Origin of the sequence: Nocardioides immobilis (genome assembly GCF_003515065.1) — a bacterium.
Lineage (GTDB): Bacteria > Actinomycetota > Actinomycetes > Propionibacteriales > Nocardioidaceae > Nocardioides > Nocardioides immobilis.
In genome coordinates this window covers 1-55,427 of record NZ_QXGH01000029.1, presented here as the reverse complement: position 1 = coordinate 55,427, position 55,427 = coordinate 1, and the positions used below count along the sequence as shown (strand labels likewise).

The 55,427-nt window shown below is 71.0% G+C and carries 53 protein-coding genes (1 of these 53 running past the window's edge); 19 read left to right on the top strand and 34 right to left on the bottom strand.

Translation table 11 applies throughout. The features are described from left to right. Positions 1–16, top strand: partial view of a M36 family metallopeptidase gene (locus tag D0Z08_RS22680; RefSeq protein ID WP_118927555.1) — the 3' end only. The gene continues 2,087 nt to the left of window position 1, outside the view; 16 of the gene's 2,103 nt are visible here — the last part of the coding sequence; its start codon lies off the left edge, out of view; the stop codon is at positions 14–16. 194 nt (positions 17–210) lie between these two features. Here D0Z08_RS22680 and D0Z08_RS22675 read toward each other — a convergent pair whose 3' ends face one another. The 5 genes from D0Z08_RS22675 to D0Z08_RS22655 form a co-directional block, all read right to left on the bottom strand. Further along, complete coding sequence (locus D0Z08_RS22675; RefSeq protein ID WP_118927554.1) at positions 211–1,629, bottom strand: HNH endonuclease signature motif containing protein; 1,419 nt, start codon at positions 1,627–1,629, stop codon at positions 211–213. A 141-nt stretch (positions 1,630–1,770) separates the two neighbouring features. Continuing rightward, a complete protein-coding gene (locus D0Z08_RS22670) occupies positions 1,771–3,084 on the bottom strand; it encodes a cytochrome P450 (RefSeq protein WP_147381510.1) in 1,314 nt (437 codons plus the stop codon). A 10-nt stretch (positions 3,085–3,094) separates the two neighbouring features. After that, positions 3,095–4,918 (bottom strand): peroxidase family protein, encoded by a 1,824-nt coding sequence (locus tag D0Z08_RS22665; RefSeq protein WP_118927552.1) that lies wholly within the window; start codon positions 4,916–4,918, stop codon positions 3,095–3,097. Positions 4,919–5,032: 114 nt separating this feature from the next. After that, entirely contained in the window at positions 5,033–5,884 is an 852-nt protein-coding gene (locus D0Z08_RS22660) for a hypothetical protein (RefSeq protein ID WP_147381509.1), read from the bottom strand. Positions 5,885–5,919: 35 nt separating this feature from the next. Then, positions 5,920–6,807, bottom strand: coding sequence for an LLM class flavin-dependent oxidoreductase (locus tag D0Z08_RS22655; RefSeq protein WP_245994314.1), 888 nt, complete (start codon positions 6,805–6,807; stop codon positions 5,920–5,922). 79 nt (positions 6,808–6,886) lie between these two features. Between D0Z08_RS22655 and D0Z08_RS22650 the strand changes: the two genes are divergently transcribed. Beyond that, on the top strand, positions 6,887–7,906 hold the full coding sequence (locus D0Z08_RS22650) for a TIGR03617 family F420-dependent LLM class oxidoreductase (RefSeq protein ID WP_118927550.1): 1,020 nt from the start codon (positions 6,887–6,889) through the stop codon (positions 7,904–7,906). Between the two features lie 84 nt (positions 7,907–7,990). Here the strand turns inward: D0Z08_RS22650 and D0Z08_RS22645 are convergent, their stop codons facing one another. From D0Z08_RS22645 to D0Z08_RS22635, 3 genes are read right to left on the bottom strand one after another with little or no spacing between them, the layout of a single operon-like run. After that, positions 7,991–8,830 (bottom strand): SDR family oxidoreductase, encoded by an 840-nt coding sequence (locus D0Z08_RS22645; protein ID WP_118927549.1) that lies wholly within the window; start codon positions 8,828–8,830, stop codon positions 7,991–7,993. Then, on the bottom strand, positions 8,827–10,332 hold the full coding sequence (locus D0Z08_RS22640; RefSeq protein WP_118927548.1) for a flavin-containing monooxygenase: 1,506 nt from the start codon (positions 10,330–10,332) through the stop codon (positions 8,827–8,829). Before D0Z08_RS22640 ends, D0Z08_RS22645 begins: the two co-directional genes overlap by 4 nt. After that, positions 10,329–11,279 carry a patatin-like phospholipase family protein gene (locus D0Z08_RS22635; protein WP_118927547.1) on the bottom strand — a complete coding sequence of 317 codons (951 nt, stop codon included), beginning with the start codon at positions 11,277–11,279 and terminating at the stop codon, positions 10,329–10,331. The genes D0Z08_RS22640 and D0Z08_RS22635 overlap by 4 nt, the downstream gene beginning before the upstream one ends. A gap of 59 nt (positions 11,280–11,338) precedes the next feature. Here D0Z08_RS22635 and D0Z08_RS22630 point away from each other — a divergent pair, with 59 nt between their 5' ends. Next, positions 11,339–11,950 carry a TetR/AcrR family transcriptional regulator gene (locus D0Z08_RS22630; RefSeq protein WP_118927546.1) on the top strand — a complete coding sequence of 204 codons (612 nt, stop codon included), beginning with the start codon at positions 11,339–11,341 and terminating at the stop codon, positions 11,948–11,950. Here the strand turns inward: D0Z08_RS22630 and D0Z08_RS22625 are convergent. The 4 genes from D0Z08_RS22625 to D0Z08_RS22610 all read right to left on the bottom strand — a co-directional run bounded on the left by D0Z08_RS22625 (position 11,947) and on the right by D0Z08_RS22610 (position 15,260). Next, complete coding sequence (locus D0Z08_RS22625; protein ID WP_118927545.1) at positions 11,947–12,213, bottom strand: hypothetical protein; 267 nt, start codon at positions 12,211–12,213, stop codon at positions 11,947–11,949. The genes D0Z08_RS22630 and D0Z08_RS22625 overlap by 4 nt on opposite strands. Further along, complete coding sequence (locus D0Z08_RS22620; RefSeq protein ID WP_220454306.1) at positions 12,197–13,591, bottom strand: ABC1 kinase family protein; 1,395 nt, start codon at positions 13,589–13,591, stop codon at positions 12,197–12,199. Before D0Z08_RS22620 ends, D0Z08_RS22625 begins: the two co-directional genes overlap by 17 nt. A 74-nt stretch (positions 13,592–13,665) precedes the next feature. Next, the gene (locus tag D0Z08_RS22615) at positions 13,666–14,283 is read right to left on the bottom strand and encodes a TetR/AcrR family transcriptional regulator (protein ID WP_118927544.1); all 618 of its coding nucleotides are present in this window, start codon (positions 14,281–14,283) and stop codon (positions 13,666–13,668) included. Beyond that, positions 14,280–15,260 carry a phosphotriesterase family protein gene (locus D0Z08_RS22610; protein ID WP_118927543.1) on the bottom strand — a complete coding sequence of 327 codons (981 nt, stop codon included), beginning with the start codon at positions 15,258–15,260 and terminating at the stop codon, positions 14,280–14,282. Before D0Z08_RS22610 ends, D0Z08_RS22615 begins: the two co-directional genes overlap by 4 nt. Before the next feature lie 48 nt (positions 15,261–15,308). Between D0Z08_RS22610 and D0Z08_RS22605 the strand changes: the two genes are divergently transcribed. Next, entirely contained in the window at positions 15,309–16,073 is a 765-nt protein-coding gene (locus D0Z08_RS22605) for a lysophospholipid acyltransferase family protein (protein WP_118927542.1), read from the top strand. Positions 16,074–16,079: 6 nt separating this feature from the next. Next, positions 16,080–17,645, top strand: a complete 1,566-nt coding sequence (locus D0Z08_RS22600) for a patatin-like phospholipase family protein (protein WP_118927541.1) — start codon at positions 16,080–16,082, stop codon at positions 17,643–17,645. Here D0Z08_RS22600 and D0Z08_RS22595 read toward each other — a convergent pair. Next, positions 17,638–18,231, bottom strand: a complete 594-nt coding sequence (locus D0Z08_RS22595; protein ID WP_118927540.1) for a hypothetical protein — start codon at positions 18,229–18,231, stop codon at positions 17,638–17,640. The genes D0Z08_RS22600 and D0Z08_RS22595 overlap by 8 nt on opposite strands. Before the next feature lie 25 nt (positions 18,232–18,256). Here D0Z08_RS22595 and D0Z08_RS22590 point away from each other — a divergent pair, with 25 nt between their 5' ends. Beyond that, positions 18,257–19,033 (top strand): SDR family NAD(P)-dependent oxidoreductase, encoded by a 777-nt coding sequence (locus tag D0Z08_RS22590; protein WP_118927539.1) that lies wholly within the window; start codon positions 18,257–18,259, stop codon positions 19,031–19,033. Positions 19,034–19,067: 34 nt separating this feature from the next. Here D0Z08_RS22590 and D0Z08_RS22585 read toward each other — a convergent pair whose 3' ends face one another. The 9 genes from D0Z08_RS22585 to D0Z08_RS22545 form a co-directional block, all read right to left on the bottom strand. Further along, on the bottom strand, positions 19,068–20,294 hold the full coding sequence (locus D0Z08_RS22585) for a serine/threonine-protein kinase (RefSeq protein ID WP_182481440.1): 1,227 nt from the start codon (positions 20,292–20,294) through the stop codon (positions 19,068–19,070). Between the two features lie 77 nt (positions 20,295–20,371). Then, the gene (locus D0Z08_RS22580; protein WP_220454304.1) at positions 20,372–21,010 is read right to left on the bottom strand and encodes a TetR/AcrR family transcriptional regulator; all 639 of its coding nucleotides are present in this window, start codon (positions 21,008–21,010) and stop codon (positions 20,372–20,374) included. Continuing rightward, positions 21,007–22,044 (bottom strand): NADP-dependent oxidoreductase, encoded by a 1,038-nt coding sequence (locus D0Z08_RS22575; RefSeq protein WP_118927537.1) that lies wholly within the window; start codon positions 22,042–22,044, stop codon positions 21,007–21,009. The genes D0Z08_RS22580 and D0Z08_RS22575 overlap by 4 nt, the downstream gene beginning before the upstream one ends. Next, positions 22,041–23,150, bottom strand: coding sequence for an acyl-CoA dehydrogenase family protein (locus tag D0Z08_RS22570; RefSeq protein ID WP_118927536.1), 1,110 nt, complete (start codon positions 23,148–23,150; stop codon positions 22,041–22,043). Before D0Z08_RS22570 ends, D0Z08_RS22575 begins: the two co-directional genes overlap by 4 nt. Beyond that, on the bottom strand, positions 23,147–24,337 hold the full coding sequence (locus tag D0Z08_RS22565) for an acyl-CoA dehydrogenase family protein (RefSeq protein WP_118927535.1): 1,191 nt from the start codon (positions 24,335–24,337) through the stop codon (positions 23,147–23,149). The genes D0Z08_RS22570 and D0Z08_RS22565 overlap by 4 nt, the downstream gene beginning before the upstream one ends. Then, entirely contained in the window at positions 24,334–25,578 is a 1,245-nt protein-coding gene (locus D0Z08_RS22560) for an acyl-CoA dehydrogenase family protein (RefSeq protein WP_118927534.1), read from the bottom strand. The genes D0Z08_RS22565 and D0Z08_RS22560 overlap by 4 nt, the downstream gene beginning before the upstream one ends. A 13-nt stretch (positions 25,579–25,591) precedes the next feature. Then, a complete protein-coding gene (locus D0Z08_RS22555) occupies positions 25,592–26,632 on the bottom strand; it encodes a phosphotransferase family protein (RefSeq protein ID WP_118927533.1) in 1,041 nt (346 codons plus the stop codon). Next, entirely contained in the window at positions 26,629–27,624 is a 996-nt protein-coding gene (locus tag D0Z08_RS22550) for an NADPH:quinone oxidoreductase family protein (protein WP_118927532.1), read from the bottom strand. Before D0Z08_RS22550 ends, D0Z08_RS22555 begins: the two co-directional genes overlap by 4 nt. Then, positions 27,624–28,409, bottom strand: a complete 786-nt coding sequence (locus tag D0Z08_RS22545) for an SDR family oxidoreductase (RefSeq protein ID WP_118927531.1) — start codon at positions 28,407–28,409, stop codon at positions 27,624–27,626. The genes D0Z08_RS22550 and D0Z08_RS22545 overlap by 1 nt, the downstream gene beginning before the upstream one ends. A gap of 148 nt (positions 28,410–28,557) precedes the next feature. On the opposite strand from D0Z08_RS22545, the gene D0Z08_RS22540 reads away from it, so the two are divergent. Continuing rightward, entirely contained in the window at positions 28,558–29,178 is a 621-nt protein-coding gene (locus D0Z08_RS22540) for a TetR/AcrR family transcriptional regulator (RefSeq protein ID WP_118927530.1), read from the top strand. Between the two features lie 14 nt (positions 29,179–29,192). Here the strand turns inward: D0Z08_RS22540 and D0Z08_RS22535 are convergent, their stop codons facing one another. After that, positions 29,193–29,957, bottom strand: a complete 765-nt coding sequence (locus D0Z08_RS22535; RefSeq protein ID WP_118927529.1) for an SDR family NAD(P)-dependent oxidoreductase — start codon at positions 29,955–29,957, stop codon at positions 29,193–29,195. 95 nt (positions 29,958–30,052) lie between these two features. On the opposite strand from D0Z08_RS22535, the gene D0Z08_RS22530 reads away from it, so the two are divergent. Next, positions 30,053–31,210: an acyl-CoA dehydrogenase family protein gene (locus tag D0Z08_RS22530; RefSeq protein ID WP_118927528.1), complete on the top strand. Its 1,158-nt coding sequence runs from the start codon at positions 30,053–30,055 to the stop codon at positions 31,208–31,210. 3 nt (positions 31,211–31,213) lie between these two features. Next, positions 31,214–32,713 (top strand): acyl-CoA carboxylase subunit beta, encoded by a 1,500-nt coding sequence (locus tag D0Z08_RS22525; protein WP_118927527.1) that lies wholly within the window; start codon positions 31,214–31,216, stop codon positions 32,711–32,713. Here D0Z08_RS22525 and D0Z08_RS22520 read toward each other — a convergent pair. Further along, positions 32,688–34,040, bottom strand: coding sequence for an FAD-binding oxidoreductase (locus D0Z08_RS22520; protein WP_118927526.1), 1,353 nt, complete (start codon positions 34,038–34,040; stop codon positions 32,688–32,690). The genes D0Z08_RS22525 and D0Z08_RS22520 overlap by 26 nt on opposite strands. A 227-nt stretch (positions 34,041–34,267) precedes the next feature. Between D0Z08_RS22520 and D0Z08_RS22515 the strand changes: the two genes are divergently transcribed. From D0Z08_RS22515 to D0Z08_RS22500, 3 genes are all read left to right on the top strand, one after another. Beyond that, positions 34,268–35,035 carry a sensor histidine kinase gene (locus D0Z08_RS22515; RefSeq protein WP_118927525.1) on the top strand — a complete coding sequence of 256 codons (768 nt, stop codon included), beginning with the start codon at positions 34,268–34,270 and terminating at the stop codon, positions 35,033–35,035. Then, positions 35,032–35,694, top strand: coding sequence for a response regulator (locus D0Z08_RS22510; RefSeq protein ID WP_118927524.1), 663 nt, complete (start codon positions 35,032–35,034; stop codon positions 35,692–35,694). Before D0Z08_RS22515 ends, D0Z08_RS22510 begins: the two co-directional genes overlap by 4 nt. A gap of 319 nt (positions 35,695–36,013) precedes the next feature. Further along, positions 36,014–36,994: a hypothetical protein gene (locus D0Z08_RS22500; RefSeq protein ID WP_118927522.1), complete on the top strand. Its 981-nt coding sequence runs from the start codon at positions 36,014–36,016 to the stop codon at positions 36,992–36,994. A gap of 169 nt (positions 36,995–37,163) precedes the next feature. Here D0Z08_RS22500 and D0Z08_RS22495 read toward each other — a convergent pair whose 3' ends face one another. Genes D0Z08_RS22495 through D0Z08_RS22485 form a run of 3 tightly spaced genes read right to left on the bottom strand, consistent with a single transcriptional unit; the run spans position 37,164 to position 39,609 of the window. Continuing rightward, entirely contained in the window at positions 37,164–37,655 is a 492-nt protein-coding gene (locus D0Z08_RS22495) for an SRPBCC family protein (protein WP_118927521.1), read from the bottom strand. Beyond that, positions 37,652–39,004 carry an MFS transporter gene (locus D0Z08_RS22490; protein WP_220454303.1) on the bottom strand — a complete coding sequence of 451 codons (1,353 nt, stop codon included), beginning with the start codon at positions 39,002–39,004 and terminating at the stop codon, positions 37,652–37,654. Before D0Z08_RS22490 ends, D0Z08_RS22495 begins: the two co-directional genes overlap by 4 nt. 32 nt (positions 39,005–39,036) lie before the next feature. Further along, positions 39,037–39,609: a dihydrofolate reductase family protein gene (locus tag D0Z08_RS22485; RefSeq protein WP_118927520.1), complete on the bottom strand. Its 573-nt coding sequence runs from the start codon at positions 39,607–39,609 to the stop codon at positions 39,037–39,039. A gap of 136 nt (positions 39,610–39,745) precedes the next feature. Here D0Z08_RS22485 and D0Z08_RS22480 point away from each other — a divergent pair, with 136 nt between their 5' ends. Both D0Z08_RS22480 and D0Z08_RS22475 read left to right on the top strand, forming a co-directional pair. Beyond that, positions 39,746–40,732, top strand: a complete 987-nt coding sequence (locus D0Z08_RS22480; protein WP_118927519.1) for a sigma-70 family RNA polymerase sigma factor — start codon at positions 39,746–39,748, stop codon at positions 40,730–40,732. Between the two features lie 146 nt (positions 40,733–40,878). Further along, positions 40,879–41,703 (top strand): alpha/beta fold hydrolase, encoded by an 825-nt coding sequence (locus D0Z08_RS22475; protein WP_118927518.1) that lies wholly within the window; start codon positions 40,879–40,881, stop codon positions 41,701–41,703. A 114-nt stretch (positions 41,704–41,817) separates the two neighbouring features. Here D0Z08_RS22475 and glgC read toward each other — a convergent pair whose 3' ends face one another. Beyond that, positions 41,818–43,035: a glucose-1-phosphate adenylyltransferase gene (glgC, locus tag D0Z08_RS22470; RefSeq protein ID WP_118927517.1), complete on the bottom strand. Its 1,218-nt coding sequence runs from the start codon at positions 43,033–43,035 to the stop codon at positions 41,818–41,820. A gap of 97 nt (positions 43,036–43,132) precedes the next feature. Here glgC and glgA point away from each other — a divergent pair, with 97 nt between their 5' ends. Further along, positions 43,133–44,287, top strand: coding sequence for a glycogen synthase (gene glgA, locus D0Z08_RS22465; RefSeq protein ID WP_118927516.1), 1,155 nt, complete (start codon positions 43,133–43,135; stop codon positions 44,285–44,287). Here glgA and pgm read toward each other — a convergent pair. From pgm to D0Z08_RS22435, 6 genes are read right to left on the bottom strand one after another with little or no spacing between them, the layout of a single operon-like run. Then, a complete protein-coding gene (gene pgm, locus D0Z08_RS22460; protein WP_118927515.1) occupies positions 44,284–45,933 on the bottom strand; it encodes a phosphoglucomutase (alpha-D-glucose-1,6-bisphosphate-dependent) in 1,650 nt (549 codons plus the stop codon). The two genes, glgA and pgm, sit on opposite strands and share 4 nt — an antisense overlap. Before the next feature lie 26 nt (positions 45,934–45,959). Beyond that, positions 45,960–47,651 (bottom strand): flavin monoamine oxidase family protein, encoded by a 1,692-nt coding sequence (locus tag D0Z08_RS22455; protein ID WP_118927514.1) that lies wholly within the window; start codon positions 47,649–47,651, stop codon positions 45,960–45,962. Beyond that, entirely contained in the window at positions 47,648–48,436 is a 789-nt protein-coding gene (locus D0Z08_RS22450; RefSeq protein ID WP_118927513.1) for a carbon-nitrogen hydrolase family protein, read from the bottom strand. The genes D0Z08_RS22455 and D0Z08_RS22450 overlap by 4 nt, the downstream gene beginning before the upstream one ends. Next, complete coding sequence (locus tag D0Z08_RS22445) at positions 48,433–50,073, bottom strand: thiamine pyrophosphate-binding protein (RefSeq protein WP_118927512.1); 1,641 nt, start codon at positions 50,071–50,073, stop codon at positions 48,433–48,435. The genes D0Z08_RS22450 and D0Z08_RS22445 overlap by 4 nt, the downstream gene beginning before the upstream one ends. Further along, the gene (gene speB / locus D0Z08_RS22440) at positions 50,070–51,080 is read right to left on the bottom strand and encodes an agmatinase (protein WP_118927511.1); all 1,011 of its coding nucleotides are present in this window, start codon (positions 51,078–51,080) and stop codon (positions 50,070–50,072) included. Before speB ends, D0Z08_RS22445 begins: the two co-directional genes overlap by 4 nt. Positions 51,081–51,105: 25 nt before the next feature. Next, a complete protein-coding gene (locus D0Z08_RS22435; protein WP_118927510.1) occupies positions 51,106–51,687 on the bottom strand; it encodes a helix-turn-helix domain-containing protein in 582 nt (193 codons plus the stop codon). A 180-nt stretch (positions 51,688–51,867) separates the two neighbouring features. Between D0Z08_RS22435 and D0Z08_RS22430 the strand changes: the two genes are divergently transcribed. From D0Z08_RS22430 to D0Z08_RS22415, 4 genes are all read left to right on the top strand, one after another. Further along, positions 51,868–52,785 carry an ABC transporter substrate-binding protein gene (locus D0Z08_RS22430; protein WP_118927509.1) on the top strand — a complete coding sequence of 306 codons (918 nt, stop codon included), beginning with the start codon at positions 51,868–51,870 and terminating at the stop codon, positions 52,783–52,785. Between the two features lie 7 nt (positions 52,786–52,792). Continuing rightward, positions 52,793–53,722: an amino acid ABC transporter permease gene (locus D0Z08_RS22425; RefSeq protein ID WP_118927508.1), complete on the top strand. Its 930-nt coding sequence runs from the start codon at positions 52,793–52,795 to the stop codon at positions 53,720–53,722. Further along, positions 53,719–54,486, top strand: coding sequence for an amino acid ABC transporter ATP-binding protein (locus D0Z08_RS22420; RefSeq protein ID WP_281271766.1), 768 nt, complete (start codon positions 53,719–53,721; stop codon positions 54,484–54,486). The genes D0Z08_RS22425 and D0Z08_RS22420 overlap by 4 nt, the downstream gene beginning before the upstream one ends. Before the next feature lie 10 nt (positions 54,487–54,496). Then, positions 54,497–55,427, top strand: a 931-nt coding sequence (locus D0Z08_RS22415; RefSeq protein WP_118927507.1) for an aldehyde dehydrogenase family protein, incomplete at its 3' end; no start/stop codon positions are given.

Genomic DNA, 55,427 nt, shown 5'->3' with positions numbered 1-55,427 from the left:
GTGTGCGGCTCCGTAGCGGCGGCGGGTGGCCGCCCGGGCCGGGCCGTTGAGCTTTCGAGGGAGGCGTGGTCGCCGTCGTCGTTGGTTGCGGCACTTGGTCGCGCGCCGGGGAGGGCGCGGCGAGGCCTGGGGTGCTCGCTGGGGTGGCGGCCCGAGCATGCCGATATCCCCGCCGGTGGAACCAGGTGGCGGGGTGTCGGGGCTCGGTGGCTACTCGTCGGGTGGGTCGGCCGGCGGCTCGGTCGGCTGGACCGGGTCGGCCGGCGGTTCGGTCGGCTGGGTGGTGCCGGGTCGGGGGGTGAGGTCGTAGGTGCCGGTGGGGTCGACCAGGTACAGCCCGCTGGGCAGGGTCCACAGGTAGGTGCCGGGTGAGAGGGTCCGGCAGGTCGCGAGTCCTGAGGTCTTGTACCGGTGGTGGCCTCGGCACTTCGGGTCGAGGTTGCACCGACACGTTGGTCCGCCCTGGGTGTGGGGGACGTTGTGGTCGAGGTCGCAGCGTTCGGCTGGCCTGGTGCAGTAGGGGTAGGTGCAGTGGTGGTCGGCCAGGGTGACCTGGCGGCGGATCCGGTCGGGGATCTCGTAGGAGTCGACCGGCTGGTGGCCGTTGAGGTCGATCACCGGCCGCACCAGCACGCTGGTGCCCGGGGTGCCCATCCATTCCTTGACCTGCTCCGGTGAGATCGGGGTGCGGGTGTTGGCGAACCGGCCGACCGCGCCATCGGCCGTGTGGCCGCTGGCGTCGTTGAGGTGGACGATCAGCTCGACCCTGCGGCCGGGGACGGTGCGGGTGATCTCCCCGGTGTCGGGGTCGACGACCTGGAGGTCGAGGGCGAGGTCGTGGCGGGCGATCTCCCCGAGCGCGGTCGCGCGGCGGACGTCGAGGGAGTCCTCGCAGCCGAGCTGGCCGAGCAGCTTCGCGCGGCGGGCGACCGCGGTCTCGAGGTCGAGGGCGTCGGCGATGTCGAGGGTGGCGGTGACCTCCGCGGTGCCGTCGAACCCGACCCGGTCGAGATCGATGTCGACGTGCCGGGTCTCCTGGGCCGCCGTGCGCTTCTCCTCCGCCGCGGCCGGGTCGTAGCTGACCAGGGCCTCCTCGACCAGCCGGTCGATCTGCGCCCAGGAGACCCCGTGGGCGATGGGCGCGAGCTGCCGGTCCACGAACCCCGCGGCATCGGCCGGGAGGGTGCGGGTGGACTCCGCGATCCGCAGTGCCTTCCACACCGGAACCCGGCCCTCGAGGACCCGGGCCCAGGTCTGGGGGAGCCGGTAGGCCAGCTCCACCACCTGACCGACGTAGGAGCGGCCGGAGTCCAGGGACCGGCCCAGCAGCGCGGAGAGCTCCATCACCGCGAAGTCACTGATCAACGGGGCACCGGGGCCGGCGACCGGGAGCCCGGTGTCCAGACCCCGCTCGGTGACCGTCGAAGCGTCGCCCTTGTCGGCCACGACGTGCTCGCCCGCCCACTCGGCCACCGCCCGCACGGTCGCGACCTCACGCTCAGCAACGACTGCTCGATGGTCACGGATCTCGGCCAGCAGCTCCCGCGAACGCGAGACCGCAGCACTCCCGACGGCCACGTCCGCCACCGCGGCGGAGAGGTCGAAGAGGGGTGCGGTCCCGAGATCCATACTGAACATTCAACACCCGACCACCGACACATCGAAACGCTCAGAACCCGCCTGTGGACAGGCGGTTCGTCAAGCTGGCCTGTGGACGAAAGGTGGGCTCGGCCTGACCTGCTCGGCAGGCGTCGGCTCGGCGGACGGTGGCTAGACCCGGATCTCGAGGCCGTAGATGTCGAGGCCGTACGGCAGCCGGTCGCCCTTGAGCCGCGGCCCGCTGACGAGCTTGGGGTTGCCGGCGGTGATCAGTCGTCCCAGGAACGCCTGGCCGAGGAAGATCGACAGCCCGGCGCCCGGACAGCCTTGCGGGCCGTGGCTGAAGAAGTTGAACCGCCAGTCGTCGCCGGCGGTGCCGGTGACCCACTCCTCGGGGGCGAACCGGTCGGCGAACGGCACCCGGTCCCGGTTGCGGTGGTTGAAGAGGTTGTGGATCAGCACCTGGGTGCCGGCCGGTGTCTTCTGGCCGTTGACCCACCGGTGGTCCTCGACCTGGACCCGCCCGAAGAGGGCGGTCGTGGGCCACAGCCGCATCGCCTCGAGGATGCAGCCGGCGAGGTACGACGCGTCGGCGACGTCCTCGACCACGGTCAGGTCCTTGCGGCCCACCTCGGCCCGGGCGTCGTCGAGCACCAGCGGGTGCGTGGCGAGTACGGCGAGGGCGCGCATCAGGTTGCTCGGGAGCGTGTCGCCCATGGCGAACAGCCAGTGGATGAGCTGGCCCGGTACATCGGTGTCGTCGCTCTGCGGAGCGGACGCGATCAGGCCGGTGAGAGCGGCGGGATCGGGCGTGGCGACGTACTCGGCGAGGTGGGTGTGGAAGTCGTCGTACCCCTCGGCCGGCTTTCCGGGCATCTTGTTGCCGGCCGCCATCAGCGACCCCAGCTGCTCGGTCAGCGCGGTGTCGTCGGCGGCGGCCGCGCCGAGCACGACGACCCGGGTGAGCCGCTGGAACGCGAGGTTGACGTCCTCGAACTTCAGCGGCCGGCCGAGCGCGAGCAGCGCGTCGGCCTCGGCGACGGTGGCCGCGGCGAAGCCCTCGGCCAGCCGGTGGATCGTCCGGCCGGTGTCGAGGACGGCCTCGGCGAACGCCCGGCGGTCGGCCCACAGGTCGCCCCGCGAGATCGTGAGGGCGTCCGGCTGGAACGCGCTCATGCCCTTGCGCTTGGCGTCCGGGTCGGACGCGAACGGCGACGGCGAGCCACCAAGGACCACGCGGATGTCGTCGGGGTGCGTGACGAGCAGCGTCTCCTCGGCGCCGACCCGCACCCAGAACGGGTCCGGGCCGTACTTGCGGGCGAGGCCCTCGACCAGCCGGTACGCGAGGTGGTCGGCGGGCAGCTTGTCGATCGCGCTGACCACTGCCTCGCGCTTCCGGAACAGGCCCTGGACCACGTTCGGGACGCCCACCTGAGCGGTGAAGCGCACCCCTTCGACGATCGAGGCGTGCTTGAAATCCCTCATTTTTGGCCACTCACCACGGCAGGTACGACTTCACGGTGTCCGCCGCCCGCAGGATCACCGGCTTCTGCCCGGGGGCGGGGGCGCCCAGCTCCGGCCACGGCGCGAAGACCCGGTCCACGTCGCCGATGACCGTCTCCAGCTCGGGGTAGTGCCGCAGCAGGACGTCCTTCATCGAGTTCTCGTTGACCCAGTCGAAGCCGGTCTTCGTGTAGACCTCCGGCCGGAAGTCCTTGGTGAAGAACCGGTCGCTCTTGAGTCGGCGCGAGGCCATCAGGATGAAGATCCGGAACGCGACGTCGGAGAAGCCGAAGCCCTTCGGCGGCTGCTCGGCCTGCATGCCGATCTGCAGGTCCACCGCGTCGACGTCGCCGTGGTAGATCTCGTTCATCTCCTTCGCCCACTGCTTGTTGGGCGTGATGTCCTCGATCCGCTTGCGCCGTGGCATCCGCAGGGCCTCGCGGAAGTCGTTGTAGCGCGGCACCCCGCGCTCGCGGTCGCGGACGATGTCGAGGGTCGCCAGGTCGGTGATCTGGCCGTCCACGCGGGTGAGGTTGCGCAGCGAGTTCGGGTAGTTGTGCAGGCAGACCGCGCCGGCACTGGCCTTGCCGATGGAGTACCACATGTCGCCCATCTCCAGGCTGTCCATGAAGTCACGGGTGTAGCGGCCTTGGAGGTCGGTGAAGAAGGCCTCCTGCACCTGCACGCCGCTCTCCAGCGAGTAGAAGGTCCAGTCGTCGGGGATGAGCGGGTGCATCCGGTAGACCGACACGAACTCCTCGGTCAGCGAGAACGGCGCGGAGTGGTGGTCGGTCGAGGAGCCGATGATGCCGGACAGCGCCTCGCTGTCCCCGACCCGGCCGACCTTGTCGCGGAAGGCCTCGCCGAGGGCGCCGTACCAGTTGGCGCTCATGCCGATCTGCAGCGCCGGATGCCGCAGCACGCACGGGGTCCACTCGACGGTGTGGATCTTGGCGATGAGGGCGGAGACGACCAGTACGCCGAGCTCGAACAGCCGCTGGTCGTCGTACTCCGGGTGCGCCTTCTTGATCGCCGCGACGACGGTGTTGTGCTCACGGGCGAAGAGCGTGTGCAGCAGGCCGGGGCCGAACCACCAGTTCTCCTGCATGCCGGTCAGGTCGACGCCGGGGATGTCCTCGCTGAGCGGCAGCCGGCCGTCCTCGTCGACGTGGATCCTGCCGTCGACGAAGGTGCGGATCTGGCCCTGCTTCTCCTGGCCGCTGCCGTAGATCTGGGAGCCGTCCCACCAGTGAGTCTCCTGGTTGGCGAACACCGGCGCCGGGCACCCGTCCTTGATCTCGCCGTGCAGCGGGATCGTCTCCCGGATCCGCATCGGGTTCTCGGGGAAGTCGTCGCCGTCCTGGAGCGGGATGTTGATGACCTTGTCGGCGACGCCGTTGCCGTGGAAGAACCAGTTGTGGTTCTCGAACTGCAGCCAGGCGGCGCCCAGCGCGTTGAGGATGCCGGCCGGCTTGAACGTGTCGCGCGCCATCAGCTTCCGGCTGATCTCGCGGGGGTCGGGGTTGAGCAGGTTCTTGCGGTCGACGACCGTCTTCTCGATCGGCACGTTGCGGCCGAAGCCGGTGCCCTTGGCGCCCATCATCGGGCAGCCCACGTCGTTCCAGGTCCCCTCCGGGGTGCGGGCGCGCGCCACCTCGGGGGTGGGCTCGCCCATGTCGCCGTCGGGACGGGTGCCCTCGCCCTCGAAGAGGTTCTTCTCGCGCAGGTCCTTGCGCTCTTTCGTCAGCGCACGGAGCTGGAGCACCAGGGAGGGGTGCTGGTACCACTGGAGGTTCAGCGGGTTCAACGGGTCCATCGAGGCTCCTACGGACGGCGGGAGTCAGGCCCCCGGCGGAACGATGTGGCGTGCCTCACGCACGTCGCACTGCGAAAGATAGGGGCCCGGGCGGCCTCGTGAACAGGGCTGGGCTCACCCGTTGAAGCCCACATGCACGTGGTCACTGTGCGTGGGATCGGAGAAGTACTGGCTGCCGCCGTCGTCCAGATCGTCCGGGCCGCCCACCTGGGAGGCGCCGGTGCCGGCCGCGATCCGCATCACCTGACGCACCACCCCGGCCGCGCCCGGGTCGACGACCAGCCGGCCGTCGATGCTCCCGATGTCGTAGGCGAGCCCGTCGGGATGGTTGCTGCGCCGGTCGGTGCCGAAGACGTGCACCGGGTGGGCCGAGATCAGCACGCTGATCCCGATCCGGTGCTGCTCCGCCACCTCGAGCATCGATCGCAGCACCGCGTCGGAGACCAACCCTGCAGCGACGTCGTCGCGACCGGCCCAGGGCAACGTGATGCGATCACTGCTCAGCACGTGACGGATCAAGGGCCCCGGATCCTGCAGGGGCGGCACCGGCGCGGCGGCGGTGACCGAGTCGACCCGCCAGCCCCCTGGGGCCTGACTGATCTGCACGTCGTACGTCGTACCGCCTCCGTCCTCGAGGTCGGCCTCGACCAGGATGCTGGCGGCCGGCGGCAGGTACCCGAAGTACTGCGTGTAGGTCACCTGCCGTACGTCGGGCAGCGCCTCGACGGCTCGTGCGGCGGCGCGCTTCGCCGCGCCGTCGATCTCGGCGGGGTCCGGCTGGTAGCGGGTGGGACGCGGCGCAGGCGCGGGCGCGGCGTCGATCGGGTCGGACGTCGATCCGCTCGGCGACGTCCGTGGCGCGGAGTCCTCCTCGGCCCTCGACGACGAGCAGCCCGCCATGCCGGCGAGGACGCCGGCCAGGACCATCGCGGCCGCCGTCGCCCGAGCGCTTGTTCCCGCTTCCATGCGTGAAGAGTAGGTGGGGTGCGCGAGCGGCGACCTCAACGAGCGGCGACCAGCTCCGCGGCCGCGTCCAGGCAGCGCAGGTCGACGGTGGCGGGGACCAGCACCAGCTCGTCGTACCCGGCCGCCTCCGCGTCGTCGAGGACCCGCCGTACGCCGTCGGGCGAGTGCGCGGTCACGAGCCCCGCGAGGGCCCGCGCCAGCTCGGGTCCGAGGAAGCCGAGGTAGCGCTCGGTGAAGTCCCTCAGGACCTCCTCGGGCTCGGGCACGCCGAGCGCGTAGAAGCAGCCCGTCACCTTGCGCGGCGTACCCCTGCCGGCCGCCGACCACGCCGCCTCCGCGCGCTCGCTGACATCGACGAGCTCCTGCCGAGCGCCGGTCACGCTGAAGCCGGTCACGCCGTCGGCCCACCGGGCCGCGCGAGCCAGCGCCTTCGGCCCCAGGGCAGCGGCGAGGATCTCCGGCCGGCGTCCGGGCGCGAGGGCGGGGCCGACCGGATCACCGCCCGGGTACGGCGAGCCGCCGTCGAGGAGCCGGGTCAGCTCACGCACCTGCTCGTCCAGGCGCTGATGACGGCCGTGCGTCGGGCTGCCGAGCGCCTCGTAGTCGCCGTCCCGCCCGCCGATGCCGACCCCCAGCACCAGCCGGCCGTCGGCGAGCTGGTCGAGGGTGCCGACCTGCTGCGCGACCATCGCCATCGGGTGGGCCGGGAGCACCCAGACGTTCGTCATGATCCGCACCCGGCTGGTGACGGCGGCTGCCGCGGCGAGCGTCGCGACCATCTCCGGGTTGGAGAAGGTCACCCGCTCCCCGGCGGACACGCTGGAGAACGGGCCGTCGTCGATGCCGCGCGCCCAGTCGACCGTCGTTCGCGGGCCGTAGTCGCGGGCCATCTGGGGCAGCGCGACCCCGATCTCCAGGGCCATCGCCCACCTCCCCTGTGACACTGCGGCTCGCGCCGATCTAGAACGTGTTCTAGTGTGCGTCGGATGAGGTGTCAACCGCGTGGCCACTGAGATCGACCTGACCTACCACGGCGACCCAGCGGGGATCGGCGCCGTCGCGCGTGCGGTCGAGGAGCGCAGCCCGAGCAGCACGCTCTACGTGCCTGAGGGCGCGCACGATCCGTTCGTCTACCTGACGCTGGCCGCGACCCGGACCGAGCGGCTCCGCATCGGTACGTCGATCGCGCTCGCGTTCGCCCGTTCCCCGATGGCGATGGCCTATCCGGCGTACGACGTGCACCGGCTGTCCGGAGGACGTCTGATCCTCGGGCTCGGGTCGCAGATCAAGCCGCACATCGAGCGCCGCTACTCCATGCCCTGGTCGCGACCGGCGGACCGGATGCGCGAGTACATCGCCGCCCTGCGGGCGATCTGGCACACCTGGCAGACCGGAGAGGCCCTCGACTTCCGGGGCGACTTCTACACGCACACCCTGATGCCTCCGCTCTTCAACCCGGGCCCGCTCGGCTTCCCTTCCCCCGAGATCTGGTTGGCCGGGGTCGGGCCGCGGATGGTCGCGACCGCGGGCGCGGTTGCCGACGGCTTCATGTGCCACCCGCTGCTCTCGCGCAGCTACCTGGAGGACGTGCTCCGCCCGCAGCTTGCCGAGGGCCGGACGAGCACCGGTGCGAGTGGCGACTTCACCGTCGCTGCGATGGCGATGGTCGCGACCGGGCGGACCGAGGAGGGCTACGCCCAGGCGATCGCCGGCACCAAGCGGCAGATCGGGTTCTACGCGTCCACCCCCGCCTACAAGCCGGTGCTCGACCACCACGGCTGGGGGGACCTGCACGCCGAGGCACACGCATTCACGAAGGCGGGTCGCTGGACCGAGCTCGGCGACCTCGTCGACGACGAGGTCCTCACCACGCTCGCCGTCGTCTCCGAGCTCGACCAGGCCGGCGCCGCCGTACGGGAGCGGTTCGACGGCCTCGCCGAGCGGGTCATCCTGTCGATCCCCTACGCCGCCGACGACTCGCTCGGGCTGGACGTGGCGGCGGGGTGCAGGAATCCCCGGTGAACCGGGGGTTCCTGCACTTGTCGGGGGTTGCAATGGCCGACAAGTGCAAGTTTCCCCGGTTCACCGGGGATTCCTGCAGGGCTCCTACTGGTTCTCGATCCGGTTGAGGTACGCCTTGCGCACCGAGTCGTCGACCCGGGTGATCGCGGCGTCGTCGTGCACCAGGTGCCGGAAGCGGCGCATCACGCCCTCGGGCACCAGCGGCGCGCCGTTGGCTGCCAGCCCGACGTACGACGGCACGGCGACCTCGGCGCGCCGGCTGCGGACCGACTTCACGACGGCGGCGGCGATGTCGTCCGGCTCGACAGCCGGCAGCACGCCGTAGTCGATGCCCGAGGACAGCTCGGTCATGACGGCGCTCGGCAGCACCGCCGTGATCGACACCCCGGTGCCCTCGAGCTCGAGCCGGGTGGCGGCCGTCAGGCCGACGACGGCGTACTTGCTGGCGTTGTAGACCGCGAGCCCCTTGATGGGGAACTTGCCGGCGAGCGAGGCGACGTTGACGACATGGCCCTGCCCGCGCTCGATCATCGCGGGCAGCGCGAGCCGCATGCCGTGGATGACGCCGTAGACGTTGACGTCCATCGTCAGCCGGTCGATCCGGTCCGCCTGGTCGAGGAAGGGGCCGTTGGGCATGACGCCGGCGTTGTTGACGAGAACGTCGATCGGGCGTCCGTGGTGCTCCTCGGCGGCCGCGAGGAACGCCGCGTACGACTCCTTGTCGGTGACGTCGAGCCGGTGACCGCTGGCCTGCGCGCCCAAGCCGGCGGCGGCCTCCTTCGCGAGGGCGTCGTCGAGGTCGCCGAGCGCGACCCGTGCACCGGCGGCGACGAACTCCTTCGCGGTCGCCAGCCCGATGCCCCGGGCGGCGCCGGTAATCGCAACGAGCGCGCCGCCGAGGTCGATCTTGGGATAGCGGCTCATGCGGTGACCTCCTGGGTCTTCGCCTCGACAGGCTCGGCGTGCGCGGGGACGGTGATCTCGTAGTCGGCAGGGTCGAAGCGGCTGACCCGGCGGACCAGCTCGCCGGTGGACCACGGCCAGCTGAAGCTGTTCCGGCCGTTGGCGTCGATGTAGTAGCTGTGGCAGCTGGCCGCGTTGTAGGCGGTGCCGGCCAGCGCGGCCTGCACGTCGTCGACGTACGCCGCCTGCGTCTCGGGTCGTACGGCGAGCGCGGCCCATCCCTCCCTCCGAGCCGTGGTGACCGCGTCGACGATCAGTGCGACCTGCGCCTCGGCGATCGCGAACGCCGAGCTGTGGCCCGTGCCGAGGCTCGGACCCAGCACCACGAACGCGTTGGGGAAGCCGGCGACGACGGTGCCGAGGTAGGCCTCCGGCGAGCCCGCCCAGTGCTCGGCGAGGGTGCGGCCGTCGGCACCGCGGACCAGGTCGGCCACCGGCATGTCGAGGATGTGGAAGCCGGTGCCGAGGATGATCGCGTCGACCTCCGCCGTCGTGCCGTCGGAGCCGACGACGGTGGAGCCCTCGACCCTGTCGACGCCGGTCGCGTGGACCTCGACGTTCGGCTGGGTGAGCGACTGCAGGTAGTTGTTGGAGAAGAGGATCCGCTTGCAGCCGAGGAGGTACTGCGGCGTCAGCTTCGCCCGCAGCTCCTTGTCCCGCACGGCCGCCCGCAGGTAGGCCTGGCCGACCTTCTGCAGCGCGTGCATGAGCGGCTTCGGGTGGTGGAAGGCGGTGCCGACGCCCTCCATCGCGGCGTACTCGACGGCGCCCAGCGCCCGCTCGAAGAGCGGCACGTTGCGCTTCACCCACTTCTCGGCGTTCGGCACCGGGTGGTCCACCTTGGGGAGCACCCAGTGCGCGGTGCGCTGGAAGAGGCGGAGATCGGCGACCTGCTTCTGGATCTCGGGCACGAACTGCACGGCCGAGGCGCCGGTGCCGATCACGGCGACCCGCTTGCCCGTCAGGTCGTAGTCGTGGTTCCAGCGAGCGGAGTGCCACACCTCCCCGGGGAAGTCGGCCAGGCCCGGCAGGTCGGGGATCTTGGGCTCGTTCCACGGTCCGGCGGCGGCGACGACGAAGCGCGCCGCGATCTCACCGGTCGTGGTCTCGACGCGCCACTGGCCGGCCGCCTCGTCCCACCGCGCTCCGGTCACCTCGACGCCGAACCGGGTGACCTCCTCGAGCCCGTGGTCGCGGGCGACCCGGTCGACGTAGGCCAGGATCTCCGGCTGGGTGCCGTAGACGCGCGACCAGTCGCTGTTGGGGGCGAAGGAGTATGAGTAGAGGTTGGACGGCACGTCGCACGCGCAGCCGGGGTAGGTGTTGGCCCGCCAGGTGCCGCCGTAGGTCTCGGCCTTCTCGAGGATGACGACGTCCGCGACACCGGCCTCCCGCAGCTTGATCGCCGCGGCGATGCCGGAGATGCCGGCGCCGATCACGACGACCTCGTGGTGATGGTTCATGCCTTGGCTCCTTCGATGGCGGCCCCGATCGCCGAGGCGACCCGGCCGGGGACGTGCGTGCGGGCCGCGGCCAGGGTGGCGTCGCGGCGGGACAGGTCCATGAAGTTCGGGCCCATGGCAGCCAGCTCCTCGGGACCGGGCTCGACCCGGACCACCCGGATCCCCGCGGCCTCGAGAGCGGCAACCTCGCGGTCGAGGCCGATGGTCATCTGGGTGCGCAGCAGCCGCTCGACCCGGCTCAGGCCGCGAGCCGGAGCTCCGCCCGCCGACGTCATCGGCGCCACTACGACGACCTCGCCAACCGGCTGGCCGACCAGGAGGTCGGCGGAGACGGAGGAGACCGCACCGCCGTCGACGAAGCGCCGACCGGCGATCTCGACGGGCGGGAACCAGCCGGGGATGCCCCACGACGCGGCGACCGCCTCGCCGAGCCGAGCGGGTGGGGCGCCGGCCGAGCCGAACGCGACCCGCTCCCCCGTCGCGACGTCGGCGGCCACGATCCAGGTGTCGCGGTGCGCGGTCCAGCCGTCGGCGCCGGCGAGCGCATCGCCGTACTCCCTCAGCCAGGTGGCGTCGCCGCGGCCGCGCGGCAGGAGGCCCGCAAGAGCGGCGTACGGCGAACGCCGGGCGATCCCGGCCCGCACCAACCCGAGCGCGGGCAGCGCGAGGGCGGGGACCGGCGGGATGCTGCCGGGGTGGTCCGCCACGTGACCGGCGAGCAGCGGGTCGGCGTGGTCCCGGCCGTCGAGGGCGTCGAGCAGGTCTTGCGGCGTGCGGCCGGAGCCGAGCGCCGCCACGATCTCGGCGCCGGCAGAGGTCCCGACGAGGACGTCGGCGGTCCGCGCGTCCCAGTCGAGCTGCTCCTCCAGCGCCCGCAGCGCGACCGCGGTCCAGGCGAAGCCGAGGGTGCCGCCGCAGCCGATGGCGAGTGCACGTCGTTGGGTCATGTTTCGAATACTATCGGTATTCGAATACCAGCGGTAGCCCAATCGGCTATCCTTTCGTCGTGGGCCGGATCACGCGCAAGGAGTCGCACGCGCAGACGCGCGAGCGGCTGGTCGAGACCGCGCACCGGCTCTTCCTGAGGGACGGCTACAACGCGACGTCGCTCGACAAGGTGGCCGCCGAGGCGGGCTTCTCGAAGGGCGCCGTCTACTCCAACTTCGCGACCAAGCACGAGCTCGGCCTCGCCGTGCTGGACGTGCTCCACCTCGAACGAGCGATGTCGCTCGCGTCGGCGGTGGTGGGCGCCGAGACGGCCGAGGACCGGATCGACGCGTTCGAGAAGTGGGCCGACGAGAACATCGGCGATGTCGGCTGGACGGCCCTCGAGGTCGAGTTCGCGACCAGCAACCGCCACGTGGCCGGCATCAACCAGGCCCTCGCCGGCCGCCGCCGCGAGCTCACCGCAGCCATCGCCGACCTGATCGAGCAGCAGGCCGCCGACCTGGACCTGACCCTGCCGCTCCCCGCCGACGACGCCGCCGTCCAGCTGCTCGCGCTCGGCATCGGGCTGGGCGTCCAGCGGGCCTTCGACCCCGAGCTGCCCGTCACCAGCCTGGTCGACCTGCTGCGCTCGTTCCTGGAGCGGGCCCAGCCGACGACCCGATCGGACTAAGGCTGCTCGAGCCGCCGGATGCGGGTCTCGAGCCGGTCGAGGTGGTCGTCGAGGCGGGCGACCGCGTCGGTCAGGCTCTTCAGGCGGCGCTCGAGCTTGGCGAGGTCAGCGGCGGTCGGCAGGTTCAGGGCACCGAGAGCAGCCTCCTGCGCCCGCAGCGTCCGGTCGCGCATCGCGGAGGCCTCCGACAGCAGCCGCTGGGCGACCGGCTGGTCGACGAGCGGCTCGAGGATGCTGCGCACCTGATCAAGCGGGGACGACACGGCCGACCTCCTGCTCCCAGGCGAGCTGCTGCCGACCGAGATCGGTCACCGGCGGTTCGCCGTAGATCCACTCGCGCGCGACCCGGTGCAGGTTGATGGTCGGGTTGAGCTGGCCGACGATGGCGATCAGGTGCGCGTCGGCGCGGGCACGGAAGGCGTGCTCCGCCGGCAGGTTCTGCTTCTGCGCGAACTTGTAGTAGCTCGACCGCGGGTCTGCGAACTTGGCGGCCATCTTGTTGACCCTGCGCGAGGTGATCTCGAGCTCCTCGTCGGACAGGAACCACCACCCGGCCGTCCTCGCGACGTCCACGAGCTCGTCGACATCGGTGCCTTCGGAGTCGGGCACGAAGCCGATCTCGTGCAGCACCCGTCGCAGCTCCTCACCGTCGCCGGCGACGGCGGACCGGTAGATCGCGAGCTCCGCCTCGGCAGCGGCCGGGTCGAAGCGCTTGAACAGCCCGAAGTCGAGGAACGCCATCCGCCCGTCCGGAAGCACGAGGGCGTTGCCGGGATGCGGGTCACCGCTGTACATGTGCAGCCGGTACGGCGATCCCGAGTAGAAGCGGAACAGGATCTCGGCGATGCGGTTGCGGGTGGCCAGGTCGGCGTCGTACGCACTGCTCAGCGGCTTGCCGTCGACCCACTCGGTCGTGAGCACCCGCTCCGTGGAGAGCTCGCCGACCACGGAGGGGATCCGGATGAACGGGTGGTCGCGGAAGGCGCGGCCGACCGTGCGCGTGTTCTCGGCCTCGAGGACGTAGTCGAGCTCCTCGGTGATCCTCGCCTCGAGCTCGGCCGCGAGCTGCTTCGCGTCCAGGCCCTCGTGCAGGAACTTGCCGTAGACCCGCACGAACAGGGACAGGTTCTTCAGGTCCGCGCGGACGGCGGTGGCGATGCCGGGGTACTGCACCTTGACCGCGACGTCGCGGCCGTCGTGCGTCACCGCGCGGTAGACCTGTCCGATCGACGCCGCAGCGACGGGCGTCTCGTCGAAGCTCCGGAAGGCCTCGGCGAGCGAGGTGCCGAGCTCGCCCTCGATCTGCTTGCGCATCTTCGGCCACGGCACCTTCGGCGCGTTGTCCTGCAGGGCCGCCAGCTTGGCCTGGAACTCCTCCCGGTGGCTGGACGGGATCAGGCCACCGTCGAGCATCGACAGCATCTGACCGAGCTTCTGCGCGGCGCCCTTCATGGTGCCGAGGACGGTGACCAGGCGTTCCGCCATCTCGATGTTGCGGGCCTCGAGCGCGGCGGCCGCCCGCTCGTCGGTCCGGAACTTGTTGGCGGTGCGGGTGCCGACGTGCATGGCCGCCTGACCGGTGGCCATGCCACCGAGCTGGGCCAGCCGGCCGGTCCGGGAGGTGCGGGTCTTGGGCGCCACGTGGCTCTCCTGTGCGTTCGACTCTGCACGGAGTATCGCCGCAATCGACACCAGTGTCTAGACAGAGGTGTCGATTAGGCGTCGGGCATCCGGGTCACGCCCGCGACGCCGTTCCAGACCAGGTCGAACACCGCCCGCTCCACCACCGCGCGGGGGATCTCCGGATGGGCGCTCCACCACCGCATGACCTGGGCCGCGCCGCCGAACAGCAGCTCGGCCATGACCTGGGTCCGCGGGTGGTCCAGGTCCAGCCCGAGCTCGTCGATCTCCTCGGCGAACAGGAGCAGGGCGGTCTGGCGACCCATCTCCTCCATCGTGGCGAGGACCTCGGCCACCTCGGGGTCCGTGTCCTCGACCTGGGTGAAGATGATCTTCCAGGACCTCGGGTTGTCCTCCGCGAACCGGATCAGCGCTCCGATCACGGCCCGGGCGCGGTCCTCGTGGGCGTCCGCCTCGGCCGCGGCCGGGGCGACGTACTTGAGGACCTGCGTCAGCAGCGACTCGAGCACGGCGATGAACAGGTCGTTCTTCGCCGGGAAGTAGTAGTAGAGCACCGTCCGGGTGACCCCGGCCGCCGTGGCGATCTCGCCGACCGACGCCGAGTAGCCGCGCTCCGAGAAGACCTCGAGCGCCGCGGCGAGGATCTTCTCGCGGCGTTCTGGCGCGGGCAGCCGGCTCTGCTTCGAGGTCATGCGCCCTCGAGGAAGCGACGAGGTACGTCGACCAGCATCGTGTCGATCTGCTCCTGGGTGGCACCGTGCTCGAGCACATAGGGGAACACGTCCTCGAACAGGTGCGTGTAGTGCCACTGCGAGAGGAACGCCATCACGTTCGGGTCGACCCAGTCGATGTAGCAGGACGCGTCCTGGGAGAGCACCATCCGCTCGCCGTACCCGCGGCGGAGCATCTCGAGCAGCGTGTCGGCGCGCGCCTCGAACGTCGTGTCGAGGTTGATCCCGAACCGGTCCATCCCGAGCACGAAGCCTGCATCCGCCAGCGCGGAGATGTGGTCGCAGTCGGTCGTGTCGCCGCTGTGGCCGAGCACGATCCGGCCCGGATCCACGCCCTCCTCGTCGCACATCACCCGCTTGACCTCGAGCCCGGACTGCTCGCCGGGATGAGTGTGGACGGTGATCGGCACGCCGGTCGCGAGGTGCGCCTTGGCGACCGCGCGCATCACCCGCTCCACCCCGGGCGTCATCCCCTGGTGGTCGATGGCGCACTTGAGCATCCCGGCGCGGACCCCGGTGCCCGCGATGCCGTCGCGGATGTCGCTGACGAACATGTCCACCATCGGGTCCGGCAGCTCCGAGCCGAGCACCTCGTTGAGCGCCGGCCCGCGATAGCTGAAGAACCTCGGCGCGTCGTTGTAGGTGTAGACGCCGGTCGCGACGACCAGGTTGATCGGCACCTGCTCCATGATCCGCTGGATCCGCGGGATGTAGCGGCCCAGCCCCACGACGGTCGGATCGACGATGGTGCGGACGCCGGCGTCGTACGCCTTCTGCAGCCGTTGTACGGCGTCCGCGACCCGCGTGTCCTCGTCCCCCCACTCCTCGGGGTAGTTCGCGTGCACGTCGGGAGTGAGGATGAAGACGTGCTCGTGCATGAGGGTGGCGCCGAGGTCGGCGGTGTCCACCGGCCCCCGGACGGTCTGGATCTCGGCCATGCTTCACCCAAGCACCCGGGCCGAGCGCGCCGCTACGCTTCGCCCATCATGGACATCACCTATCCGATCACCATCGCGCTCGCCAAGACCTGGTTCCGGGTCGCGGACATGAAGATCAACATGACCGGGACCGAGCACATCCCCCGCGAGGGTGGAGCCCTGCTGGCGATCAACCACCTGTCGTACGTCGACTACCTGATGGCCGGCTACCCGGGCGAGAAGCAGGGGCGGCTGACCCGGTTCATGGCGAAGCGGGAGGTCTTCGACCACCCGATCGGCGGGCCCGTGATGCGTTCGTTCAAGCACATCAGCGTCGACCGGTCCGCCGGCCTGGAGTCGATGGAGCGCGCCGAGGAGGCCATCCGTGCGGGCGAGGTCGTCGGGATCTTCCCCGAGAGCACGATCTCGCAGAGCTTCCTGATCAAGGAGCTGAAGACCGGCGCGGTGCGGATCGCCGCCCGCGCCGACGCACCGCTGATCCCCGTGGTGCTCTGGGGCACCCACCGGATCCTCACCAAGGGCCGCAAGGCCGACCTGTCGCGGCACCAGCGCATCGACATCGAGGTCGGCGAGCCGATGTACCCCACCGGCGAGGACCCGATCGCGGAGACGGCCGAGCTGCGGTCACGGATGGAGGCGATGCTCGACCGGCTGATCCTCGCGACGCCGGCGGAGGAGCGCCCCGAGGGAGCCTGGTGGCTGCCGAAGCAGTACGGCGGCTCGGCGCCCACGATCGAGGAGGCGGCTGCGGCGTACGCCGAGGAGCGCCGGCTCCGGGCCCAGCGCAAGGCGGCAGCCCGCAAGAAGGGGTAGGCGCCCATGGACGACCAGCTCCTCCTGCAGCAGATGGAGCGCGCACTCGTGCGCGCCCATGTCGACGAGCCGGACGTGCTCACGACGGAGGAGCTGCGCCGGCTGCGCTACCTGATCTCGTTCGCCCGGCTGACGGTGTTCGAGCCCGGCGCCGCCGGTCCGCGGGCCGCAAGCGGACGCGGCGACATCGACGTCACCGACGAGCTCCTCCCCTGGCGCCAGCGCGTCGTCGACGAGCTGACCGGACCGCTGCGCCACGAGGGCCTGCCCGCCGGCCGGCTGGCGCGCGCCCGGGACGCGCTGGCCGCGCTCGAGCCGGAGATGGACGAGCAGCGGCGCCAGCTGATCGAGAACCATCGCAACGACTTCTCCGAGGCCGAGCTCGACGCCGAGGTCGGCTGCAAGAGCCTGGTGCTGATCCTCGGCGGTGGCGGCGGCGCCGGCTTCGTCTACGTCGGGGCGGCCCAGCGGTTCGTCGAAGCCGGACTGGTGCCTGACTACCTCGTCGGCGGGTCGATCGGCGCGGTCCTCGGCAGTGTCTTCGCGCGCCAGCTGCCGATCCCGTTCGAGGACTACATCGAGTTCGCTCGTTCGCTGACCTATCGCGCCCTCCTCGGGCCGGAGCCGCTCCGCCGCCGGCACGGGCTGACCAGCGTGCTGTCGCTGCGCTTCGACGAGTACGCCGCCGCCATGTTCGAGGGCCCGGACGGGCGCCCACTTCGGATGAAGGACACCGCGATCCCGTTCGACACCGTCGTGTCCGGGGTGCACCGCGAGATCTTCAAGCGACTCCCGGCGTCCTTCCGCCGGCAGGAGCTGGCCGCGATGCAGCTCCGCTCGCTCCCGGTGCGGCCGATCGGGCTCGGGCCGCAGGTCGTCCGTCGACTCTGGCAGGTCGCCTCCTTCATCGACACCCGGATGGTGAAGCCGCTCGTCCTCGGCGGCGACAAGCTCACCCGCGAGCTCAACATCGTCGACGCCGCGTCGTTCTCCGCCGCGATCCCGGGCGTGCTGCACCACGAGACCAACGACCCGGCGATGGTCCCGCTGCTCGACGACTTCCTCGCCATCAAGGACGTGTCCGCCCTGGTCGACGGGGTCGCGGCGAGCAACGTGCCCGCCGAGCAGGCATGGATCAAGGTCCAGCGCGGGCGCCTCGGCACCCGGAACGCGACGTACCTCGCCCTCGACTGCTTCCACCCGCAGCTCGACCCGCGCCACCTGTGGCTCACGCCCATCACCCGCGCGGTGAACCTGCAGATGGTGCGGAACGCGCCGTACTGCGACTACCTGCTCGAGACCGCGCCGACGCTGTCGCCGCTGACGCTCGCCCCCAACGCCGCGGCCCTGGACCAGGCGATCGCCTGGGGGCGCGCCTCGGCCGAGGAGGCGATCCCGTTCGTCCTTGCGATGCAGGAGCCGGTGTGGTGGGAGGGCGACGCGCCGTCGTACGAGAAGGCCGGTCTCAGCGCGGTGATCCGCGGCAAGGCGCCGTCGATGAAGCCCCTGATCGAGGCCGCGCGCATGTCACGGGCGCGGCTCCGGGGCTGGCGGGACCGCCACTTCACGTGACGCGTCGGACCGGGCAGCTCGACACGTCCGCCTGGTCCGCGTAGAGCGGCAGCTCCTCGATCGTGCTCTTCAGCTCGTCCGGGCTGCCGAAAAGTCGGGCCGGGTCGAGGTAGACGTCCTCGGCGAAGAACTCGCTCACGATCGCCCGGACAGGCGGCGACCCGGCGGTCAGGGTGCGGGCGACGGCATCGCGGACGTAGCCCTGCCGGAGCGGGTGCAGCCGCGCGGACGACGGCGTGTGGATCATGTGCCAGCCGTGGAAGAACTCCTCCTCCGACAACCGTGCCGGCTTGGGGAACCAGGTGAAGTGGGTCAGCCAGTCGCCTGGCGGAGCGACCTTCGGCACCGACTCGGTCACCAGGTAGGCGTCGCCGGGGACCTGCGCGACGACGTCGGGCCACACGTCCACCGAGTCGACCCAGATCTCCGCAACGCCCCTCAGCGCAGGACCATCGCCGAGAAGCAGGGTCGCGCCCGGGAGGTCGGCGGCGACCGACACCTGCAGCGAGCGGAGTCCCGGTACGTCGAGACCGGGCGCGCTCGCAGCCACGGCGTCGTCCCACATCAGCAGATCGATCTTCTCCATAGTAGAACGTGTTCTAGTCTGCTCCGTGGCGGGTGTCAACGTGCTCGCCGTACTCACCGAGGAGATCGCCATGACCGAACCGTCCCGCGCACAGCGCTTCACCGACCGTCGGGTCGTCGTCACCGGCGCGGCCGGGGGCCTCGGCCTGGTCGTCGCAGCACTGTTCCGCGCCGAGGGCGCACACGTGGTCGGCACCGACGTGGTGCCGGGCGACGACATCGTCACCTGCGACCTCTCCGACGACGGGGCCCGCGACGGGTTCGTGGCCGACGTGCTCGCCGACCTCGGCGGCCTCGACGTCCTGTGCAACGTCGCGGGGGTCCAGCAGTTCGCCGAGCTCGGCACGATCACCGCCGCAGCGCTGCGACGCGCGTTCGACGTCAACGCGCTGGCGCCCCTCCTGCTCGCGCAGGGGTTCGCCGACGCCCTCGTCGAGAGCAAGGGCAACGTCGTCTCGGTCGCGTCGATCTCCGCGGTGATGGGCCAGCCCTACAACGCGCCGTACTGCGCCTCCAAGGCCGCCCTCCTGCTGGGGATGCGCTCGCTCGCGGTCGAGCTCGGCACCAAGGGCGTGCGGGTCAACTGCGTGTCCCCCGGTGGCATCGACACCCCGCTGATCCACGCGGCCGCCGCCGGCCTGCCGGCGTCGGTCGACTGGAATCTGATCGCCAAGAGCCAGTCCGTCATGCCCGGCTTCATGCCCCCGGCCGAGGTCGCCGAGAGCCTGCTCTTCCTTGCGTCGGACGCCGCGGCGTCGGTCACCGGGGCGAACCTGGTGGTCGACCGCGGCGTCGTCTGGTGACGGTCCGACCACACCCTCGGGAGGCCGGCGGGCGCTAGCCCTTCCCCTTGCCGCCCTTGCCCTTCCCCTTGCCGCCGCCCTTGTCCTTGTCCTTCTTCTTGTCCTTCTTGCCCTTCCCCCCGCCGCCCTCGCCCTCGCCTTCCTCGGTGTCGGTCACGACCGGCTCGCTGGCGGTCGTGGTGTCCGACTCCCGGGGCTCCGGCTCGGTGCTGGCGGAGGTCGCGGGCGTGGTGGCCGGGTCGTCGGGCGTCTCGTCGCCGCCGCCCAGCACGGCCCCACCCACCGCCAGTGCGACGACGACGAGAGCGACGGCGACCACAGCGCCGACGGCCTTGGCGGGGCCGGAGAGGCCGACCGGGCCGGCGGCACCGTCGGGGAGTCGCTCCGTCGGTACGTCGTCCTGGGTCACCGACGACGGTGCCGGCGTGGGCTCGAGGACCTGCGTGGCGGTTGGCACGGCGAGCGCGGCGGAAGGAGCGGTCGAGGCGAGGGCCCGGATCCGCTCCGCGGCAGCGCCTGCGGTCGGACGCTCGCCCGGATCCGTCGCGGTCATGGCGGCGAGCAGCCCGCGCCAGTCGTCGGGGAGGTCGTCCGGGACGGCAGGAGACCGGTGCAGCCGGGCGAGCGCAGCCTCCATCTGCGTCCCGGTGAAGGCGCGCTCCCCGGTGAGGGCCTCGAGCAGGACCAGTCCGAGCGAGTAGACGTCGGTCGGCGGGCCCACCGCCGCGCCCCGGACCTGCTCGGGCGACACGTACGCAGGGGTCCCGACGGTCATCCCGGTCCGGGTGTGCCGCACCGTGTCACCGATCAGGCGGGCGATTCCGAAGTCGGCCAGCTTGGCGCCGCCCTGGCCGAGGAGGACGTTGGCCGGCTTGACGTCGCGATGGACCACGCCCTGCTCGTGTGCGTAGGCGATGGCCGACGCCAGCTGGTCCCCGATCACCGCGACCTGGTCGAGCGGCAGCGCCCCGTCACGGAGCACGGCGGCGAGGGTGGGCCCCTCTACGAGCTCCATCACGATGTAGGGCTGCGCGTCGGCGACGCCGACGTCGAGCACGGTCACCAGGCCGGGGTGGGACAGCCGCGCGAGCGTCGTGGCCTCGCCCATGAACCTGCTCCGGTCGGCGTCGTCCACCGTGTCCCGCAGGATCTTCACGGCGACGTCGCGGTCGAGCACCGGGTCCCGCGCTCGCCGTATGTCGGCGACGCCGCCACGTCCGAGCACGTCGCCGAGTCGATAACGGTCACCCAGGACGGTCACGGTTCCGTCGGCCTTCCCGCCGCGCGGTCGACCGCCGCCATCGCCAGCGGGTCGGGTGCGTCGCTCATGGCCGCAGCCTAGGGGCAGCGGGGAGCGGCCGGCCGCAGCGAGTCGAGCAGCAGCGTCGCGAACTCGTGCCCGACCGCGACCGGGTCCAGCCCGCGCTCGGGTCGCCACCACATCGGCAGGTGGTGGACGGCGCCGAAGAAGTAGTCGACGACCAGGTCGGCGTCCACGTCGTCACGGAACGCACCCTCGGCCTGGCCGTCGAGGATCAGCTGCCGGAACATGTCGTGGTAGCGGCGACGCTGCTCCCGGACCTCCCGATCGTGAGCCGCGTTGAGCAGGTGCAGGGACCGGAAGAACGTCGTCGTGCTCGGCAGGTTCTCGATCGTCGTGCCCACGACGTCGGCGGCCGCGCCCGACACCCGCTCGGCGACCGGGGCGTCGGCGCCGACGAACGACTCGAGCCGGGACAGCTGCATCCGGAGCACGCGGGCGTAGATCTCGGCGAGCAGGTCGTCCTTGGACCCGAAGTAGTGGTACATCGCGCCCTTGGTCACCCCGGCGGCGGCGACGACGTCCTGGACCGAGGTGCGCTCGAAACCCTTCTCCGCGAACAGCTCCAGGGCCACCTCGACCAGTCGCTCCGGCACGGTCCGGCCGTCGACGCGCGCCGGTGGCCGGCCGATCCGCCGACCCTGCGGGCTGGTCACGGATCGACGGTCGGGTCGTCGCCGACCTGGACCAGCAGCTTGCCGAGGTAGGCGCCACGAAGGAGCCCGCGGAAGGCCTCGGGCGCGTTCTCGAGGCCGTCGACGACGTCCTCCTGGTAGCGCACCACGCCGTCGCGGACCCAGCCGGACATGTCGCTCAGGAACGCCTCCTGATGGGTCGGCACGAACTCGTCCTGGATGAAGCCCCGCACCGTGAGGCTCAACGTGAGGATCCGGCGCAGGAAGGCGGGGAACTGGTCCGGGCCCTCGGGTGCCGCCGTGGCGTTGTACCAGGCGACCACGCCGCAGACGGGGATCCGGGCGAACCGGTTGAGCCGGCGGAGCACCGCCTCGGTCACGTGACCACCGACGTTCTCGAAGTAGACGTCGATCCCGTCGGGGGTGGCCGCCGCGAGGTCCTCGACGAAGGTGGGCGATCGGTGGTCGACCGCAGCGTCGAAGCCCAGCTCGTCGACGAGCACCCGGCACTTCTCCGGACCGCCGGCGATGCCCACGGCGCGTGCGCCCTTGACCCGGGCGATCTGGCCGACCGCGGAGCCGACCGGCCCGGTCGCCGCCGCGACGACGACCGTCTCCCCCGGCTGGGGGCGCCCGATCTCGAGGAGGCCGCCGTACGCCGTGAAGCCCGGCATGCCGAGGACGCCGAGCGCCGTCGAGACGGGTGCGGCCTCCGGGTCGAGACGCCGGGTGTGCCGGGCGGGCACGACCGCATGGGTCTGCCAGCCGGTGTAGGCGAGGACGACGTCGCCGACCGCCCGATCGGGCGAGCGCGACGCGACCACCTCGCACACCGTCGCCCCGACCATGACCTCGCCGAGAGCGACCGGTTCGGCGTACGACTTGGCGGTGCTCATCCGGCCCCGCATGTAGGGGTCGAGGGACAGGTAGATCGTGCGCAGCAGCACCTGGCCGTCCGCGAGCTCCGGCAGCTCGACGGTGACGGTCTCGTAGGCGTCGTCGCCCGGCTCGCCGACCGGGTAGGCGGCCAGCCGGATCTGCGTGCTCGTCGTCATGCGCTCGCTCCCGGGAGGTCCACGAGCTCGGCGAGCCGGGTGCGGTGCGCGCCGGGCGTGCCGAGCGCGACCTGGTCGGCCTTGGCCCGCTTGAGGTAGAGGTGCGCGGGGTGCTCCCAGGTCATCCCGATGCCGCCGTGCAGCTGGACCGCCTCCTCCGCCGCGTGGACGGCGACGTCGCTGCAGTAGCTCTGCGCGACGCAGGTCGCGACCACCAGGTCAGGGTCGTCCGCGGCCAGTGCGGCAGCGGCGTTGACCGCAGCGGCCGAGGCGGACTCGACCTCGGTGAAGAGGTCCGCGAGCCGGTGCTTGAGTGCCTGGAAGCCGCCGACGACCCGGCCGAACTGGGGGCGCACCTTGAGGTAGGCGACGGTCTCCTCCAGGCACCAGCGGGCGAGGCCGGCCTGCTCCGAGGCCAGCAGCGCGGCACCTGCCTGCAGGGCACGGCGTACGGCGGGCTCGCCCTCGTCGAGCACGAGCGTCACCTCCGCGCCGTCGAGCGTGACGTCGGCGAGCTGGCGGGTCATGTCCAGCGAGACCACGGGGACGACGGACGCCGCTGATGCGCCGACCACCCCGAGCGCCGGCCCGGCGTCGGTCGCGACCAGCACCAGCAGGGTGTCGGCCTCGAGGACGCCGGCGACGCTGGTGACCGAGCCGCTCACCCGACCGGCACCGTCGGTGCCGAGCACCGGAAGCGGGTCCTGCGGGCCGGCCGACAGGGGCACGAGCAGCGTCGCCGTCCGCTCCCCGGCCGCCAGCTCCGCCAGCAGGTCACCGTCGGTGTCGAGGAGCGCCGTTGTCGCGATCACCGCACTGGTCAGGAACGGCACCGGCGCGGCGGCGCGGCCCAGCTCCTCGAGGACCACGGCCGCCTCGCGCGCGCTGGCGCCGGCACCCCCGCGGTCCTCGGGGACGAGCAGGCCGGCGAGGCCGAGCTCCCGGGTCAGCGACTGCCAGAGCGGAGTCACGACGGCCCGGTCGCCGTCGTACACCGCGGTCACGGCGGCGGCGTCGCACCGGGCGTCCAGCAGGCCGCGGACGGTGGCCCGCAGGTCCGCCTCGACCTCCGTGGGCAGCAGGTCGAGCACGGGGGGCTGGCTCATCGTGCGGTCTCCTTCCAGGGCCGGTCCTTGTCGACGCGGTGCTCGCCGGGCAGGCCGAGGACCCGCTCGGCGACGATGTTGCGCAGGATCTCCGAGGTGCCGCCCTCGATCGAGTTCCCCTTGGCGCGCAGGTAGCGGTAGCCCGCATCGCGGCCGGTGAAGTCCACGCGGTCGGGACGGACCTGGGTCCAGCCCTGGTCGCTCTCGTAGCGCAGCGCGTCCTCCCGCAGCAGCTCCACCTCGAGGCCGGACGCCTGCTGGGCGATCCGGGCGAACGTCAGCTTCATCGCCGCACCCTCGGGACCGGGCTGGCCCTGGGCGAGCTTCTGGCGAAGCCGCTGGCCGGTGAGGCGGAACACCTCGCTGTCGACCCAGAGGCGGAGCAGCCGGTCGTGCAGGTCGGGAGTACGACGATCGGGGCGCTCCCGCCAGGTGCGGGAGACGACGCCGATCATCCCGGACTCACGCTCCGAGGCCCTGCCGATCGACACCCGCTCGTTGTTCAGGGTGGCGTTGGCGACCCGCCATCCCTCTCCCTCGGCGCCGAGCCGCTGGCTGTCGGGGACCCGGACGTCGGTCAGGAACACCTCGTTGAACTCGGCCTCACCGGTGATCTGCCGCAGCGGCCGGATCTCGACGCCGGGGTCGGTCATGTCGCAGAGGAAGTAGGTCAGGCCCGCGTGCTTGGGCAGGTCCGGGTCGGTGCGCGCGACGAGGATCGCCAGCCGGGCGTTCTGGGCTCCGGACGTCCACACCTTCTGGCCGTTGACCACCCAGGTGTCGCCGTCGCGGACCGCTCGGGTCGCGACGTTGGCGAGGTCGCTGCCGGCACCCGGCTCGCTGAAGAGCTGGCACCAGACCTCCTCGCCGGTCCACAGCGGGCGCAGGTAGCGCCGCCTCTGCTCGTCGGTGCCGAAGCGGAGGATCGTGGGCGCGGCCATCCCTAGGCCGATGCCGTTCTTCTCCGGGTGGTTGCCGGGTGCGCCGGCCTTCGCCAGCAGGCTGTCGACGACGGCCTGGTGCTCCTGCGGCAGGCCCAGTCCGCCGAGGCCCTCGGGGTACCACACCCACGCCAGGCCGGCGTCGAACCGGGCCCGAAGGAACTCCAGCCGCTCGGTCGCCGCCGGGTCGTGCTCGGCGAGGAGGGCATCGACGCGCTTCTCCAGGTCCGCGACCACGGCGCTCATCCGCGCGCCTCCCGGGCACCCTGCTGCCGGCGGAGCTCCGTGCGGGCAAGGGCGTTCTTGTGCACCTCGTCCGGACCGTCGGCGAACCGCAGGGTCCGGATCCCGGCGATCATGCTGGCGAGCGGGAAGTCCTGCGACAGGCCGCCCGCGCCGTGGGTCTGGATCGCCTTGTCGAGGATCCACTCCACCGTCGCCGGGGTGGCGATCTTGATCGCCTGGATCTCGGTGTGCGCCGCCTTGTTGCCGACGGTGTCCATCAACCAGGCGGCCTTGAGCACGAGCAGCCGCAGCTGCTCGAGCCGCACCCGCGACTCGGCGATCCAGTCCCGGATCACGCCCTGGTCGGACAGGGGCTTGCCGAAGGCGACCCGGTCGTCGGCGCGGGCACACATCAGCTCGATGGCCCGCTCCGCGATGCCGATCGACCGCATGCAGTGGTGGATCCGGCCGGGACCGAGGCGAGCCTGAGCGATGCCGAACCCGTCGCCCTCGCCGCCGATGAGGTTCTCGAGCGGCACCCGGACGTCGGTGAAGGACAGCTCGGCGTGCCCGCCGTGCTCGCGGTCGTCGTACCCCAGCACCTTCATGCCGCGGTGGATCTCGAAGCCCGGGGTGTCCCGCTCGACGAGGATCATCGACTGCTGCCGGTGCCGGTCGGCCTCCGGGTCGGTCTTGCCCATGACGATGAAGATCGAGCAGCCCGGGTTCATCGCGCCGGTGATCCACCACTTGCGGCCGTTGAGGACGTACTCGTCGCCGTCGCGCTCGATGCGGGTCGCGATGTTGGTCGCGTCCGAGGACGCCACCGCCGGCTCGGTCATCGCGAAGGCGGAGCGGATCTCGGCCTCCAGCAACGGCTCGAGCCAGCGCTGCTTCTGCTCGGGGGTGCCGAACTGCGACAGGACCTCCATGTTGCCGGTGTCCGGGGCGGCGCAGTTCATGGCGGCCGGAGCGAGATGGATGCTGCGTCCCGAGATCTCGGCGACCGCGGCGTACTGCAGGTTGGTGAGGCCACCGCCCGCAGCGTTGTCAGCGCCGGGGAGGAAGAGGTTCCACAGGCCGCGCTTGCGCGCCTCGGCCCGCAGCTCGCCGAGGACCGGCACCGAGTCCCACGCCCAGTGGTCCTCGAGCTCCTCGAGCTGCTCCTCGAAGACCTTCTCCGCCGGATAGACGTGGTGGTCCATGAACTCGAGCATGCTGGCGCGCAGCTCCTCGGTCCGGCCGTCGTAGGCGAAGTCCATCAGCCCATCTCCTTCATTGGTCCAGTTCCTTCATTGCGTTGAGACCGGCGTCGAGCAGCACGTGGATCGCGTCGCCGACGTGCTCGAAGCCCTCCCCGACCGTCTGGCCGTGCAGGTACCGGTAGTGGATGCCCTCGAGGATCGAGGCGAGCTTGTAGGCCGAGAGGCCGAGGTAGAAGCCGAAGCGGGTCAGGTCGCGCCCGGTCACCGCGGCGTACCGCTCGACGATCTCCGCCTCGGTGAGGAACCCCGTCGCGGCCGACGCGTTCGACACCGCGGTGCTGCCGGAGCCCGAGGGCAGCTCCCCCAGCCGGTGGTAGGTCAGCATCAGCGCCAGGTCGCTGAGCGGATCGCCGAGGGTGGCCATCTCCCAGTCGAGGACGGCGGTCAGCCGGTCCTGGTCGTCGACGAGGACGTTGTCCAGCCGGTAGTCGCCGTGCACGATGCTGACGCCCGACTCGAGGGGTACGTCGGCGACCAGGCGGGAGTAGAGCTCGTCGGCCGCCGGCAGGTCCCGGTTGTACGACGAGTCGAGCTGCTTCTTCCAGCGCGCGACCTGACGGGCGAGGTAGCCCTCCGGCCGGCCGAACTCGCCGAGCCCGACAGCGTGGGGGTCGACCTGGTGCAGGGCGCCGAGGGTGTCGACCAACCGGGTCGCGATCTCCCGGGTGCGGCCGGCCCCGAGCGCCTCGAGCTCCTCGACCGAGCGGTACGGCGTGCCCGCCACGCGCTCCATGACGTAGAACGGGGCGCCGACGACGTCGGTGTCCTCACAGAGGCCGTACGTCCGCGGCACCGGTACGGCGGTCTCGCGCAGCGCGGTCATCACCCGGAACTCCCGGGCCATGTCGTGCGCGGTCGCGAGCACGTGGCCCATCGGTGGGCGGCGGACGATCCACTCCTGGTCCCCGTCGGAGACGACATAGGTCAGGTTGGACTTGCCGCCCGCGATCAGGGTCGCCGCGAGCGCGGGGCCCGCGCCCGGCACGTTCGCGGTGAACCACGTGCCGAGTCGGTCGAGGTCGAGCCCGGGGGTGGCGAGGTCCGCGCTCATCGCCCGACCGCGGCGTCGTACACGACCCGTCCGACGGTCTCGCCGTCCGCCAGCCGTTGCACGCCGGCGGCGACCTCGGCCAGCGGCAGCCGCTCGCTCACCAGGGGGTCGATCAGGCCCTGGTCGGCCAGCTCGGTGAGCGCCCGGTGGCACTCCTGGACGGCGGGCGGGTCGTAGAGGTTGTAGAGGCCCCAGTGCAGGCCGACGATCGAGTAGTTCTTGATCAGCGCGTGGTTGAGGGCGGCGGACTGGATGTCCCCACCGGCGAAGCCGATGACCAGGATCCGGCCCTCGAAGGCGATGCACTTGGTGGACCGTTGGTAGGTCTCGCCCCCGACGGGGTCGTAGACGACGTCGGCGCCACGACCATCGGTCTCCGCCTTGACCACCTGGACGAAGTCCTCGGTGTGCCGGTCGACGACGAGGTCGGCACCGAGCCGCTTCGCGACGTCCGCCTTCTCCGGTCCGCCGACCACGCCGATGACCCGGGCTCCCGCGGCCTTGCCGAGCTGGATCGCGGCGCTCCCGACGCCCCCGGCCGCGGCGTGCACGAGCAGGGTCTCCCCCGCCTTCAGCCCGGCACGACGGTGCAGGCCGAACCAGCCGGTCTGGTAGCCGATGTAGAGGCTCGAGGCCTGGGCGTCGTCGAGCGACCCCGGCGCGGGGAAGGTGGTGGCGACATCCATCAGCGCCAGCTCGCCGAACCCGCCGGCCGGCATCACGCTCCCGCCGACCACCCGGTCGCCGACCGCGAAGCCGTCGACGTCCGGGCCGAGCGCGAGGACCTCGCCGCAGAGCTCGACGCCCGGCGTGAACGGCAGGTCGGGCCGGACCTGGTAGAGGCCCCGGCACATCAGCGCGTCCGGGAAGTTCGCCGGCGACGCCAGCACCCTGACGACGAGCTGACGTGGCCCGGGCTCCGGGTCGGCGATCTCGACCAGCGTCATCACGTCGGCCGGCTCTCCGAGCCCTGCCACCTGCCATGCCCTCATCAGGACTCCTCCTCCAGATATCGCTGCAGCTTGTTGATGCCGCCGAGCCACCGGTCGGTGTCGGCGGCGCGCCCCCGGTAGTAGTCCCCCACCTCGGGGTGCGGCAGGACCAGGAACCGCCCGTCCTGCAGCGCCTGCCACATCGCCTCGGCGACCTGCTCGGGGGTGATCGCGCCGTCCGCGCTGAGCAGCCGCTCCATCGGGCCGCTGCTGTGGAGCATGTCGGTCTGGACGCCCTGCGGGCAGATCGCGTGGACGACGATGCCGCGGTGCCGGTAGGTCGCCGAGAGCCACTCGGCGAAGGCCACCGCTCCGTGCTTGGTGACGGAGTACGTCGGCGTACCCAACGCGGTCAGCAGGCCGGCGGCGGACGCCGTCACCACGAACGTCCCGCCGCCCCGCTCCAGCCACTCGGGGACGAGCAGCCGGGCAGCGCGGACGTGCGCCATCGTGTTGACGTCCCAGCTCGCAGCCCAGTCGGCCTCCGTCGCCTCGAGCCCGAGGCCGCGGACGATGCCCGCGTTCGCGAACCAGGCGTCGACGGTGCCGAGGTGGTCGCGGGCCGCATCGACGAGGGCGGCGACCCCTGCCTCGGAGGCGGCGTCACCCGGGACGGGATGCGCCCCGATCTCGGTCGCGGCGGCGGCGGTCGCGTCCGGGTCGAGGTCGTTGACCACGACCCGCGCCCCTTCGGCGACGAGGCGGGCCGCCAGGGCCTTCCCGATGCCACGAGCGGCACCGGTGACGACGACGCCCTGGCCCGCCACGGACGTGGGCTCGGGCATCAGCACTTCCTTTCCAACTAAGCGGTTGCTTAGGTACGCTGGCGACTACTCTGCACCAGGCTCGCGACCTCGTCAACGGCCGGGCCACGTCCGCCGAGCTCGACGAGGCGCCTCGACAAGCGCGGCAGGCGAACGGAAGGGAGCACCGATGGGCAGCACGAGCACCGGCGCCGGCAGCGGCGAGCGCAGCCGCGGCGACGACGCCCGCGCCCGGCTCCTCGACTCGGCGGTGAACGCGTTCGCCGAGCGCGGCTACCACGCCACCACCACCCGCGACATCGCCAGCGCGGCCGGCATGAGCCCGGCCGCCGTCTACGTCCACTACCGGACCAAGCACGACCTGCTCGCGCAGATCTCCCTGGCCGGTCACGAGCAGACCCTCGCCCTGATCCAGGAAGCCGTCGCCAGCGCCCCGTCGCCCGCGGACCAGCTCGCGCGGGTCGTCCGGCAGTTCGCGATCCACCACGCCCGCGGCAACACCGGAGCCCGGGTCGTCAACTACGAGCTCTCCTCGCTCGAGCCCGGCCCCGCTGCGGAGGTGCGCGAGCTCCGCCGCGCGATCAGCGCGGAGATCCGCGCGCTGGTCGAGCGCGGCGTGGCCGACGGCAGCTTCGACTGTCCGCAGCCGCGGATCGCCGCGACCGCGATCCTGTCGCTCGGCATCGACGTCGCGCGCTGGTACCGCGAGGACCGCACCTGGTCGCCGGAGGACCTCGGCGACGCGTACGCCGCGATCGCGCTCCGGATCGTCGGGGCGCGGCCCTCGTGAGGACCCAGCCCGGCTCAGGTGACGAGCACCCCACCCTCGACCGGGAGCGTGATCCCGGTGCAGTAGCCGCCGGCGTCGCTGGCGAGGAAGAGCAGCGCTGCGCTGAGCTCCTCGTGGTCGCCGAGCCGGCCGAGCAGGGTGCGCGGCAGCACCTTCTCCTCGACGTACGCGTGGTCGAGCGCGTCGGTCATCTCCGACGCGAAGTAGCCGGGTGCGAGCGCGTTCACCCGGATGCCCTTGCGCGGCGACCACTGCTGGGCGAGGTCGCGGGTCAGCCCGATGACGCCCGCCTTGCTCGCCGCGTACGCCGCCTGCGGCAGCCCCATCGTCGTGAGGCCCAGCACGCTGCTGATGTTGATGATCGAGCTGCCCGGCTTCATCACGCTGCCGGCCGCCTGGGCCATCCAGTAGCTGGCGTTGAGGTTGAGCTCGATGACCGAGCGGAACTGGTCGGGCGTCTCCTTGGTCGCAGGTACGGCGGTGCCGACGCCCGCGTTGTTCACGAGGACGTCCACGCGACCGAACGCCTCCATGGTCGCGTCGATCAGACGGCGGCACTCGTCCGGCTCGGTCACGTCGGTGCGCACGGCGAGCGCCCTGCGGCCGAGCGCCTCCACCCGGGCGACGGTGTCGGCGAGCTTGTCCTCCCGCCGCGCGCCGAGCGCGAGGTCGGCGCCGGCCTCGGCCAGCGCGAGCGCGAAGCTCACCCCGAGCCCGCTCGATGCTCCGGTGACCACGGCCACCTTGCCGTCGAGCCGGAACCTGTCCAGGACTCCCATGTCACTCTCCTCCCAGGCGGCCGGCTCTGCCGACGCAACCGTTAGCAATGTGGGCGATAGTGGCACCCGCACTGCACCATCCAGCAAGGAGCACCATGCAACGCAACGTCTTCGACCAGGACCACGAGAGCTTCCGGAAGACGCTGCGCGCCTTCATCGAGGCCGAGGTCGTGCCCCACTACGACGAGTGGTTCACCGCCGGGATCGTGCCGAAGGAGCTCTACGGCAAGCTGGCGGACCTGGGCCTGTTCGGCATCACGGTCCCCGAGGAGTACGGCGGGGCGGGGCTGGAGACCCACAAGTTCACCGCCATCCAGTACGAGGAGACGGCCCGCGCGGGCGTCAGCTTCGGCGGGTCCGGGGTGCACGTGCTGCTGGCCCTCCCCTACCTGATGATGCTCGCCACCGAGGATCAGAAGCAGCGCTACCTGCCGAGCTTCGTGACGGGCGAGGAGATGTGGGCGCTCGCGATGACCGAGCCCTCCGCCGGCTCCGACCTGGCCGGCATGCGCACCACGGCCAAGCGGTCTGCAGACGGCAGCCACTACGTCCTCAACGGCGCGAAGACCTTCATCACCGGCGGCGTCCACGCCGACCGGGTGATCATCGCCGCCCGCACCAGCCCGCCGAAGGACGACGACCGCCGGTTCGGCATCTCCCTGTTCGCCGTCGACGCGCACTCGCCGGGCTACTCCGTCGGTCGCAAGCTGGACAAGCTCGGACTGAAGACGTCCGACACGGCGGAGCTCGCCTTCGAGGACGTCAAGGTGCCCGCGGAGGACCTGCTGGGCGACGAGGACGAAGGGTTCTCCTACCTCGGCCGCAACCTGCCGTCCGAGCGGTGGGGCATCGCGTACGGCGCCTACGCACAGGCCAGCGCCGCCGTACGTTTCACGCAGCAGTACGTCGAGCAGCGCACCGTCTTCGGCAGCACCGTCGCCTCCTTCCAGAACACGAAGTTCGAGCTCGCCGCCTGCAAGGCGGAGGTCGACGCCGCCGAAGCGGTCGCCGATCGCGCGCTGGAGGCCCTCGACGCCGGCGAGCTGACCGCAGCCGAGGCCGCCTCCGCGAAGCTCTTCTGCACCGAGGTCGCCCACCGGGTCATCGACCGCTGCCTCCAGCTGCACGGCGGCTACGGGTTCATCAACGAGTACCCCATCGCCCGGCTGTACGCCGACAACCGCGTCAACCGCATCTACGGCGGCACCTCCGAGGTGATGAAGATGATCATCGCCAAGGACATGGGCCTCTGAGCGATGACGGACGAGCCCGCTGAGGGCCTGGCCGAGGTGCTCGCCCGCCGGTTCCTGACGACCGACGACGCGCGGCCGGAGAAGGTGGCCCGCTGGCACGACCGCGGGCGCCGTACCGCCCGGGAGAACGTCGCCGACCTGGTCGACGACGGGTCGTTCGTGGAGTACGGCCGGTTCGTCACCGCTGCCCAGGAGAGCCGCCGGCCGTTGGCCGACCTGGTGGTCGAGGCCCCGGCCGACGGCATCATCGGCGGTACGGCGACCGTGGCCGGCCGGCCGTGCGCGGTGATGTCCTACGACTACCTGGTGATGGCAGGCACGCAGGGCATGCGCGGCCACCGGAAGACCGACCGGCTGATCGAGCTGGTCGGGCGGATGGGGATGCCGGCGGTCTTCTTCACCGAGGGCGGCGGCGGCCGTCCGGGCGACACCGACCTGCCGCTGGTCTCCGCGCTCGACGTCGGGTCGTTCGCGCTGTGGGGCGCGCTCACGACGCCGAAGATCGCCGTCGTGTCGGGGCGCTGCTTCGCGGGCAACGCCGTGCTGGCCGGTGGCGCCGACCTGCGGATCGCCACACCGGACGCCAACCTGGGCATGGCGGGCCCGGCGATGATCGCGGGCGGCGGGCTCGGTGAGTTCGCGCCCGAGGAGATCGGGCCGGTCGACGACCAGGCGGCCAACGGCGTCCTCGACGTCGTGGTGGACGACGAGGCGGAGGCGGTCGCCGTCGTACGACGGATCCTCGGGTACCTCGCCGGTCCGAGCCCTGCCGGCGCCGCCGACGACCAGGACGCGCTCCGGGACCACCTGCCCGAGAACGACCGGGAGGGTTTCGACGTGCGCCCCGTCGTCGAGGCTTTGGCCGACCACGGCAGCGTCACCTGGCTGCGGGCGGGCTGGGCGCCGGAGCTGGTCACCGCGATCGGCCGGATCGAGGGCATCCCGGTCGGCGTCGTCGCGAACCAGTCGACCCACCTCGCCGGCGCGCTGACCGCGGACGCGTCCGCGAAGGCGGCCGACTTCCTCGAGCTGTGCGAGCGCTGGCGGCTGCCGGTGCTGTCGCTGGTCGACACCCCGGGCTTCATGGTCGGTCCGGAAGCCGAGCGCACCGGCCTGGTCCGGCACGCCTCGCGAATGGTCGCCGCGGGCGCGCGGCTGTCCACGCCGCTGGTCGGCGTCGTGCTGCGGCGCGGCTACGGGCTCGGCGCGCAGGCGATGCTCGGCGGCAGCACCCACCGACCGCTCCTCACCGTCGCCTGGCCCGGCGCCCACCTCGGCCCGATGGGGCTCGAGGGCGCCGTCCGGCTCGGGCTGGCCAAGGAGCTCGCGGCCATGCCCGAGGAGGAGCGGGAGGCCGCCGTCGTCGAGCACACCGCCGCGCTGCGCCAGCACGCGAAGGCCCTGAACGCGGCGCGGGTCTTCGAGATCGACGACGTGATCGACCCGGCCGAGACCCGCGCCCTGGTGGCGGCGACGATCAGTCGGGCAGGCCCGCCGGCGTGATGTTGTGGTTGAGGGCGAACAGGTTGCGCGGGTCGTAGGTGCGCTTGACCGCCGCGAGCCTGTCGTACGTCGCGCCCGGGTAGGCCGCCGCCACGTCCGCCGCGGTCGCCGAGCCCTGGAAGCCGACGTAGCTGCCGGTGCCGAGCGCAGCCACCGCCTGCCACGGCAGCACCGCCTGCTCGACATCGGCATCGGTCGCCGTACCGGGGAGGAGCCAGCCGCAGAAGACCATCGCCTCGGCGTCACGGCGGGCGAACGCGGTGGCGTCCGGTGACACCCGCCCGAAGGCGCCGCCGAGGCTGCGGACCGCGATCGCCTTCGGGCCCGGGGTCCCGTGCAGGCCCGCGACGGCGGCGATGACGTCCTCGTCGAGGCGCGGCACCAGGGTGTTGCGGCCGGTCATCCGGAAGCCCGGCGGGTGCTGGGCGTGCTCCAGGATCTCCGGGTAGCGACGCTCGGCGACCGCGGCCGTCCGCACGGTGCCGAGCTCGAACAGCGGCTCGAACAGCGGCTCGAGCGCGGCGTCGACCTCGGTGGTCGTCGTACCGGGCTCGGCGGCGTAGCAGAGCAGCACCGTCGCGACCGCCGGCGACCCGGGCAGCTGCGGCATGACGGCGAGGGTGCTGGACAGCTCGTCGGGCGCGGACCGCATCGCGTCCCGCCACCGACGCAGGAGGTCGGCCACGTCGTCGAGCTGGTAGTGGACCTGGCCGAAGTGGACCGAGGCCACCTCCTGCGCGACGAAGTCGAAATCGACGACGACGCCGAAGTTGCCGCCGCCCCCGCGCAGCGCCCAGAACAGGTCGGGGTGCTCCTCAGCGGAGACCGTGAGCAACCGGCCGTCGGCGGTCACGACCCGCGCTCCGACCAGGTTGTCGACGGCCAGGCCGTGCTTGCGCACCAGCCAGCCGATGCCGCCGCCGAGCGTGAGCCCGCCGACGCCGACGTCGGTGGTGTCGCCCGACGTGAGTCCCCAGCCGTACGGCGCGAGCGCCTCGGCGACCTTCCCCCAGGTCGCCCCGCCGCCCACGCGGACCAGCCGGCGACCGGCGTCGAGCACCTCGACGCCGTCGAGGTGCATGAGGTCGATGACCATGCCGTCGGTGTTGGTGCCGTGCCCCAGCGGGCTGTGCCCGCCCGACCGCACCGACACCGCCAGGCCGAGCCCGACGGCGTGCGTCAGCGCGACGGCCACCTGGCGCGGATCGCGCGGCCGTACGACGAGCGCCGGCGCGCCGGTCGCGAAGAAGACCCGCGCGGCATCGTCGTACTCCTCGTCGCCGGGGCCCACCGTCTCGATGGCCAGGTCGCTCTCGTGGACTGTCATCCGTCTCTCCTCGTTCGTCGGGACCGGTGCGTCGATCGTTCGGGAATCCGCGGCCGGCCGCGTCGCCCGTGGGGTGGCTCTTCCCACTACTCCGCACGGGGCGGACGCCCACTCACGAGACACCGCAGCGGCGGCAGCTGTGACAAGCGGCTACGGCGACGGAGGTAGCTGCGGCGTACTCCCACGGCGGGACGCGCCCGCTGGCGTGCCGCTCTACGCTCGGCACCATGCGCACGGATCGCGGCTGGCGGAGGTTCTACGGCATCGGCTGGCTGGTGTCGGCCGGTGCCGGCGCGCTTGCCTTCACCCAGTGGCACGCCTACGTGCGCGAGGTGGAGCGGCGCGCCGAGGAAGCCGAGCGCACCCGCGACGAGGCGGCGCTGCGTCGGGCCGTCGAGGAGCGGCTCCGGATCGCCCGCGAGCTGCACGACTCGCTGACGCACAGCATCTCGGTGATCAAGGTCCAGGCCGGCGTCGCGGCGCACCTGGCGCGCAAGAACGGCGAGGAGCCGTCGGCCGCGCTGCTCGCGATCCAGGAGGCCAGCAGCGACGCGGTCCGCGAGCTGCGGTCGACCCTCGACGTGCTGCGCCGCGACGAGGACGCCAACGGCAGCGGCCTCGACCGGCTCCCGGCGCTCGTGGAGCGCGCGCGGTCGTCCGGCGTACCGACGACGTGCACGGTGCGGGGCGACGAGCGGCCGCTGCCACCGGACGTCGACCAGGCCGCCTACCGCGTCGTCCAGGAAGCGCTGACCAACGTGAGCCGCCACGCCGGGAAGGCGACCGCCTCGGTGCAGATCACGTACGGCGCGGACGCGCTCGTCGTCCGCGTCGACGACGACGGCACCGGGTCGGGCCAGCCCCCGGTGCCGGGCTACGGCCTGGTCGGGATGCGGGAGCGCGTGACCGCCCTGGGCGGACGGCTCTGCGCGGAACCCGGCCCGGCCGGTGGGTTCTCGGTGCTCGCCGAGCTGCCGGTGGGCGGTACGGCGTGATCCGGGTGGTCCTCGTCGACGACCAGCCGTTGATCCGGACCGGGATCCGCGCGCTGCTCGACGCCGAGGACGACATCGAGGTCGTCGCCGAGGGCGCCACCGGCCTCGACGGCGTCGCGCTCGCGGCCGAGCACCGACCGGACATCGTGCTGATGGACGTCCAGATGCCCGAGATGGACGGCATCGAGGCGACCCGCCGGATCGCGAGCGACGACGAGCTCGCCGGCGTGCGGGTGGTGATCCTGACCAACTACGGCCTCGACGATTACGTCTTCAACTCGCTGCGCGCCGGCGCCTCCGGCTTCGTCGTCAAGGACACCGAGCCGGCTGACCTGCTCCAGGCGCTGCGGGTCACCGTGAAGGGCGACGCCCTGCTCTCCCCCGGCGTCACCCGGCGGCTGATCAGCGAGTTCGTGGCCCGCCCGGCCGACGTACTCCCTGCTGCCGACCTCGCGGTGCTGACCACGCGTGAGCGGGAGGTCGTCGCCCTCGTGGCGCACGGCCTCAACAACGACGAGATCGCCGAGCGGATGGTGGTGAGCCCGATGACCGCGAAGACCCACGTGAGCCGGGCGATGACCAAGCTCGGCGCCCGCGACCGGGCGCAGCTGGTGGTGTTCGCCTACCAGTCCGGGCTGGTGGCGCCACGGACGGGCTGATGGACGACCTCGCCTTCAGCCGAGGGCCCGGTCGCCGCACGCATCCGGGTCCACGCCGTCATCACGGTGATCAACGACATGGTGCGGATGCCCCGACGGCGGCAGCACACCGATGCGGCCGACGCGCTCCGAGGCCCGAAGCAGAAGTCCGCGCGCACTGCCCATGTCATCAGCTGGAGTAGGGCACCAGGCCTCGGAACGGTCCGACTTTCGGTCGACCCCGGTTCGCCGCCCAAAAGCGCCCGTCGTCCGCATCCTCGTGCTTGGATGCAATTGGTGAGGGAGCCGTTTCGGTGTCATCCGATGAAAGGACCCGACCATGAACTTCCGACACTCCCTCTCATCGTCGCCACGACTGCGCCACGTGGTGACCCTGGCCGCCGGAGCCGCCGCAGGTGGGGTGTTGTTCGCAACCCTCGCCGGCGCGAACCCCGCGACGACCGACACCACCGACGTCGCGTTCGTGACGATCCCGGCCAAGCAGGTGATGGGTAACAACTCGATCGCGGCGGGCAAGGTGGAATCAGCCGTGGTCATCGGCGGCGCCACCACGGTTCCCTCCAACGCCACCACGGTGCAGCTGCTGGTGACCGTGAAGGGAACCAAGGCCGGCACCCTGAAGCTCTACCCAGCCGGGAACCCCGCGGGCACCTCTGGCGACACTCTCTCGTGGGCGGCGGGCGGTACCGCGACGGCGACCATGGCGGAGAACATCGGGATGAGCAACAAGGTCTCGGTCGAGAACCTCAGCCTGGGCACAGCCGTCGTAACCGTGAAGCTCACCGGTTACTCGACCCAGGTCACCGCCGGAGACGTCAACGGTTCCGGCGGCACAGCCGGGCAGGCGCTCGTCAACAACGGCAGCGGCGGGGTCGTCTGGGGCGAGCCCGGTCGCGCCTTCTCGTCCTATCACGCTGCGCTCCAGCCCATTCCGTTCAACGGTGCGTTCATGAGAACGGTGACCGTCCCGCGGGGCTCGTACGTGCTGAGTTTCAACGGCACGGTCGTGGGCTCCTCCAGCACACCGGACTTTGCCCACTGCTGGCTGTTCACACCCAACTTCGTGACGATCGCGAACGGCGACGCAGCGGTGGGCTCGAGCGTTCCCCGCAGCACCATCGCCCTGCAGGGCACGGTGACTCTCGCGAGTGGTGGAGACCTCCACGCCTATTGCTGGTCGCAGGGGAACCAGCCGATGTCGATGGCCAATGCGAGCCTGATCGCCCAGTCGGTCGGGACCGTCAGCGGCTCGGTCACCAACGCGCAGCAATCGACCAACAAGGGGCTGCCGACCCGCTGACCGTCGCGCGCGACCACACATGGGCAGCTCACAACCCCAGCTAGGCCCTCCGCGTTATCCGTAGGACCAGCGACCCCACCAACGCCGGGCGCCGTTGCGCCGGGAACCGGACGAGCCGGCTCGCTACAGGACGCACGAAACCCGGCCTCGAAAGACCGGGTTGCATCGCCTACCGGAGTTGCTGGGACTCGGCGTGTTGTCTGAGGGCGGCCTGATCCTCCTCGCGGGTCCGCATGGTGCCGTGGCCGGTCTCGATCCGCTGCCGCAGACTCTCGGTGATGTAGTGCCGCCAGGCGTCATGACAGACGTCGAAGCACTCGTCGCCTGACGCGAGGCCTTCGTGGGTGAAGGTCACCTGCGTCTGACCACCGTTGGAGGCGATGTCGAAGCGGCCCGTCGTCCCGATCCATTCGCCTTTCTCGGCGATGAAGTCGAGGTAGCCGTCGGTGAACTCCCACACCACCCGCTCGCCAGGGACGAGCTCGGCGGTGTGTTGCTTCGAGTAGTGGATGTCTGGCACCAGGTAGAACCAGTCAGCGCCCGGTTGGTCGGTCCTGCCGACGATGTTGGTCGCGCCCCACCAGGAACGGACGTCGATGATGGCCTCGTAGGCCTCCTGTGGCGTCGCGTTGACAGTGATGGTGTGGGTCAGGTCGCTCATGCATCGATCCTTTCGTGATCGTGGAGGGGGAATGCCAGCGTTGAACTGACTGCGCCCAGCGCCGCGATGACGGCGAGGGCGACGAAGGCGGCTCGGAATCCGTCGAGGCCGGCCTGTGATGCGAGTACCGTCGCCGTCACGGCCACGCCGATCGCGCCACCGATCTCGCGCGACGTCTCGACCAGCCCGGAGGCGAGCCCGGTCAGCCGTTCCTCGACACCGGCGAGTGCGGCGATCTGGACTGCCGGCGCCGCTGCCCCCACCGCGATCCCGGCGAGCAGAAAAGCCGGTAGCAGGTCGGTCCAGTAGTCGGCGTCCGCCGGAACGCGGGCCAGCAGCAGCATGGCGACCGCGAGCAGTGCCTGACCGCCGATCAGCAGCGTCCTAGGGCCGAGCACGGCGGCGAGCTTGCTGCCGGTGAGCCCAGCGGCGAAGAAGGAGATGCCCGACGTGGCCACCCATGCGACGCCGGTCTTCGTTGGGGAGTAGCCCAGCACCTGCTGCATCAGCAGAGTGCCGAGAAAGATCAGGGCGAAGAACGTGCCGAACGTGAACAAGGCGCTCAGGTTGGCGGCCACCAGGGTGCGGTTGCGCACCGCCATGCCCGGGATCAGCGGCTCTCGCGAGGTCGACTCGACCGCGAGGAACGCGACCATCAGCGCTGCCGCGCCGGCGAACAGACCCAGCGTTGACCACGCCACCCAGCCGTCGTCCGGTCCCTGGCTCAGTGCATAGACGATCAGCAGGATGCTGCCGGTGAGCGTCACCGCGCCGGCGATGTCGAAAGACTCGCCGGTGACATCGCGCGCCTCACCCCTGAGAAACCGCGCCGCCATCGCGATCAGAGCGATGCCGATCGGCACGTTCAGCAGGAAGATCGCCCGCCAGCCCGGCCCGTCGGTCAGTAGCCCGCTGGCGATCACGCCGACCGTCGCCGAGATCCCTGCAACGGCGCCGAAGAAGCCGAGGGCGCGATTGCGTGCGGCGCCCTCTTCGAACGTGACCGCGAGGATCGACAGAGCGGCCGGGGGGATCATCGCCGCACCGAATCCCTGTAGAGCGCGGGACGCGATCAATAGTTCGGCGCTCTCTGCCAGTCCCGCCAGGAGTGATGCCGCGGTGAAGATCGCCAGGCCGGAGATCAGCACGCGCTTGCGCCCGAGCAGGTCGGCCAGCCGGCCGCCGAGCAGCAGGAAGCCACCGAGCATCAGCCCGTAGGCGATCACCACCCACTGCAGCGAGTTCTGGCTCATGGCGAGGTCCGCCTGGATCGAGGGCAGCGCGACGTTCACGATCGCGATGTCCAGGACGACCATGAACTGCGCCGCACACAGCAGCGGCAGGATCAACCCCGTCTTCGGGGGCGTGGTGGTCACGGTAGTCACGCCGCCACCACTCCGAAGGTCAGGTGGGGAAGGCTGCCCAGCAGCCGGCTGTCGATGAGGCGGAAGGCCTTGCGGTCCGCCGTCTCGCCCCACAGCCGTGGGCCCGCGCCGACAACGAACGGGTGGATGGTCAGCCGGAGCTCATCGACCAGCTCATGGTCGATGAGCATCCGCACCAGCGGGGCGCTGGCGTAGACGACGATCTCGCCGTCCGCCTCGGTGCGCAGCTTGGCGACCTGCTCCACGACGTCACCGCTGAGAACTGTCGCGTTCCCCCACTGCGGCTCATCGAGCGTCGAGGAGACGACGTACTTCGGTATCGTGTTCAGCCGGTCGGCCCACTCACCGGTGCGCTCTCGCCAGCGTGCTGCGAACCAAGCGTCGCTGCGGCGGCCGAGCAACAGTGCCTCGGCTGCGACCGACTCGGCGAACTCATGCTGGGTCCACGTCTCGCGGTCGGCCTGCGACATCTCGTTGAACCAGCCACCGCGGCTGGTTCCTTCAACTCCGGATGGGTCATCGACGACCCCGTCGAGCGAAATCTGTTCGCTGACCACGATCCTGCCCATGCTCTCGCCTACTTTCATTGACTGTCTTTGGGGATAGACACCGGACCATCGGGAAAGCGGGCGCTGGTCGAACGCCCAGTTTTCGGCTGCGGCGGTGTCTGTACCGGGAGAAGATGAGTCCGACGAAGAGGCGCCCATGACGACTGCATTGCTGGAGAAGGCGAAGGCCGGCGACGGCGCAGCCTTCCAGGAGCTGATCGACCCGTTCCGCCGGGAGTTGCACGTGCACTGCTACCGGATGCTCGGGTCGTACCAGGATGCCGAGGACGTGCTGCAGGAGACGCTACTTGCGGCATGGACGGGGTTGGCGGGGTACGAGGGGCGCGCGTCGCTGCGGACCTGGCTCTACCGGATCGCCACCAACTCGTGCCTCAACGCGCGCCGGGCCGAGAGCCGGCGGCCAACGAAGGAGTGGGACGTGCCCTACGTTCAACCGCCAGAGCCCACGCGGCTAGGGGAGGTGCCGTGGCTGGAGCCGTACCCGGACGCCGCCCTCGACGGGCTGACGATCCCGCTCGGCCCTGAGGCCCGCTACGAGCAGTCCGAGTCCATGTCGCTGGCCTTCGTCACCGCGGTGCAGGCTCTGCCGCCGCGGCAGGTGGCGGTGCTGATCCTGCGCGATGTACTCGGCTTCGCGGCCCAGGATGTGGCCGAGATGCTCGACACGACGGTCAGTGCCGCCAACAGTGCCCTCAAGCGGGCGCGAGCGACCTTGGCGGAGCGGCGCGACGACCCCGCCGCCGTGCCGACGCCGGCGGAGCAGGCCCTCATCAAGCGATTCGTGCAGGCCTATGGCTCGGCTGATGTCGACGGGCTCGTCGCACTGCTCACCGACGACATCTTCATCTCGATGCCACCGCTGCCGTTCGAATATGAGGGCCTCGATGCCGTCGCCGGCTTCTTTGCCGCCGTCTTCGGCAGCGGCCGGACCCTGGACCTTGTTCCTACCGGCGCGAACGGCCAGCCGGCGTTCGGCGCCTACCTGCGCGGACCGGACGGGGTGAGCCACGGCAACGGCCTCATCGTGCTGACTCTGAGGGAGACCAGGATCTGCGCCATGACCCGCTTCGAGACCAGCGTGCTGCCGCATTTCGGGCTGCCCCGCTCCCTGCGATCCGAATAGGCGTCGCCCAGCGAGGCGCATCTCGTTCCGCGGATCCGCGCGCCGCGGAGGTGTGCCATTGCGCCGCGAAGCGGCAGTGTCTGTTCGCAGCAACCGAATGCACCCATCAACCGACCTGGCGAACGTTTCCTGGTAGGACGTAGCCCATGGCCCGTGTGCGGAGCAACGACGGAATCGATTTGGCCTACGAAGTGCACGGCGAGGTTCGTGACCGTCCCGCGGTCGTCCTGGTGCACGGCTGGGCGGGCAACCGAACCTACTGGATCGGACAGGTTGCCGCGCTCGCCGCCGATCGACAGGTGATCACGCTCGACCTGGGCGGTCACGGGGAGTCCGGAACCGGGCGCGAGGAGTGGACCCTGCCCGCCTTCGGTGAGGACGTGGTTGCGGTGGTCGAAGAGGTCCGGCCGGAACGCGTCATCCTGGTCGGGCACTCAATGGGTGGCGACGCCATCGTGCACGCGGCCCGGAGGTTGGGAGAGCGGGTGGTCGGCCTGGTGTGGGTGGACGCTTACCGTTCCCTTGGCAACGAACAGCCGTCCTCGGCCGAGCAGGTGGCCGCCTTCGAAGCGCCGTTCAGACAGGACTTCCCGGCGGCCGTGGAACGATTCGCCCGCGGCATGTTCCCGGCCGGTGCCGACCCCGCGCTGGTCCGCCGGGTCGCCACCGACATGGCCGCCGAGCCGTGGGACGCAACGCAAGGATCGATCAGCCGGGCGCTGAACCGGGAGCCTGCGGTGCTTTCGACGCTGGCCGACCTGACGGTGCCGGTCGTCGCGATCAACCCGGACATCGGCCCGACCGACGTAGAGTCGCTGCGCGCACACGGGATCGAGTCGGTTGTCGTCGTCCCTGGGGTCGGGCACTTTCTCATGCTTGAGCAGCCGGATCGGTTCAGCGAGCTCCTGAGCGGGGCGCTCGACTCAATTGACAGGGCTGGCGCGAGAAGGGCGACCCGGGAGTCTGAGTGAGTGCTGATCTCGCCAGTGAGTCACTCCGCCGCGAAGCAACCAAGGCGAAGCGACGGGGAAACAGGTCCTCCTGCCGCCGTGCTTGGGCTCATCGTCAGCCGAGGGTAGAGGTCGTCAGGGGAGAACAGCCTGACCCTTGCCGAGCACGGTGACCCCACCGTCGCTGACCGTGAACCCGCGGCGTCGGTCCTCGGCGTGGTCGACGCCGATCAGGGCGCCGTCGGGCACGACGACGTTCTTGTCGATGATCGCATTGCGGATCACCGCGCCTCGTCCGATGGTCACATTGTCGAGCAACACGCTGCGTTGCACGGCGGCGCCATCGGAAACCATGGCGTGGGTGCCGATCACCGAGCTATCCACGCTGGCGCCGGAGACGATCGAGCCGGCACAGACGATCGAGTCACGCACGCTTGCACCCGAGACGAACTTCGCGCCCGGCAGTTGCGGGTGAGATGTGAAGATCGGCCACTCGGTGTTGTAGAGGTTGAAGATCGGCAGCGTCGATACCAGGTCGAGGTGCGCCTCGTGATAGCTGTCGAGCGTCCCCACGTCGCGCCAGTAGTCGCGGTCGCGGTCGGTGGAGCCTGGCACAACATTTCGCTTGAAGTCGTAGACGCAGGCCTTCTGCTCCTCGACCAGCATCGGGATGATGTCGCCGCCCATGTCCTTGCGCGACCTCGGGTTGGCCGCGTCGCGCTCGAGCGCGTCGACCAGGACATCGGCAGTGAAGACGTAGTTGCCCATCGACGCGAACGACTCCTCCGGGGAGTCGACCAGTCCCGGCGGCTGGGCCGGCTTCTCCAGGAAATCGTCGATCGTGACCCCGTCGGCGGAAGTCTTGATCACACCGAACTGCCACGCATCCTTGCGCGGCACCCGGATGCCCGCCACCGTGACACCGGCCCCGGTCTCGATGTGCGCGTCGACCATCTGCGAGGCATCCATCCGGTAGACGTGGTCGGCACCGAAGACCACGATGTACTCCGGCCGTTCGTCGTTGATCAGGTTCATCGACTGGTAGATCGCGTCGGCACTCCCGAGGTACCAGTTGGGCCCACGTCGCTGCTGGGCCGGCACCGGCGCCACGTAGTTGCCCAGCAGCGACGACAGCCGCCAGGTCTGGGAGATGTGCCGGTCGAGCGAGTGCGACTTGTACTGCGTGAGCACGGCGATGTTGAGGTAGGCCGCGTTGGCCAGGTTGGACAGCGCGAAGTCGATCAGCCGGTAGGAGCCACCGAACGGCACCGCCGGTTTCGCGCGGTCCTCCGTGAGCGGCAGCAGCCGCTTGCCTTCCCCTCCGGCCAGGACGATGCCGAGCACGCGCGTCATGGTCCGACACTAGCGACTTGCCGCGTGGTGTCGACCCGCCGAAACGCCCCGCGCAGCAGCATGCCCATCGACCATCCCTGCCACTAGATTCGCAGGCATGAGGCTGGCGATCCTGACCCGGGAGTACCCACCGGACGTGTACGGCGGAGCCGGCGTCCACGTCGACTTCCTCGTCCGGGAGATGCGCAAGCTCATCGACGTGGACGTGCAATGCATGGGCGCCCCCCGCGAGGGCGCGACCGCTCACTCAGAGGACGACCCGCGCCTCCCCGGCGCAAACGCCGCGCTGCGGATCCTGTCGACAGATCTGGCCATCACCGCTGCGGCGTCCGCGGCCGATCTGGTGCACAGCCACACCTGGTACGCCAACATGGCCGGCCACTGGAGCAAGCTCCTGTACGACGTGCCGCACGTCGTGACCGCCCACTCGCTGGAGCCGCAACGCCCGTGGAAGGCCGAACAGCTCGGTGGCGGCTACCGGCTCAGCTCCTGGGCGGAGCGGACTGCTTTTGAAGCCGCCGACGCGGTCGTCGCGGTCAGTCGTGGCATGCGCGACGACGTACTGGCGTCGTACCCCGTCCTTGACCCGGACCGCGTGCATGTGATCCACAACGGCATCGACGCGGAGTTCTATCGGCCCGACCCGGGGACCGATGTGCTCGAGCGGCTGGGTGTCGACCTCGGGCGGCCCTACGTCGCGTTCGTCGGGCGGATCACCCGGCAGAAGGGCGTGCCGCACCTGCTCCGGGCGGGCCTGATGATGGATCCGGAGATCCAGCTCGTGCTGCTCGCAGGGGCCGCGGACACCCCGGAGCTCAAAGCGGAGACCGACCGATTGTTCGACGAGCTCATGGCCGCTCGCGACGGGGTCTTCGTGGTCAGCGAGATGCTGCCTCGGGCCGACGTACGCCAGGTGCTCACTCACGCGCTCGTGTTCTGTTGCCCGTCGGTGTACGAGCCGCTCGGCATCGTGAACCTCGAGGCGATGGCCTGCGAGACCGCCGTGGTCGCCAGCCGCGTCGGGGGCATCCCTGAGGTCGTCGACGACGGTCGGACGGGGCTGCTCGTCGACTACACCTCTGACGATCCCAAGGGCTTCGAGCAGCGGTTCGCAGATGCCATCAACTCGCTGGCAGCCGACCGCGACCGCACCCGCGTCATGGGACTGGCCGGCCGGGCGCGCGCGGTGGAGGAGTTCGGCTGGGACGCGGTCGCGGCGCGCACGGTCGAGCTCTACTCGAGCCTGCTCTAGGGGTTCAGTGCGGCGGCGACGATAGCCTGCGCCTGCTCCTGGATCGAGGCTAGGTGGTCGGGTCCCTGGAACGACTCGGCATACAGCTTGTAGACGTCCTCGGTGCCCGACGGTCGCGCGGCGAACCAACCGGCGTTGGTGACGACCTTGAGCCCTCCGATGCCGGCGCCGTTGCCGGGGGCACTGGTCAGCGTGGCCGTGATCGGATCGCCGGCCAGCGACGAAGCGGTCACGTCTGTCGGCGACAACCTGCCCAAGAGGGCCTTCTGGTCGCGGGTGGCGGGCGAGTCGATGCGGGCGTACGCCGGATCGCCGTGCCTCTCGGTCAGCCCGGCGTACAGGTGCGACGGCGACTGCCCGGTGACTGCGATGATCTCCGAGGCCAGCAGGCACAGCAGGATGCCGTCCTTGTCAGTGGTCCACACCGAGCCGTCGCGCTGGAGGAAGGACGCCCCTGCGCTCTCCTCGCCCCCGAAGGCGACCGAGCCGTCGAGCAGCCCTGGCACGAACCACTTGAAGCCGACGGGCACCTCGACCAGCCTGCGGCCGAGGTCGGCGGCCACCCGGTCGATCATCGACGAGCTCACCAGCGTCTTGCCGATGGCGGCGTCGGGCGACCATGACGGCCGGTGCGCGTAGAGGTACTGGATGGCGACGGCCAGGTAGTGGTTGGGATTCATCAACCCCCCGTCCGGCGTGATGATGCCGTGCCGGTCGGCGTCGGTGTCGTTGCCCGTGGCGACGTCGAAGTCATGCTGGCGGCGGAGCAGGGAAGCCATGGCGGACGGCGACGAGCAGTCCATCCGGATCTTGCCGTCCCAGTCGAGCGTCATGAAGCCGAAGGTCTTGTCCACGTCAGGGTTCACGACCGTCAGGTCCAGGCCGAAGCGGTCGGCGATCTCGCCCCAGTAGCCGACGCTCGCGCCGCCGAGCGGGTCGGCGCCGATCCGCACGCCGGCCGTCCTGATCGCGTCGAGGTCGAGCACCTGCGGCAGCGCGGAGACATAGGCGTCGAGGAAGTCGAACGTGCCGGCCTGGGCACCAGCCCCCGTCAGGGACACCCGCTTGATGCCGGCCAGCCCCTCGGCGAGCAGCTCGTTGGCGCGATCCTGGATCCAGCCGGTGATCTCGGTGCCGGCCGGCCCACCGTCGGGCGGGTTGTACTTGAAGCCGCCGTCGGCGGGTGGGTTGTGGGAGGGGGTGACCACGACGCCGTCGGCCCTCGCCGCGCCCGCGAACCCGTGGCGGGCGTTGTGCACCAGGATCGCGCGGGACACCGCCGGCGTCGGCGTGTAGCCGCCGCGCGAGTCCACGAGGACCTCGACGTCGTTGCCGACGAACACCTCCAGCGCCGAGACGGTCGCAGGCTCGGAGAGCGCGTGCGTGTCGGCGCCGAGGAAGAGCGGCCCGCCGATCCCCTGCAGGGCGCGGTACTCGCAGATCGCCTGGCTGATGGCGAGGATGTGGTCCTCGTTGAAGGCCACATTGAACGCCGAGCCCCGGTGCCCCGACGTCCCGAAGCTCACCCGCTGCTCAGCCAGTCCGGGGTCGGGATGCTCCTCGTAGTACGCGGTGACCAGCTTGGCGACGTCGATCAGGTCGTCGGGGCGGGCAGGTGTGCCCGCGCGGTCCGCACTCGAGCTCATGGACCGATTCAAGCACCCCGCGAGAGTCAGTCCTCCAGGCGCAGCGGGGCGATCTGGTCGAAGACATCGCCGGGGCCTGGGTTCTCCGGCGCGGTGCGACCACCGAAGTGGTGCATCACGCCCCAGACCGCATTGAGGGCGGTGGTCACCGCGCCTTCCGCCCATCCGGCCGTCCACGACACGTCGTCGCCGGCGAGGAACAGCCCGCGGTACGGGGCCGGGAGGCGGTCCTGCATGAAGTGCGTGTAAAGCCTCTCCTGGTAGCGGTAGTGCCCGGGAAGGTTTGCCTTGAACGCACCCATGAACGCGTGCTCGGCCTCCCAGGTCACCGTCGCGGGCGTCGCAATGATGTGGGAGCGGATGTCGACGTCGGGATAGATCTGCTTCAGTGAGTTCAGCATGATCTCGGTCCGCTTCCCCGCATCCAGAGGCAGCAACTTGAGCGAGTCGTCGGCCCAGGTGTAGCTGAGGCAGATCAGACCAGGCCGCCCCTCGCCCTGGTCGAGCAGGTAGGTGCCGCGGCTCATCCGGTCGGTGAGCGTCATGCTCATGACCTCGCGGCCGGTGCCCGGGTCGATGTCCTTCCAGAACGGCCGGTCGACCAGGACGAAGACCTTGCTGGAGCCCATGTAGTGGGTCCGCTCGATGGCGGTCCAGTGGTCGATCGGGAGCAGCCGCTCGTCCGCGCGGATGTTGTTCAGCAGCATCCAGGACTGGGCGGTGTAGACCACGGCCGGGTAGGTGTCGATGTTGCCCTCTGCGTCGGTGATCGTGAACCGGTGCGGCTCGGTACGCCGGATCTCGGTGACCGCACCTCGCGGACGGCCGCCGGCGTGCAGGCTCCGCACCGACGTGCCCTCCGGCCAGTACGACGCGTCGCCCACCGGCCGCGACCAGAGCCTGAGCGGGAGCTGCTGCGAGCCACCGACGATCCCGCGGTGGTGGTCGTCGGCGGCGGTCGCCACGACGCGGAGGATCTCGAGGATCGAGTTGGGGTAGTCGGTGTCCCAGCCGCCGGTGCCGAAGCCGACCTGGCCGAAGACCTCGCGGAGCCTGAAGCTCTGGAACGGCACGCTGCGCGCCAGGAACCCGTAGAACGTCTCGTCGTCGTAGCGGCGGACCAGCTCGTTCCAGACCTCCTTGAGCCGCCTGACGTCCCGCTGCCGAACCGCCTCCTGCAACGGCACCAGTGCGGCAAGCTCCTCGAGCGTCTTCAGCCAGGCGTCGGCCACCTGGTGGTAGACGTCCGGCAGGTCGGCAAGGGTCCGCGCGTAGTGGCTCTCCCCTTTGAGGTCGACCACCGTGCTCGACGTGGCCTCGGACAGCGGGTTGGGGAAGTCCTCGGTCTCCAGACCCATCTCGTCGAGGTAGTGGAACAGCGTGGTCGACGAGGGCGGGAAGCGCATCGCGCCCATCTCCGCCACGATCCCGTCGTGCCCCTCGAACGGGACCGACCGCATCCGGCCGCCGATCTGGTCCGCCTCGTAGACCACCGGCTGGAAGCCCATCCGCAGCAGCTCGCGGGCGGCAAGCATCCCCGACAACCCTCCGCCGATCACAGCCACCTTGGTGCCGTGCACCGCATCGGGGACCGAGCCGATCCCGTGCGGGCTCTTCACGAAGTCGTCGTATGCGAAGGGGAAGTCGGGGCCGAACATGGTGATCGGTCGGGCATCCGGCTCTTCGTGCTGCGGGGCGTTGGGCACCGCTGAGGTCATCGTGAGCTCTCCTGGGTCTCGGTGAGCGCGCCGTACAGCCCCGGGCGACGGTCGCGGAGGTGCGTGTTGACGGCGCGCGACGACGCGAGCCGGGTGGCGTCGATCTCGGCCAGCAACAGCTCGTCACCGGAGCCGGCACGGGCGAGGTCGGCCCCGTCCGGACCGACCACACAGCTCTCGCCGCAGTAGGCCAGCTCGGCCTCGTGACCGGAGCGGTTGGCGTAGGCGAGGTACACCTGGTTCTCGTAGGCGCGCGCGGGCACGACCGTGCGCGCCACGACCTCGTAGGGCCGCATCAGCGCCGTGGGGACCGCGACCAGGTCCGCACCGGCCAGCGCCAGGGACCGCACGGCCTCGGGGAACTCGACGTCGTAGCAGATCAGGATCCCGACCCGCGCGCCGTCGAGGTCGGCGACGGCGAGGTCGCCGCCGCCAGGCGTGAACGTCCGGGTGTCGAGGTCGCCGAACAGGTGGGCCTTGCGGTGCTTGGCCAGCACCGTGCCGTCGCGATCGACCAGCTGGGCCGCGTTGAAGACCTCGTCCTCGTCGCGCTCGGGAAAGCCGTACAGGATCGCGACTCCGGTGCTCCGGGCGATCTCGGCCACCCGGTCGAACCAGGGCCCGTCCGCCGGCTGCGCCTTCTCCGGCACGTCGGGCACGTTGTAGCCGGTGGTGAACATCTCAGGCGTGATCAGCAGCCGGGCACCACGGTCCGCCGCCGTGCCGGCGGCCTCGTGCAGCGCGTCCAGGTCGGCGCTCCGCGTCTGGAGCACGGCGATCTTCATGAGCCGGAGCCCGGATGGGTGGGCGCGAACATCCGCAGCAGCGCCGGGAGTACGACGACACTCGGGCCCGGCGCAGCCAGTGCCTCAGCCAGGTCCCGCTGCAGCGTCTCGGGTGTGGTGCTGCGCGCGGGTACACCGAACGCCTCGGCGAGCGCCACGAAGTCGGGCCGCGTCAGCTCGGTCGCATAAGCCGCGCCGAACGCGCCGGTCATGTACTCGCGCAGGATCCCGTAGCCGCCGTCGTCGACGATCAGCCAGGTCACGTCGAGGTCGAGCTGCCGGGCCGTCGCGAGGTCGGCGATGCCGTACATCGCGCCGCCGTCACCGGAGACGGCCAGGACCGGACCGCTGCCGGCCCGGGCGACCGCGGCGCCGAGCGCGGCGGGGAAGCCGTAGCCCAGGCCGCCGGCGCCCTGGGCGGACTGCATCGAGCCCGATGTCCGGGCGTCCCAGGCCGACCAGGCCCAGTAGGCCAGGATCGTCATGTCCCAGAAGCTGGGCGCGTCGTCGGGCAGCGCGGCCCGGACCGCGTGGAGGACCTGCTGCTCCAGGCCGAGCTCCTGCCCGGCCAGCCGGTCGGCCACCAGCGCGAGCACCTCGGCGACCCTTTTCTCCGCGACGCCGTCGGCCTCGCGCGGGGCCACCGCCCCGGCCAGCGCCTCGAGGGTGAGCAGCGCGTCGGCGTGGACGCCGAGGGCCGCATGGTTGGCCTCGAGCTTGCCGAGGTCGGCCTCGACCTGGATGACCCTGCCGCGCGGCTGGAAGGAGTGGTAGTTGCTCGACAGCTCGCCCAGGCCGCTGCCCACGACGAGCAGCACGTCGGCGTCCTGGAGGAACTCCGTGGTGTGCCAGTCCTCCAGCCACGACTGGAGCGAGAGCGGGTGGGCCCACGGGAAGGCGCCCTTGGCTCCGAAGGTTGTGACCACCGGCGTACGCAACTTCTCGGCAAGCTCCAGCAGCGCCGCCTCGGCGCCGGAGCGGACCACACCGCCGCCGGCGATGACCACAGGGCGGTCGGCGCCGTCGAGCAGCCGCACCGCCTCCGCGACCAGCTCGGGTCGGGGCGCGAGCACGCGCGGGGAGGCCGGTACCGGCTCGACCGGCGGCAGATCGGTCGTCGCGAGCAACACGTCCTGGGGCACCTCGACCCAGACCGGCCCGTGCGGTGCGCTGAGCGCCACCTCCCAGGCCTCCTGGAGCGCGCTGCTGATCTGGGACGGCCTCTGCACCTGCACGGCGTGCTTGACCACCTGCGCAACGAGGGCACGTTGGTCGCGCAGCTCGTGAAGGAAACCGCGGCGCCGGGCACCGAGTCCCGCCGACGGGATCTGGCTCGCGATCACCACGACCGGAACCGAGGCCGCAGCCGCTTCCTGGAGGGCGGCGAGGCTCTGCAGGGCGCCCGGACCGGTGGAGAGCATGAGTGGGGCCGGCCGTCCGGTGACCCTGGCATAGCCGTCGGCGGCGAACGCGGCGTCCAGCTCGTTGCGGAAGCCGGCGTACTGGAGGCTGCTGCGGGACAGGGCGTCGAACAGGCCCAGGGCGTGCTGGCCGGGCTCACCGAAGACGGTCGTCGCGCCGAGCGCGGCGAGGGTCTCCGCAACCAGGTCGCCACCGCGGCGTACGGCGGTGCTCATCCGTGCGCGCCCTGTCGAACCGCGCCGGCCGGGACCGGCTCGGGCGCACCCTGCCGCGCCATCAGCGAGATCAGCTCGTAGGCGACGTGGGAAGCGGCGACGGCGGTGATGTCCGCGTGGTCGTAGGCCGGAGCGACCTCGACGACGTCGGCGGAGATCAGGTTGCAGCCGTCCAGGCCGCGCAGGATGGCGAGCAGCTCGCGGCTGGTCATGCCGCCGGCTTCCGGCGTGCCGGTGCCTGGTGCGTGCGCCGGGTCGAGGCAGTCGATGTCGATCGAGATGTAGAGCGGGCGGTCGCCGACCCGCTCGCGCAGCGCCTGGACCACCGCGGGGACGCCCTGGTTCATCACGTCCATCGAGGTGACGATGCCGAAGCCCATCCGGGCGTCGTCGGTCAGGTCCTGCTTGGAGTAGAGCGGCCCCCGGATGCCGACGTGGCTGAGAGCCTCCGTGTCGAGCAGGCCTTCCTCGAATGCGCGTCGGAACGGCGTGCCGTGGGTGTAGTCGGCACCGAAGTAGGTGTCCCAGGTGTCGAGGTGGGCGTCGAAGTGGAGCAGCGCGACCGGGCCGTGCTTGCGGTGCATCTCGCGCAGGAGCGGGAGCGCGATCGTGTGGTCGCCGCCCACGGTGACGATCTTCGAGCCTGCGTCCAGCAGGGTGCCGGCGCTTGCCTGCACGGCTTCGAGCGCCTCCGGAATGTCGAACGGGTTGCACGCCACGTCACCGGCGTCGGCGACCTGGAGGGACGCGAACGGAGAGACATCCAGGCCCGGGTGGTAGGGCCGCAGCAGTCGGCTCGCCTCCCGGACCGCGGCCGGAGCGAACCGTGCGCCGGGCCGGTAGGAGACGCCGCCGTCGAACGGCACGCCCATCACGGCGACGTCCGCACGTCCGACGTCCTCCAGTCGCGGGAGCCGGGCGAAGGTCGCGATGCCGGCGAAGCGCGGGACGCGGGAGGCGTCGACGGGGCCGACAGGGCCTTCGGGGGTGTGGTGTTGGTCGTTCACGAGGTCTCCAGGGGTCGGCGGCGGGTCAGCTGTGGTCGGGAAGGGCCGGCGAGAAGACCCACAGGACCTGGGTGTTCGCGTCTTCGGAGGCGCTGCGGAAGGTGTGCGGCACGTGGGGGGCGAAGGTGAGGGTGTCCCCGGCTTCCAGGACGACCTCCTCCTCGCGCAGGGTCACCGCCAGCCGGCCGGAGACCACGAACACGAACTCCACGTCGGCGGGCAGGCTGTAGGGCTCGTTGCCGCTCCCGCCGCCCGGCTCGATCTCGCTGAGGATCGCCTGCAGCCGCCGCTCCCCGTTCGGGGTCAGGAGGTACTCGGTCATCCCGGTGCCGCCGAAGTTGATCGGTGGGTACGCCGCCCGGCGTACGACGTTGCCTGCCGGGGCGTTGAACAGCTCACCGATCGACAGGTCGAGCGTCTCACAGAGCCGCATCAACGAGGCGACCGAGGCACTGGCCTGGTCACGCTCGATCTTGGACAGGAACCCCTTGGTGAGGCCGGCCGCGTCGGCCACCTCGGCCAGCGTCTTACGGCGCGCCATGCGGGCTGCCTTGAGCTGCTCGCCGATGCGGACGCCGTCCGCGTCCGACTGGGCCTGGGCGGTCATGGGCCTCGGACTCCGATCCTGGGTTCCTGCGTGAGGGACGTGACGATCGCCACGTCGCACCCCCATGAAACACCATGAGACCCCTAGGAAACAAGGGTTGACAATAAAGCAACTCCGGGGTCATCCTCGGGGTGACGCAGACCACATCGCCCGTGGCCGCACCCATCACGAGGAGTTCCGATGACCCGCCACCCCCGCACCTTCCGGCTGATCTGGTTGCCCGTCGCGGCCGCTGCCGGCGCCCTGCTGACCGCCTGCGGAGGCACCGACGACGCCGACCCCGCTGCCGGCAAGCCGGTCGCTTCTCAAGAGGTCGACCAGAAGCTGCACGACAGCCTCCCCGCCGACATCAAGGAGGCCGGGAAGGTGACGATCGGCACCGAGGCGCTCTACCCGCCCTTCGAGTCCTTCGCCGACGACAACGAGACGATCGTCGGGCTCGACCCCGACCTCGCGCGGTCGCTCGGCCAGGTCCTCGGTGTCGAGGTCGAGTTCACCCATACCGCTTTCGACGGCCTGCTCACCGCACTCGACGGTGGCCGCTTCGACCTCGTCATGGCCGCGATCACCGACACCAAGGACCGCGAGGAGGTCTACGACTTCGTCGACTACTTCCTCACCGGCCAGTCGATCGTGGTGAAGGCGGGCAACCCCGAGGGCATCGAGGAGATCAGCGACCTCTGCGGGCAGCCGGTCGCCGTCCTCAAGGCCTCCACGCAGGAGAAGATGCTGGGCCAGTTCAACGAGGACGAGTGCGCCGACGACCCCATCGAGATCGACTCGTTCCCGAGCGACAAGGACGCTCTGATGCAGGTCCAGAGTGGCCGCGACGTCGCGTCGTTCACCCAGGACGCAGTCGGCGCCTACAACGCGTCGACCATCGGTGGTGGCAACCAGTTCGAGATCGCCAACTCCGAGGCCCTGCTCCCGACCCCGGTCGGAATCGTCTTCACCAAGGAGGACACCGAGCTGCGCGACGCCTTCAAGGCAGCGTTGGAGAAGCTGATCGCCGACGGCACCTACGACGAGATCCTGGCCAACTACCAGCTCGAGAGCGGTGCGGTCGACACCGTCACCGTCAACGGAGCGACGGAGTAAGCGAGAGATGACCGTGACCGCACAGTCCCCCGAGCGGGTGCGTCCCGCCCCGATCAAGGCCATCCCGGTACGCCGGACCGGCCAGTGGATCTCCGCCGTGATCGTCGCCGCCCTGGTGGCGTCGCTGGTCTGGTCGTTCGCGTCCAACGACAGCATCCAGTGGCCGGTCGTCGGCGAGTTCCTCTTCAACTCCAACATCCTCCGCGGCGGGATCACGACGATCCAGCTGACGGTCCTGTCGATGGTGCTGGGCGTGGTGCTCGGTGTCGTCCTGGCCGTGATGCGGCTGTCCCACAACCCGGTGCTCCGGATGGCCAGCGGGGCCTATCTGTGGCTCTTCCGCGGCACCCCGGTGCTGGTGCAGATCGTGCTGTGGTTCAACCTCGGCCTGATCTTCCCGCGCCTCGGCTTCGGGCCGGTCAGCGCCGACACGAACACGCTCATCAGCGCCTTCGGGGCCGCGCTGCTCGCCCTGTCGCTGAACGAGGCGGCGTACATGGCCGAGATCGTCCGCGGCGGCATCCTCTCCGTGGACAAGGGGCAGACCGAGGCGGCGCACGCACTCGGCCTGACCGGCGCCAGGACGATGCGCCGGATCGTGCTCCCCCAGGCGATGCGGGTGATCGTGCCGCCCACCGGCAACGAGGTCGTCACGATGCTGAAGACCACCTCTCTGGTCGCCGTCATCGGCGCCCAGGACCTGTTCACCGAGGCCCAGCTCTACGGCAGCAAGAACTTCACGACCTTCGAGATGCTCCTGGTCGCCTGCTTCTGGTACCTCGTGCTGACCAGCGTGCTCACCTTCGCCCAGTCGCGACTCGAGCACCGCTTCGCCCGCGGAACCGCTCAGGGAGGCCCGGCGGGGCCGGGCTGGGCATCGCGGCTGTCCGCCAACCTGCGTCCGGGACGCTCGACCACCGAAGGAGCCAACCGATGACGACCACGATGGTCAGGGCCGAGAACGTCCACAAGTCCTTCGGCCACGTCGAGGTGCTCAAGGGCATCGACCTCGAGGTGACGAACGGCGAGGTCTTCTGCCTGCTCGGCCCCTCAGGCTCGGGAAAGTCGACCTTCCTGCGCTGCATCAACCACCTCGAGCGCATCGACGGTGGCCGGCTGTCGGTCGACGGCAAGCTGATCGGCTACCGGGAGGAGGGCGACAAGCTCTACGAGATGCGCGAGCGCGAGGTCGCTGCCCAGCGCCGCGACATCGGCATGGTCTTCCAGCGATTCAACCTCTTCCCGCACATGACCGCTCTGGAGAACGTCATGGAGGCACCGGTCCAGGTCCGCGGCGAGTCGAAGGCGGCCGCCCGGAAGCAGGCCCTGCAGCTCCTTGACCGGGTCGGCCTCGCCGAGCGCGCCGGCAACTACCCCGCCGAGCTGTCCGGCGGCCAGCAGCAGCGCGTCGCGATCGCCCGCGCGCTGGCGATGAAGCCGAAGCTGATGCTCTTCGACGAGCCCACCTCCGCGCTCGACCCCGAGCTGGTGGGCGAGGTCCTCGACGTCATGAAGGACCTGGCCCGTGAGGGGATGACGATGATCGTGGTGACCCACGAGATCGGCTTCGCCCGCGAGGTCGGCGACACCGTGGTGTTCATGGACGGCGGCGTGATCGTCGAGGCCGGGAAGCCGGCCGATGTCCTGGGCAACCCCCAGCATGTCCGCACCAAGGCGTTCCTCTCCAAGGTGCTGTCATGACGGTGCTGTCATGACGGCTTCCACGGAGTACGCCGTCACCGATCCGGCCACCGGTGAGGTCATCCGCACCTACCCGACGGCCACGGACGCCGACATCGAGGCCGCGCTGGCGGCCGCGAGCACGGCGTACCGCTCCTGGACGCCGGGCACGACGGTCGCCGAACGCAGCGCACTGCTGCGCGAAGTGAGCCGCCTGCACGAGGAGCGATGCGACGAGCTCGCCGCCATCATCGTGCGCGAGATGGGCAAGAAGCTCGACGACGCCCTCGGCGAGGTCCACTTCTCCGCCGCGATCTACGCCTTCTACGCCGAGCGCGCCGAAACCCTGCTGGCCGACGAGCCGGTGCCACTCCTCGATGGCGAGGGCTCCGCACTGATCCGCCGCAGCCCGTTCGGCACGCTGCTCGGGATCATGCCGTGGAACTTTCCCTACTACCAGGTGGCCAGGTTCGCCGGCCCGAACCTGGCGATCGGCAACACCATCCTGCTCAAGCACGCGCCGCAGTGCCCGGAGTCGGCCGCCGCGCTAGGGCAGCTGTTCCGCGACGCCGGCTTCCCCGAGGGTGCCTACGTCAACGTCTACGCGACCAACGACCAGGTGGCGACGATGATCGGGGACCGGCGCGTCGCCGGGGTCTCGCTGACCGGCTCGGAGCGGGCCGGCTCCGCGGTCGCCGAGCTGGCCGGCCGCCACCTGAAGAAGGTCGTGCTGGAGCTCGGCGGGTCGGACCCGTTCCTCCTGCTCGGCACCGACGACCTCGACGCCACCGTCGAGGCAGCAGCGAGCGCGCGTCTGGACAACGCCGGCCAGACATGCAACGCCGCCAAGCGGTTCATCGTCGTCGACGATCTCTATGAGCCGTTCCTGGAGAAGTTCACGGCCGCGGTGCTCGCGAGCCGGGTCGCGCCCCTGTCGTCGCTGGCGGCAGCCGAGCGGCTCG

Excerpts from the sequence above, each read along its gene's own strand:
- D0Z08_RS22675 (WP_118927554.1), bottom strand. The coding sequence starts at position 1,629 with ATGGATCTCGGGACCGCACCCCTCTTCGACCTCTCCGCCGCGGTGGCG.
- D0Z08_RS22670 (WP_147381510.1), bottom strand. The coding sequence starts at position 3,084 with ATGAGGGATTTCAAGCACGCCTCGATCGTCGAAGGGGTGCGCTTCACC.
- D0Z08_RS22665 (WP_118927552.1), bottom strand. The coding sequence starts at position 4,918 with ATGGACCCGTTGAACCCGCTGAACCTCCAGTGGTACCAGCACCCCTCC.
- D0Z08_RS22660 (WP_147381509.1), bottom strand. The coding sequence starts at position 5,884 with ATGGAAGCGGGAACAAGCGCTCGGGCGACGGCGGCCGCGATGGTCCTG.
- D0Z08_RS22655 (WP_245994314.1), bottom strand. The coding sequence starts at position 6,807 with ATGGCCCTGGAGATCGGGGTCGCGCTGCCCCAGATGGCCCGCGACTAC.
- D0Z08_RS22645 (WP_118927549.1), bottom strand. The coding sequence starts at position 8,830 with ATGAGCCGCTATCCCAAGATCGACCTCGGCGGCGCGCTCGTTGCGATT.
- D0Z08_RS22640 (WP_118927548.1), bottom strand. The coding sequence starts at position 10,332 with ATGAACCATCACCACGAGGTCGTCGTGATCGGCGCCGGCATCTCCGGC.
- D0Z08_RS22635 (WP_118927547.1), bottom strand. The coding sequence starts at position 11,279 with ATGACCCAACGACGTGCACTCGCCATCGGCTGCGGCGGCACCCTCGGC.
- D0Z08_RS22615 (WP_118927544.1), bottom strand. The coding sequence starts at position 14,283 with ATGACCTCGAAGCAGAGCCGGCTGCCCGCGCCAGAACGCCGCGAGAAG.
- D0Z08_RS22610 (WP_118927543.1), bottom strand. The coding sequence starts at position 15,260 with ATGGCCGAGATCCAGACCGTCCGGGGGCCGGTGGACACCGCCGACCTC.
- D0Z08_RS22605 (WP_118927542.1), top strand. The coding sequence starts at position 15,309 with ATGGACATCACCTATCCGATCACCATCGCGCTCGCCAAGACCTGGTTC.
- D0Z08_RS22600 (WP_118927541.1), top strand. The coding sequence starts at position 16,080 with ATGGACGACCAGCTCCTCCTGCAGCAGATGGAGCGCGCACTCGTGCGC.
- D0Z08_RS22595 (WP_118927540.1), bottom strand. The coding sequence starts at position 18,231 with ATGGAGAAGATCGATCTGCTGATGTGGGACGACGCCGTGGCTGCGAGC.
- D0Z08_RS22575 (WP_118927537.1), bottom strand. The coding sequence starts at position 22,044 with ATGACGACGAGCACGCAGATCCGGCTGGCCGCCTACCCGGTCGGCGAG.
- D0Z08_RS22570 (WP_118927536.1), bottom strand. The coding sequence starts at position 23,150 with ATGAGCCAGCCCCCCGTGCTCGACCTGCTGCCCACGGAGGTCGAGGCG.
- D0Z08_RS22565 (WP_118927535.1), bottom strand. The coding sequence starts at position 24,337 with ATGAGCGCCGTGGTCGCGGACCTGGAGAAGCGCGTCGATGCCCTCCTC.
- D0Z08_RS22560 (WP_118927534.1), bottom strand. The coding sequence starts at position 25,578 with ATGGACTTCGCCTACGACGGCCGGACCGAGGAGCTGCGCGCCAGCATG.
- D0Z08_RS22555 (WP_118927533.1), bottom strand. The coding sequence starts at position 26,632 with ATGAGCGCGGACCTCGCCACCCCCGGGCTCGACCTCGACCGACTCGGC.
- D0Z08_RS22550 (WP_118927532.1), bottom strand. The coding sequence starts at position 27,624 with ATGAGGGCATGGCAGGTGGCAGGGCTCGGAGAGCCGGCCGACGTGATG.
- D0Z08_RS22545 (WP_118927531.1), bottom strand. The coding sequence starts at position 28,409 with ATGCCCGAGCCCACGTCCGTGGCGGGCCAGGGCGTCGTCGTCACCGGT.
- D0Z08_RS22540 (WP_118927530.1), top strand. The coding sequence starts at position 28,558 with ATGGGCAGCACGAGCACCGGCGCCGGCAGCGGCGAGCGCAGCCGCGGC.
- D0Z08_RS22535 (WP_118927529.1), bottom strand. The coding sequence starts at position 29,957 with ATGGGAGTCCTGGACAGGTTCCGGCTCGACGGCAAGGTGGCCGTGGTC.
- D0Z08_RS22530 (WP_118927528.1), top strand. The coding sequence starts at position 30,053 with ATGCAACGCAACGTCTTCGACCAGGACCACGAGAGCTTCCGGAAGACG.
- D0Z08_RS22525 (WP_118927527.1), top strand. The coding sequence starts at position 31,214 with ATGACGGACGAGCCCGCTGAGGGCCTGGCCGAGGTGCTCGCCCGCCGG.
- D0Z08_RS22520 (WP_118927526.1), bottom strand. The coding sequence starts at position 34,040 with ATGACAGTCCACGAGAGCGACCTGGCCATCGAGACGGTGGGCCCCGGC.
- D0Z08_RS22515 (WP_118927525.1), top strand. The coding sequence starts at position 34,268 with ATGCGCACGGATCGCGGCTGGCGGAGGTTCTACGGCATCGGCTGGCTG.
- D0Z08_RS22500 (WP_118927522.1), top strand. The coding sequence starts at position 36,014 with ATGAACTTCCGACACTCCCTCTCATCGTCGCCACGACTGCGCCACGTG.
- D0Z08_RS22495 (WP_118927521.1), bottom strand. The coding sequence starts at position 37,655 with ATGAGCGACCTGACCCACACCATCACTGTCAACGCGACGCCACAGGAG.
- D0Z08_RS22485 (WP_118927520.1), bottom strand. The coding sequence starts at position 39,609 with ATGGGCAGGATCGTGGTCAGCGAACAGATTTCGCTCGACGGGGTCGTC.
- D0Z08_RS22480 (WP_118927519.1), top strand. The coding sequence starts at position 39,746 with ATGACGACTGCATTGCTGGAGAAGGCGAAGGCCGGCGACGGCGCAGCC.
- D0Z08_RS22475 (WP_118927518.1), top strand. The coding sequence starts at position 40,879 with ATGGCCCGTGTGCGGAGCAACGACGGAATCGATTTGGCCTACGAAGTG.
- glgC (WP_118927517.1), bottom strand. The coding sequence starts at position 43,035 with ATGACGCGCGTGCTCGGCATCGTCCTGGCCGGAGGGGAAGGCAAGCGG.
- glgA (WP_118927516.1), top strand. The coding sequence starts at position 43,133 with ATGAGGCTGGCGATCCTGACCCGGGAGTACCCACCGGACGTGTACGGC.
- pgm (WP_118927515.1), bottom strand. The coding sequence starts at position 45,933 with ATGAGCTCGAGTGCGGACCGCGCGGGCACACCTGCCCGCCCCGACGAC.
- D0Z08_RS22455 (WP_118927514.1), bottom strand. The coding sequence starts at position 47,651 with ATGACCTCAGCGGTGCCCAACGCCCCGCAGCACGAAGAGCCGGATGCC.
- D0Z08_RS22450 (WP_118927513.1), bottom strand. The coding sequence starts at position 48,436 with ATGAAGATCGCCGTGCTCCAGACGCGGAGCGCCGACCTGGACGCGCTG.
- D0Z08_RS22445 (WP_118927512.1), bottom strand. The coding sequence starts at position 50,073 with ATGAGCACCGCCGTACGCCGCGGTGGCGACCTGGTTGCGGAGACCCTC.
- D0Z08_RS22435 (WP_118927510.1), bottom strand. The coding sequence starts at position 51,687 with ATGACCGCCCAGGCCCAGTCGGACGCGGACGGCGTCCGCATCGGCGAG.
- D0Z08_RS22430 (WP_118927509.1), top strand. The coding sequence starts at position 51,868 with ATGACCCGCCACCCCCGCACCTTCCGGCTGATCTGGTTGCCCGTCGCG.
- D0Z08_RS22425 (WP_118927508.1), top strand. The coding sequence starts at position 52,793 with ATGACCGTGACCGCACAGTCCCCCGAGCGGGTGCGTCCCGCCCCGATC.
- D0Z08_RS22420 (WP_281271766.1), top strand. The coding sequence starts at position 53,719 with ATGACGACCACGATGGTCAGGGCCGAGAACGTCCACAAGTCCTTCGGC.